A 57,671-nucleotide genomic window follows, 5' to 3' on the forward strand; every position below is an offset into this window, starting at 1 on the left:
TGGAGGTAGGTCTTCTCGTCCTCCGGCGACTGGTAGTTGATGACATGGGTCACACCGCCGACGTCGATGCCGCGTGCGGCGACGTCGGTGCAGACGAGGACGTCCACCTTGCCGTTGCGGAAGGCACGCAGCGCCTGCTCGCGGGCGCCCTGGCCGAGGTCACCGTGGACCGCGCCGGACGCGAAGCCGCGCTTCTCGAGCTGCTCCGCGATGTCGGCCGCCGTCCGCTTCGTACGGCAGAAGATCATCGCCAGCCCGCGGCCCTCGGCCTGCAGGATGCGCGAGACCATCTCGGGCTTGTCCATGTTGTGCGCGCGGTAGACGTGCTGGACCGTGTTCTTGACGGTCGTGCCCTCGTCGTCGGGTGACGTGGCGTTGATGTGCGTCGGCTGCGACATGTAGCGGCGGGCGAGGCTGATGACGGCACCGGGCATGGTGGCCGAGAACAGCATCGTCTGGCGCTTCGGAGGCAGCATCGTGATGATGCGCTCGACGTCGGGCAGGAAGCCCAGGTCGAGCATCTCGTCGGCCTCGTCCAGGACGAGGGCGCGGATGTGCGACAGGTCGAGCTTGCGCTGGCCCGCCAGGTCGAGCAGCCGTCCCGGGGTGCCGACGATGATGTCGACGCCCTTCTTCAGGGCCTCGACCTGGGGCTCGTAGGCCCGGCCGCCGTAGATGGCGAGAACTCGGACGTTACGCACCTTGCCGGCGGTCAGCAGGTCGTTGGTGACCTGCTGACAGAGCTCGCGGGTGGGGACGACGATCAGGGCCTGCGGCGCGTCCGTCAGCTTCTCGGGCGCGGCGCGTCCCGCCTCGACGTCGGCGGGGACGGTCACGCGCTCGAGGAGCGGGAGACCGAAGCCGAGCGTCTTGCCGGTGCCGGTCTTGGCCTGGCCGATGACGTCGGAGCCGGAGAGCGCTACGGGGAGCGTCAGCTCCTGGATGGGGAAGGGGGACGTGATGCCGACCGCCTCGAGGGCTTCGGCCGTCTCGGTGAGGATTCCGAGGTCGCGGAACGTAGTCAGGGTGCTGCCTCTTCTGTGAGACGCGGCCCGAGGCGAACGCTGGGGGTCGTACCGTGCCGGGGTTGGTCATCCGGCCGTGGATGGGCCGGGTGGCGCGGGACCACTGCCGTCGCTCGAGCGCTCGTGCCGCTGAGGGGGCCCCTCATCTGCGGTCGTACGTGTCGTACGCCTCGCGTGGAGGGCTTTCGGGTCGGAGCCGATCGGGCCACCGACCGGGCATCCTCATTCAAGGTCGCGCTCCTGGCACAGCAAATGCTCAGTAAGCGCAATACCACTGTACCCCGGATTCGCGCATACGTGTTGGGCGAATTCATCGGAACGGTGTGATGTCTCCCGCTGACCGGGCCCTCGGGCCCTCCGTCGGGCGGGCTATTCTGCGCTTCATGGAGACGCCTGACAACGCCATTGAAGCATCCGACGCAGCGCCCGCACCGACCGGGATCGCGGCCCAGGACTGGGGCACCGCTTCCACCGACCCGCAGTACCGCGCCGCGGTCGTGGATCTGCTGGGCGCGCTCGCCTACGGGGAACTCGCGGCCTTCGAGCGGCTCGCCGAGGACGCCAAACTCGCGCCGACACTCGGTGACAAGGCGGCACTGGCGAGGATGGCGTCCGCGGAATTCCATCATTTCGAGAAGCTGACCGACCGGCTGAGCGCCATCGAGGAGCAGCCGACCGCGGCAATGGAGCCGTTCGCCAAGCCGCTGGACGACTTCCACCGCCAGACGGCCCCGTCGGACTGGCTGGAGGGCCTGGTCAAGGCGTACGTGGGCGATTCGATCGCCAGTGACTTCTACCGGGAGATCGCCGCGCGGCTCGACACGGACACACGCTCCCTCGTCCTGTCCGTGCTCGACGACACGGGCCACGGGAACTTCGCGGTCGAGAAGGTCCGGGCCGCCATCGAGGCGGAGCCCCGGGTCGGCGGCAGGCTCGCCCTGTGGGCGCGCAGGCTGATGGGGGAGGCGCTCTCGCAGGCGCAGCGCGTGGTCGCGGACCGCGACGCCCTGTCGACGATGCTGGTGGGCGGCGTGGCGGACGGCTTCGACCTGGCCGAGGTCGGTCGCATGTTCTCCCGGATCACAGAGGCGCACACCAAGCGCATGGCGGCGCTCGGCCTCGCCGCCTGACGAGCGCCCGGGCCCTACCGGGCCGCCGCCGACCGCACCGGTAGGCGGCCCCGCGGCCTGACCAACAGGGACAGGGCCACCGCCCCGACCAGCACAGCACCCGTGGGCGTCGCCAGGACGTGGCCGGAGCCCAGGGTCGAATGCGTCAGATACGCGCCGAACAGGGCACCCAGCCCACCCGAGACGAACACCACACGGGAGGACGGGAGGCGGTCGGACAGTGAGTGGAGCGCGACCCAGGAAAGGGCGAGTCCGAGCACGACGGAGCTGATGGATTCCCAGAACACAGGGTGTCACCTCGCTTGACGGCGTGGCGGTCGGTCGGTCCTAGCCGGTTCTACCCGTGGCCTGCGGACCACAACCCTTCCCGGCCCCGCTGAACCCCACCGAGGGGAAGATCGCGGGCAGATCCGTGGAAGAAACGGTGGAGGCCCGGCGGAAGATTCCGCCGGGCCTCCACCTGTGCTGCCGCGTCGCGCGGGCTACAGCGCGCCGAATCCCACCCGCCGGGTGCTGGGCTCGCCGATCTCCACGTACGCGATCCTGTCGGCCGGCACCAGGACCTTGCGGCCCTTGTCGTCCGTGAGGCTGAGCAGCTGTGCCTTGCCGCCGAGCGCCTCGCCGACCGCGCTCTCGACCTCTTCGGCGGAAAGCCCGCTCTCCAGAACGATCTCGCGGGGCGTGTGCTGCACCCCGATCTTGACCTCCACGGCTATGTCCCTCCGACGGTCCGTCTCTGCGCGGTGAACCGCGCCGTACGCAGCACACATTAGCCCGGTGAAGGGACGGACCACGGGTCGACCGGCAACGCCCGCAGCGAACATCGGCGCCGGAGCTCAGTGCTGATCGGTGCCGTGCAGCGGGAATCCCGCGATGCCGCGCCAGGCGAGCGAGGTCAGCAGTTGCACGGCGGACTCGCGCGGGATGCCGGACGGGCTGGAGAGCCAGTAGCGCGCGACGACCTGGGAGACACCGCCGAGGCCGACGGCGAGCAGCATCGATTCGTCCTTGGACAGGCCCGTGTCACCGGCGATGACGTCGGAGATGGCCTCCGCGCACTGCAGCGAGACGCGGTCGACCCTCTCGCGGACCGCCGGCTCGTTCGTGAGGTCGGACTCGAAGACCAGACGGAAGGCGCCGCCCTCGTCCTCCACGTACGCGAAGTAGGCGTCCATGGTCGCCTCGACGCGCAGCTTGTTGTCCGTGGTCGAGGCGAGCGCCGTACGGACCGCCTGGAGCAGGGACTCGCAGTGCTGGTCGAGGAGCGCGAGGTAGAGCTCCAGCTTGCCGGGGAAGTGCTGGTAGAGCACCGGCTTGCTGACGCCGGCCCGCTCGGCGATGTCGTCCATCGCCGCGGCGTGGTAGCCCTGGGCGACGAAGACCTCCTGCGCGGCGCCCAGCAGCTGATTGCGTCGGGCACGGCGGGGGAGCCGGGTGCCCCGTGGGCGCGCCGCCTCTGTTTGCTCGATGGCTGTCACGCCGCCTCCCAAATTCGTGATCGAACACAGTCGTACCGTGCACGCTGCGCCGTCGGGCCATCGTACTTTTGAGTAACCCGGGTGTGCGCGGTGCGGACAGAGAATTTCACGGACCGGACGGCTGCGATAGCCGCAAATGCACCGGTCCACGCCGCAAAGCGGTGCGATCTACCGGTAATCGTCCTCATCCTGTGTCACAACGCGGGCCTGCTCCGCCGCATCCGCCTCGTTCGCCGCACCGCGGTCGATGCCGGTGAGCGGTTCGTCGCGCTCCGGCCGGACGGCGGCCTGCTGCTCGGCGGTGTCGGCTTCGGGAGCTTCGGGGTCCGGTTCGTCGGGCTGGGGATCCTCGAAGGTCTCCGGGTCGCTCGGGTCGACCGTCATGATGGCTCCCTTCCTTCACTTGCAGCCTAGGAGCAACCCCCGAGGGGCGCTATGCGGCCTGTGACCGCGAACACATGAACCCCCGCGTGATCATCTCGTAACATTGCCGCATGTCTTCGACCGAGCTGCCCGGTATCCACGCCGCCGCTGCCGCGGTGGCGCCCACGGTGAGCGCCGTACGGGTCGCGGAGGGGGAGGAGCTGCGGTCCGTCGCGCTGGCCGGCCTCTCACTGAGCGTCCGTTCCCGTCCTGCGCTCACGACGGGGCCTGCTCCCGCTCTCTTCGTGCACGGACTGGGGGGCTCCTCGCAGAACTGGTCGGCGCTGATGCCGTTGCTGGCCGACACCCTCGACTGCGAGGCGGTCGACCTGCCCGGCTTCGGGGACTCCCCGCCGCCGGACGACGGCAACTACTCCGTCACCGGACACGCCCGGGCGGTGATCCGGCTGCTGGACGCCGGCGGGCGTGGGCCCGTTCACCTTTTCGGTAACTCTCTGGGCGGTGCCGTGGCCACCCGGGTCGCGGCCGCCAGGCCCGATCTGGTGCGCACACTGACGCTGATCTCCCCTGCCCTGCCCGAGATCCGGGTCCAGCGGCCCGCCGTACCGACCGCGATGCTCGCGCTTCCGGGTGTCGCCTCCCTGTTCGCCCGGCTCACCCGCGGGTGGACCGCGGAGCAGCGCACCCGCGGCGCCATGGCACTCTGTTACGGCGATCCGGCACGAATCTCCGACGAAGCCTTCCGTCACGCGGTGGCCGAGATGGAGCGACGACTGGAACTGCCGTACTTCTGGGACGCCATGACCCGCTCGGCACGGGGCATCGTCGATGCCTACACGCTGGGAGGACAGCAGGGGCTGTGGCGCCAGGCGGAGAGGGTGCTCGCACCGACCCTGCTCGTGTACGGCGGACGTGACCAGCTCGTCTCGTACCGGATGGCACGCAAGGCGTCCGCGGCCTTCCGCGACTCGCGCCTGCTGACACTGCCCGACGCCGGGCACGTGGCGATGATGGAGTACCCGGAGGCGGTCGCCCAGGCCTTCCGGGAACTGCTCGACGAACGCGGCGGGAGCTGATCCGGGGCGTGGGACGACATAGCCGAAAGGGCCCCGAGGCCACCCGGGGCGAGACCGGTGCCACTGCGGGCGCCGGTGTGGAGCGGGGTACCGGCCGACGCGGGCGGGACTCCGCCACACCGCCCCCGAGGGAGGGTCACAGCCCGTTCCGCGACGCACCGCAGGTGCGCGGCGGGCACCCCGAACAGCGTGAGCCGGGCGGTGGCTGGGGAACGGGGCCGCAGCCACCGCACGGCGGCCGCCCGTCTCCGTCGGGTCCGGGCGGCCAGGAGGTCTTCCGCGCCGGGCAGGCCGCGATGGCGCGGCAGCAGGCCGCGCAGCAGGCGGCCGGGCGGCGGACGGCCAAGCCGGAGACCGGCGGGGCCGCACTGGTACCGGGCCCGCGCAGGGAGTTCCTGGAGGCGTTCGACACCGCACCCGCGCGTCCCGAGCCGCCGGTCCCGCCCGAGGACGCGGTCCGCACCCCGTCGGTTCCCGACGGACCCGACGACGCGGACGACGGAGACGGGCGGGGGGCCAGGGGCGGGAAGGGGCGGACGTTCACCGGGATCGCGGCCGCCGCCGTGACGACGGTGCTCGCGGTCGTGGTGGCCGGGCAGGTGGCGCAGGACTCCGGCGGCGCGACGGACGGCCCGCGGTCCGCCGAAGCCGACCGGCAGGACTCCGGGGACGCCTCCCGCTCGCTGGACCGGTCCGCGCCCGAGGCGCAGCGGCAGGAGGGCAAGCCCCTGTCGTACGGGCAGAAGATGGCCTCCGCTTTCCCCTTGGCGCCCGACCTCAAGGCTTCCGGGAAGTTCGAGGCGGTGCCTGGACTGGCCAAGGCGCCGGGCAAGGGCCAGAAGCACCAATACCGGATCGACGTCGAGCAGGGCCTCGGGCTCGATTCCGCTCTCTTCGCCGACGCGGTGCAGAGGACGCTGAACGACGATCGCAGCTGGGCGCACAACGGTGCCATGACCTTCGAGCGGATCTCCTCCGGGGAACCCGACTTCGTGATCACTCTCGCGAGCCCGGGAACCACGGCCGTCTGGTGCGAGAAGTCCGGCCTGGACACGGCCGAGGACAACGTCTCCTGCGACTCGGCCGCCACCGACCGCGTGATGATCAACGCCTACCGCTGGGCGCAGGGTGCCTCGACCTTCGGGGCGGACAAGCTTCTGGCCTACCGTCAGATGCTGATCAACCACGAGGTGGGCCACCGGCTGGGGCACAACCACGTGAACTGCAGCACCCCTGGTGCCCCGGCGCCCGTGATGCAGCAGCAGACCAAGACCCTGGACCTGGACGGCGTCAAGTGCCGTCCCAACCCCTGGGTCTATCCGGGAAGTTGAGCAGGCCTGCGGCTGTCGTGTCCGTATGGCGGGACGGGCGTCTCATCTCGCGTTGACATCGGGAGAGGGGTCGTCCATATTTCTCCCCATGTCACGCAGCCCCGCATCCTCCGAGCGCGCCGCCCTTGAGCTGGCGCTGCTCGGCGTTGCCGGGCACTGCGTAGCCGACGTTCTCTGTCGCTGACGCCTGCTCGAGCGCGCGTCGACCCCCTGAAGAGCCCTTTCCGGCTCCTCGGCCCTCCTCTGCCGCGCCCGGGCGTACTCCGTCCGCAGGCGCGGCATTTCGGTCTCTCCGGTCCCCTCCCCTCACCTGGGCGGGACCTGCTGCGCCCGTGCGGACATGTCTCCTCCTCCTTGCCGCAGCACACCGAGAGGTCATCTTCCGATGAGTCAGCCGTCCGTCATATCGCGCCGTGTGGCAACCGCCGCCGCCGTCAGCCTCGCCCTGGTCGCCGGTCTCGCGGCCTGCGCAGGCCCCCGGAACAACGGCGACGGGGGCGACGGCGCCGGGTCCGGCGCCTCGGGCGAGCCGCGGAAGGGCGGCACCCTCACGGTCCTCAACAGCAACCCGCAGGAGGACTTCGACCCGGCGCGGCTCTACACCTCCGGAGGCGGCAACGTCCCCTCCCTGGTGTTCCGCACGCTCACCACCCGCAACCGCGAGGACGGCGCGGCAGGCGCCGAGGTCGTCCCCGACCTGGCCACCGACCTGGGTACGCCGAGCAGGAACGCCACCGTCTGGACGTACACCCTCAAGGACGGGCTGAAGTACGAGGACGGCACCGCCATCACCAGCGCGGACATCAAGTACGGCATCGAGCGGTCGTTCGCCGCCGAGCTGTCCGGCGGCGCGCCCTACCTGCGTGACTGGCTGATCGGCGGGGCCGACTACCAGGGCCCGTACAAGGACAAGAAGGGCCTCGACTCGATCGAGGTGCCGGACGAGAAGACCATCGTCTTCCACCTGAACAAGCCCGAGGGCGAATTCCCGTACCTCGCCACCCAGACCCAGACGACCCCGGTGCCGCAGGCCAAGGACACGGGCACCAAGTACGAGGCGCACCCGCTCTCCTCGGGGCCGTACAAGGTCGTCTCCAACGAGAACGACGGCGAGCGGCTGGTCCTGGAGCGCAACCCCCACTGGGCCGCGTCCACCGACGAGGAGCGCAAGGCCTACCCGGACAGGATCGACGTACGCTCCGGCCTGGACTCCGCGGTCATCAACCAGCGGCTCTCCGCCTCGCAGGGCGCCGACGCCGCCGCCGTCACCACCGACACCAACCTGGGGCCGGCCGAGCTCGCCAAGGTCTCCGGCGACAAGGGCCTCGCCGCCCGCGTCGGCACCGGCCACTTCGGCTACACCAACTACATCGCCTTCAACCCGAAGGTGAAGCCGTTCGACGACCCGAAGGTGCGCCAGGCGATCTCGTACGCCGTCGACCGCTCCTCGGTGATCAACGCGGCCGGCGGCTCCTCGCTCGCCGAACCGGCCACCACCTACCTCCCGAACCAGAAGTCCTTCGGCCACACGCCGTACGACCACTTCCCGGCGGGCAGGACGGGCAACGCCGCGAAGGCCAAGGAACTGCTGAAGGAAGCCGGGCACCCCGACGGCCTGACCGTCACCCTCACGCACTCCAACGACAAGGACTTCGAGACCAGCCCGGAGATCGCCACGGCGCTCCAGGCCGCCCTCAAGAAGGCCGGCATCACCGTCGAGCTCAAGGGACTGGAGAGCAACGACTACTCCGACACCATCCACAGCGCGTCCAAGGAGCCGGGCTTCTTCCTCGCGCACTGGGGCGCCGACTGGCCCTCCGGCGGCCCGTTCCTCGCACCGATCTTCGACGGCCGCCAGATCGTGAAGGACGGGGCCAACTTCAACACCGGCTTCCTGGACGACGCGTCGGTCAACAAGGAGATCGACGAGATCAACAAGCTCACCGACCTGGAGGCGGCCGCCACGCGCTGGGGCGCGCTCGACAAGAAGATCGGTGAGCGGGCGCTCACGGTGCCGCTGTTCCACCCGGTGTACAAGCGGCTCGTCGGCAAGGACGTCAAGAACGTGGTCATCAGTGACTGGACCGGCGTTCTCGACGTCTCCCAGGCCGCGGTCAAGTAACCATGTCGGAAGCACTTCTGGTCCAGGAAGCGGGAGCGGCGCCCCTCGCCGCCCCCGCCTCGGGGGCCCGGCAGTTCTGGCGGCGGCTGCGCGCACAGCGCGCGGCCACCGCCGCCGCGGCCGTGGTCCTCCTGCTCTTCCTGGCCGCGCTCGCCGCGCCGCTGCTCAGCGCGCTGGCCGGCCAGGACCCCAACACCTACCACCCCGACCTCGTCGACTCGGCGGCCGGCGGGGTCCCCATCGGTCCCTTCGGCGGTGTCGGCGCGGACCACTGGTTCGGCGTCGAACCGCAGACCGGCCGGGACCTGTTCGCCCGAGTCGTCCACGGGGCCCGGGTCTCGCTGGGCGTCGCCGTCGCGGCCACCCTCCTCCAGGTCACCATCGGAGTGGTGGTGGGGCTCGCCGCGGCCCTCGGGAACCGTTGGGTCGACCAGGTCCTCAGCCGGATCACCGACATCAACGTCGCCCTGCCGCTCATGGTCATCGCCCTGGGGCTGCTCGCCGTCGTACCGCCCTCGTTCCCCCGGCCAGTCCTGATCGCGCTGGTCATCGGCGGCATCAACTGGGCCGGGACGTCGAAGATCGTGCGGGCCCAGGCGCTCGCCCTGAAGTCACTCGACTTCGTCTCCGCGGCCCGGCTCAGCGGACGCGGGCGGTGGAGCATCGCCCGGCGCGAACTGCTGCCCTCGCTCGCCGCGCCCGTCATCACGTACGCCGCACTGCTCTTCCCCGTCAACGTCACCGTCGAAGCGGCCCTGTCCTTCCTCGGCGTCGGCATCAAACCGCCCACACCGTCCTGGGGACAGATGCTCACCGAGGCCGACACCTGGTACCAGTCGGCCCCCACCTATCTCCTGCTGCCGGCCGGGCTGCTCTTCGTCACCGTGCTCGCCCTGACCGTCCTCGGCGAGGGCGTGCGCACGGCACTCGATCCCAGGGCCGCCTCCCGGCTGCGGATCGGCACCGGACGCAGGGAGCGCAAGGAGCGCACGAAGGAGCAGACGTCGTGACCGGGTTCCTGCTGCGACGGCTCGGCGGAGCCGTCTTCGTACTCCTCTCCCTGACGGTCGTCCTGTACGCGGTCTTCTACGTGGCCCCTGGCGACGTCGCACAGATCGCCTGCGGTCCACGCTGCTCACCGGCCCAGGTCGCCCAGGTGACCGAGCAGCTCCGGCTCGACGACCCCGTGTACACGCAGTACTGGCACTTCCTCCAGGGCATCGTCGCGGGAAGGGACTTCTCCACCGGCACGGGCGTGGAGCACTGCTCCGCGCCCTGCCTCGGTGTCTCGTACCAGAGCGACCAGCAGGTCATGCGGCTCATCCTGGCCAAGCTGCCGGTGACCGGTTCGCTCGTCATCGGGGCGTTCCTCTGCTGGATCCTGCTCGGCGTCGGCACCGGAGTGCTGTCCGTCCGGCGGCGTGGCAGGATCACCGAGCGGGTCCTGACCTGGCTGACCCTGGCCGGCACGGCGACCCCGGTCTTCGTCATCGGACTGCTGCTCATCATCATCTTCTGCTCCACGCTGCAGTGGCTGCCGTCGCCGACCTACGTGCCGTTCACGGAGGACCCCGAACAGTGGGCCTGGGGGCTGCTGCTGCCCTGGGTGTCCCTGGCGCTCATCGAGTCCGCCAAGTACGCCCGCCTGACCAGGAGCTCCATGCTGGAGACACTGGCCGAGGACCACGTACGCACCTTTCGCGCGTACGGCGTCAGCGAGCGGGCCGTCATCGGGCGGCACGCGCTGCGCGGCGCGGTCGCACCCGTGATCGCGCTCAGCGCGCTCGACTTCGGCAGCATGTTCGGCGGCGCGGTCCTGACCGAGTCCCTCTTCGGGATCCCGGGAATCGGACGCGAACTCGTCCACGCCGTCAAGGTCGTCGACCTGCCGGTGGTCGTCGGCATGGTGCTGGTGACCGGCTTCTTCGTGGTGCTCGCCAATGCCGTCGCGGACATGCTGTACGCGCTGGCCGACCGACGGGTGGTCCTGTCATGACAACACCGCTGGTCCAGGTCGAGGACCTCACCATCGACTTCGGTGCCGTCCGCGCCGTGGACGGGCTCTCCTTCACGCTGGAGGCGGGCGCCGCCCTCGGTGTCGTCGGCGAATCCGGCTCCGGCAAGAGCGCGTCCGCCTCCGCGCTGCTCGGACTGCACCGGGGCACCGGCGCCCGGGTCACCGGGACCGTCCGGGTCGCCGGTACGGACGTGGGCGCCGCGGACGAGGCCGAACTGCGCGCGCTGCGGGGCGCGAAGGCGGCCATGGTCTTCCAGGACCCGCTGTCCTCGCTCGACCCGTACTACACGGTCGGCGACCAGATCGCCGAGGTGTACCGGGTGCACAACCGCGTCCCCCGCCGGGCGGCCCGGGCCCGGGCCGTCGAGGTCCTGGACCGGGTAGGCATTCCGGACGCGGGCCGCCGCGCCCGGTCCAGGCCGCACGAGTTCTCCGGCGGGATGCGTCAGCGTGCTCTCATCGCGATGGCCCTCGCCTGCGAGCCCCGGCTGATCGTGGCGGACGAGCCGACCACCGCCCTCGACGTCACCGTGCAGGCGCAGATCCTGGACCTGCTGCACGACCTGCGGCGGGAGACGGGCATGGGACTGCTGCTGGTCACCCACGACGTGGGTGTCGCCGCGGAGAGCGTCGACGACATCCTGGTGATGCAGCACGGCCGTGCGGTGGAGCGCGGAGCGGTCTCCGAGGTGCTGGGCGCGCCCCGGCAGACCTACACCCGGGAGCTCCTGGCCTCGGTACCCCGGCTCGACGAGAAACGGGCCGCTGTCCCCGGACCGAGGACCGCCACCCCCGACGCCGGACCGCTCCTCGAAGCGGTCGGGCTCCGGCGGGAGTTCGGCCGGGGCGCGAAACGGGTCACGGCCGTGGACGGGGTCTCGCTCACCGTCCGGGCCGGCGAGACCCTCGGGATCGTGGGGGAGAGCGGCAGCGGCAAGACGACGCTCGGGCGCATGCTCGTACGGCTGGAGGATCCCACCGCGGGCCGGTTGCGGTACGGGGGCGTGGAGATCGGGTCGCTCGGGGAGAGGGGCCTCCGTCCCTTCCGCCGCGAGCTCCAGATGGTCTTCCAGGACCCCGTCGCCTCGCTCAACCCACGGCGCTCGATCGGCGAGTCGGTGGCCGACCCGCTGCGTGCCGCCGGAGAGACCGACGAGACCCTGATCCGGGACCGCGTACGCGAACTCCTGGAGAGGGTCGGCCTCGACGCCGGCCGGTACGAGCGCTATCCGCACGAGTTCAGCGGCGGGCAGCGCCAGCGGATCGGAATCGCGCGGGTGCTCGCCGCCGAGCCGAAGCTGATCGTGTGCGACGAACCGGTCTCCGCGCTCGACGTCACGACCCAGGCCCAGGTGATCGCGCTCCTCGCCGAGCTGCAGCGCGAACTCGGCATCGGTCTCGTCTTCATCGCCCACGACCTGGCCGTCGTCAGGCAGGTCAGCGACCGGGTGGCGGTGATGCGGCACGGCCGGATCGTCGAGCAGGGCGCCGTGGACGAGGTCTACGGATCGCCGCAGGACCCGTACACGAAACAGCTCCTCGCCGCGGTCCCCACGCTCGATCCCGCTCACGCCGCCGCGCGCCGTGCGACCCGCTCGGAGCTGGCCGCAGCCTGACTGTGCGTGACCGAATGCCCGTCGGTCGCAACAGAACGCGACCGGAGCGGGAAAGTTACGCCGGTTCACCCCTTTCGGTGGTGCGACGGACAACAGTCCGTCGCACCACCCGTGTGTCCGCATACGGTCGTCCCGCCGCGAGTCGCCGAGCAACGGCGGCCGTCCACAAGGGAGATCGGGGGTGTGCTCGTGCGGATCGGACTCCTCACGGACGGTGGTTATCCGTATGCGACCGGTGAGTCCAGACTCTGGTGCGACCGTCTGGTGCGCGGACTCCCTCAGCACGAGTTCGACGTCTTCGCACTCAGCCGCTCCGCCGATCAGGAACAACGGGGCTGGGTCAGGCTCCCCGACCGGGTCGGACGTGTGCGGACGGCGCCGATGTGGACGCACGGGGTGGACGCCCGGCACACCGGCCGGCCCAGAGGTCTTACGGCCAGGATCGCCACCGGCCTCGGACGATCGTACGGACGGCGGGACCGACTGCGCTTCACCGCACACGTGAAGGCGCTCGTCGGCGCGGTCTGCGAGGGCGCGGCCGACGGCGCCGGGACGGCGGCCGGCCGTTTCGCGGACGGTCTCTACGGCCTCGCCGAACTGGCGCGGGAGCGCGGTGGACTGCACCGCGCACTGCTCGGTGAGACGACCGTACGCATCGTGGAGGGGGCCTGCCGGGCTCCCGGCACAGGCCGGACCGTCCACGGTGCCACCGTTCCCGACTACCTCGGCTTCGTGGCCGAACTGGACCGGGTCCTGCGTCCCCTCTCCCTCGACTGGTACGACGAGGACGGCCTCGGCGCGGTCGACCTCTGCCACGCGGCGTCAGGCGGAGCCGCTGCCCTGCCGGGACTGCTGGCCAAACGCTTCTTCGGTGTGCCGCTGCTGGTGACGGAGCACGGAGTGCCGCTGCGGGCCCACTACCTCGCGGCGCCCGAGGCCCCGCTGAGTGCGCCGGTGCGCGCCCTGCTCGCGAACCTTCACGGACTGCTCGCCTCCGAGGTGTACCGGCAGGCCGCGCTCATCACCCCCGGCAACACCCATGTCCGCCGCTGGCAGGAGCGGTTCGGCGCCGACCGGAGCAAGCTGCGCACGGTCTACCCGGGCATGGACGCGGAGCGGTTCGGAGCCGTGGGGGAGGGGGCCGACGAGGGTGGCCCCGGCACGCTGGTGTGGATCGGGCGGATCGAACCCGCCAAGGACCTGATCGCCCTGCTCCACGCGTTCGCCGAGGTGCGCAGGGCGCAGCCGGACGCCCGGCTGCGGATCTTCGGCGCACCGGTCCAGGCGGGCGAGGGCGACACCTACCGCGCCCACTGCAGGGCACTCGCCGCCCAGCTCTTCCCCGACGAGGCCGCGGACGCCCATGCCGTCGGCGACAACCCGGTCACCTTCGAGGAGATCGGCGGCCCCGAGGTGCCCGACCTCGCGGAGGCCTACGCCGCGGGCGGCGTCGTCGTGCTCTCCAGCGTCGTCGAGGGCTTTCCCATCAGCCTGGTCGAGGCGATGTTCTGCGGGCGGGCCACGGTCTCGACGGATGTGGGCGCCGTGGTCGAAGTCGTCGGCGGTACGGGTCTGGTCGTGCCCCCGCGCAATCCGCGGGCGCTCGCCGACGCCTGCGTCGCGCTCCTGCGCGACCCGGAGCGCCGTGCACGCCTGGGGGCGGCTGCGCGCGCCCGGGCACTCGAACTCTTCACGGTCGAACAGAACCTCGCCGCGTTCCGCGGCATCTACCTGGACCTCGTCGGGCACGCCCCCGCCCGATGGGCGACACCGGAGGACCCCCGCGACCCGGCCGGTCCGCCGCGCCCCTTCGCCACGCCCCCGGAGGCGCATGTGCTGGGGGCTCCACCCCTCGATCCGGTCGCGCCGGCATCCGCGGGCATCCCCGTTCGGGTGCCGACCTGGGCCATCGGCGTGGAGGGCGTGTGCGCGGGCGCACGCGGAGCCGGAGGCGGCGATGCGTGACGACACGAGCGGTCACGAACACGGAGGGACCCCGAGGGGCGGTCCGCCCGAGGCCCCGGACCCGGGCGCCGGGTGCGCGCCTGCGGGGTTGGGCACTGCCGCGGTCCGTTCCGGCGTACGGGCACCGGAGATCGGCTATCACCCCACCCGGAGACCGGCGGCGCGGCGCGGACCCGCGGACCCCGTGAAGGTGCTCATGCACCGGCACCGGGACCTCTGCGAGCGCGCCGTCGACCCCCTGGAGATCGCCGCCGGTCTGGAGGCGCACGGGCTCACCGACCGGACGGCCGCGCGCTACCGGCACCGTGACGTCTTCTCACTGGCGGAGGAGCTCTACGCCCGCGCCCCCGGCGTGGACAGGAGGGCACCCCGTGCCGCCGTGACGAAGCCGGACACGTGCAAGGACGTGCGGGCCGGCTGGACGCTCGCGGCGCTGCTGCCCGGAGCCGCCTGCCTCGCGACCGCCGGGGTGCTCAGGCTCACCGAGGGGGTGCTCGACGGAGAAGCCCGGTTCGCGGTGACCGCCGTCGGAACGCTGTTCGTGGTCCTCGGGCTCCGGCTCGCCCTGCGCGGCGGCCCGCTGCGCGTCCCCGACCCCGCCGGGGGCGTCACACCGTACGTCTGCTGGCTCCTCGGCTACGTCGTGTACGGCGACGACCTGCTCACCCAGGTCGTCAGCGGGGGCCCCGACGGCCACTGGACCGCCGCGCCCGCCCCGCTGCTCGGACTCCTGCCGGCCCTGGCCCCCGCGGCCTGGTGCGCCCACCTGTTCGCCGTACACGCGCGCCGCAGGCTCGCAGCGTCCCACGGTCTGTCCGACTTCGGCTCCGGCGTACGCCCCCTGCTCCTCGGTGTCGTCGCGCTCTTCCTGTGCGCGCTGACCGCGCTGCTCCTCCTCGCCGACCTCGGCCACCCCGGGCAGGGCGGAAGCCTCCTGGGCCCGGCCGCCCTCGGCGCCCTGCTCTTCGTGGCCCGCCTGCTGGCCGTACACGGCTTCCCTGAACCGGCCGCCACCGGACTCGCCGCCGCCTGCGCCGTCGAGGTGGCGGCCCCCTTCCTCGTCCTCGCCGGGCGGCTGCCCGGCCTGGGCCTCCTCGCCCGTCCCGTCGACGCCGTCGTCATGGCGGCAGGCCCCGGCGGCGTGGCCGTCCTCGCCTGCGGCATCGCCGCGGCAGTGCTGCTGCTGCACGCATCGGTCACCCTCACCCGGGCATCCGCCCACGCCTCGGCCTGACCGGGCCCCGCCCCACCCCGCGGAGCCGACGCCGCGGGTCTCCCGTACCACACACACCTTCCCCAAGGAGATACCGGACATGACCCCCCAATCCCCCGCACCGGCAGCCCACCGTCGGCACCGAGGGAGTGCGCGATGAGGGTTCTGCTGCTCGGAGCCAACGGATTCCTCGGCCGCTTCGTCGCCGACCGCCTGCTCGCCGACCCCGCCGTGCACCTCACGGCGCTCGGCCGCGGCGACGACGCCGACGTCCGCTTCGACCTCGCGGGCGGCAGCCCGGGAGCACTCACCCGCTTCCTGGACGCCGTCCACCCCGGTGTCGTCGTCAACTGTGCGGGAGCCACCCGTGGTGGCGCCCGCGACCTGACCCGCCACAACACCGTCGCCGTGGCCACCGTCTGCGAGGCCATGCGCCGGAGCGGCTGCAGTCCACGGCTCGTCCAGGTCGGCTGCGCCTCCGAATACGGGCCCTCGCAGCCCGGCTCCTCGACCGCCGAGGACGCGGTGCCCCGGCCGGGAGGCCCGTACGGCGTCAGCAAGCTCGCCGCCACCGAACTGGTCCTCGGTTCCGGTCTGGACGCGGTCGTGCTGCGGGTCTTCTCGCCGGTGGGGCCGGGCACCCCGGCCGGATCCCCGCTCGGCAGGCTGGCCGAGACCATGCGCCGGGCCATGCAGACCGGCGATCCCGAGCTCAAGCTCAGCGGCCTCGGGGTGCAGCGCGACTTCGTCGACGTGCGCGACGTGGCGCGCGCCGTCCACGCGGCCTCGCTCTCCGCCGCGCAGGGCGTCGTCAACATCGGCACCGGCAGGGCCGTGCGGCTGCGTGACGCGGCGGTGGTCCTCGCCAGGGTCGCCGGATACGCGGGCGCACTCCACGAGCTCGACACGCCCCCCGGACGGCTCCCCATCGGTGCCCCCCGGGTCTCCGCCGAATCGGCGACGGAGCACCTCGTGGCGACACCGTCCCCGTACCCCGACGGCTGCGGGGCCTGGCAGCAGGCCGACGTGCGCACCGCCAGGGACCGGCTCGGCTGGCGCCCCCGCATCAACCTGGAGGAGTCCCTCGCGGACATCTGGATGGAGGCGGCGTGCCGTATCTGACCAGCACCGGCTCCACCCTGCGGACCGGGGGCGCCGAACAGCTCGGCGTAGGCGTGCCCGGTTACGCCCACCCGCTGCTCGCGCCCGCCGAATGGGCCGGACTCAACCGGCCCGGCACGCCGCTGCACTGGGCCGTCCTCAACATCGACGACGGGCCGGGCGCCCGCCCCGACCCGCACTGCCTGGAGGCCGCCGGCCGACTGCGCAACGCCCGCGAGCGGGCACTGCACGGGGAGGCCCCCGAGGACGCCGTCCGCGCCTCGGGCGGCAGACTGCTGGGCCACATCGACCTGGCCTTCGGCGGCCGTCCCTTCGACGAGCTGGTCGCCGACGCCCGGTCCTACCTCGACTGGTACCGCGTCGGCGGCTTCTACCTGGACCACTGCCCGTCCGGACGCGACGGGCTCCAGGCGGCCCGTCGGCTGACCAGCACCCTCTACGCGCTGCTCGCCGACAGCGACAGCGCGGACCGGGAGGGTGGGCGGCTGGTCCTGGGCCACGGCACCCACCCGCACCCGGGCTACGCCGAGGCCGCCGACCAGCTGGTCACCTTCCGGGGACACTGGACGGACTACCGCTGGTCGCAGGTGGCCGAGTGGACCGCCGCGTACGAACCGGGACGCTTCGCGCACTTCGTCCACGGGGTCCCGCGCACCCACCTGGAGGAGGCCATGCGCATCGCCCGCTGGCAGGGCGCGGGCACGATCTTCTTCACGGACCGGGACGGCACGAACGGGCAAACCGACCCATTTGCGGCACTGCCCAGCTACTGGGACGAATTCGTCTCGCGGATCGGACCCGGTATCTCGGAATGAGGAGCGGCGTGGCAGTGTTACGGGAGAACAACCGTACGTAGATGAAGTACGTAGAAACCGACCACCTGCATTGTTGAGGTTCCTGTGTCGCTGCCACCCCTGGTCGAGCCGGCTGCCGAGCTCACCGTCGATGAGGTCCGCAGGTACTCCCGCCACCTGATCATCCCGGATGTCGGGATGGACGGTCAGAAGCGGCTGAAGAACGCGAAGGTGCTCTGTGTCGGCGCCGGCGGCCTCGGCTCGCCGGCCCTGATGTACATGGCCGCGGCCGGCGTGGGCACGCTCGGCATCGTGGAGTTCGACGAGGTCGACGAGTCGAACCTGCAGCGCCAGGTCATCCACAGCCAGGCCGACATCGGCAAGTCCAAGGCCCTGTCGGCCAAGGAGACCGTGCAGGGGATCAACCCCCTGGTGAACGTGGTCCTTCACGAGGAGCGGCTCGAAGCCGACAACGTGATGGACATCTTCGCCCAGTACGACCTGATCGTGGACGGCACGGACAACTTCGCCACCCGCTATCTCGTCAACGACGCCGCGGTCCTGCTGAACAAGCCGTACGTCTGGGGCTCGATCTACCGCTTCGACGGCCAGGCGTCCGTCTTCTGGTCCGAGCACGGTCCCTGCTACCGCTGCCTCTACCCGGAGCCGCCGCCCCCCGGCATGGTTCCGTCCTGCGCCGAGGGCGGTGTCCTGGGCGTGCTCTGCGCGTCCATCGGCTCCATCCAGGTCAACGAGGCCATCAAGCTCCTCGCCGGTATCGGTGACCCGCTGGTCGGCCGTCTGATGATCTACGACGCGCTGGAGATGCAGTACCGCCAGGTCAAGGTCCGCAAGGACCCCGACTGCGCGGTCTGCGGCGAGAACCCCACCGTCACCGAGCTCATCGACTACGAGGCCTTCTGCGGCGTCGTGTCCGAGGAGGCCCAGGAGGCGGCGGCCGGTTCCACGATCACTCCCAAGCAGCTCAAGGAGTGGATCGACGGCGACGAGAAGATCGAGATCATCGACGTCCGTGAGCCGAACGAGTACGAGATCGTCTCGATCCCGGGTTCCCGGCTGGTTCCGAAGAACGAGTTCCTGATGGGCACCGCCCTCCAGGACCTCCCCCAGGACAGGCGCATCGTCCTGAACTGCAAGACGGGCGTCCGCAGCGCCGAGGTCCTCGCGGTCCTCAAGTCGGCGGGCTTCGCCGACGCGGTGCACGTCGGTGGCGGGGTCATCGGCTGGGTCCACCAGATCGAGCCCGAGAAGCCGGTCTACTAGACCCGCGGCACAACGTACGAAGGGGCCGGTTCCGCCGCGGAGCCGGCCCCTTCGCGTACCCGGCGTCAGGAGCAGGTCCGTCCGTCGGCCGGGACCTCGCCCTTCAGGAAGTAGGCGTCGACGAGCGAGGTCACGCAGGCGCTCTCCCCGTAAGAGCCGTGCCCCTCACCCTTGTTGGTCAGCATGACGCCGACCCCCTCGCCCAGCTCGTCCGCCATCCGACGCGCACCCTCGTACGGCGTCGCCGGGTCGCCGGTCGTGCCGATGACCAGGATCGGGGCGGCGCCCGGGGCACTCGCCTCCGGGGTGTCGTGCTCGCCCTCCACCGGCCACCCCGCGCACCAGCCGGCCGTGTCCCAGGCCAGGAACGGGCCGAAGACCGGTGACAGTTCCCGGAATTCGGGGAGCAGCGCCCTGGCCTCGGCCGCCGTCGGCCGTGCTCTGGCGTCGGCGCAGGAGATCGCCCGCTGGGAGTGGCTCTGGGTGTCGTAGTGCCCGTCCTCGTCCCGGCCGTTGTACGAGTCGGCCAGCGCGAGCAGACGGTCGCCCCTGCCCGTCCTCTCGGCCTCGTCGAGGGCGGCCGTCAGGGTGGGCCAGCCGCTCTTCGAGTACAGGGGGGCCACGATGCCGGTGACGGCGAGCGATTCGTTGAGCTCCCGCCCGGAGGCGGTGGGCAGTGGGTCCTCGTCGATGCGCTCCAGCAGGTCCGCTATCCGCCGTGTGCCCGCCGCGGGGTCCTGGCCGCGGTCCTTCAGGTAGTTCTCCAGGGCCCGCTGGAAGCCCGTCGTCTGGTTGCGGGCGTGGCCCACCGAGTCCGCCGTCGGGTCGACCACGGCGTCCAGCACGACCCTTCCCACGGACTTCGGGAAGAGATGTGCGTAGGTCCCGCCGAGCTCCGTACCGTACGAGATGCCGAAGTACGACAGCTTCCGGTCGCCGAGCGCCCGGCGGATCTCCTCCATGTCCCGGGCGGCGTTCGCCGTGCCGACGTGGGGGAGCACCGCGCCGGAGTGGCGCTCGCAGCCGGCGCCGAAGTCGGTGCCGTCCGCGAGGAACGCCGCCTCCTCGGCCGCCGTGTCCGGGGTCATGTCGACCTCCCGGTGTGCCTTCTCCTGCTCCTCGTCGCCTCGGCAGCGGAACCCCGAACTGGCCGCGACCCCGCGCGGGTCGAAGCCCACCAGGTCGTAGCGGGTGTTGAGCTCCTCGTACGAAGCGGCTGCGCGCGGCAGGATGCCCACCCCCGAACCCCCGGGGCCGCCGAAGTTGAAGAGCATCGAACCGAGCCGCTCGCTCTTCTTCGTGGCCGGCTTACGGATCAGCGCGATGCCGATCCTCTCCCCGTCCGGCTTCGCGTGGTCCAGCGGTACGTCGACGGTGGCGCACCGCCAGCCCGGGCCGGGCGCGGTGCCGCCCTCCGGGGCGTCGCAGCGCTTCCAGTCGGTGGACGCCAGGTGTGAGGCCGACCCGTCCCGGGAGGTCCGCGGTGACGAGTCCCCCGACGACTGCGGCGGAGCCTGAGCGCCGTCGCACCCCGCCAGGACCGCCGCCGTCAGCAGGACCGCTCCGGCCTGAACCGCACCCCCGCGGGTGCGTCCACGTGCGCGCATGTGTGCGCTCCCCTCCCTGCCCGGAGGCTGCCGCCGGGGCGGCCCGGGTGCCGTTTCCCGGCCGTGCAACGAGTGGTCACCCGCAGACCGTTCCCGACTTCGGGACCTTCCCTTCGAGGAGGTAGCCGTCCACGGCCTTCTGCACGCAGCTGCTCCCGCTGTTGTACGCCCCGTGACCCTCGCCCTTGTACGTGAGCTCGATCCCGACCCCCTTGCCGAGCTCGGCGGCCATCGCCTTCGCGCCTGCGTACGGGGTCGCCGGGTCCCCGGTGTTGCCGATGACCAGGATCGGGGCGGAACCGGGGGCGCTGACGTCCGGGGTGTCCCGGGCGCCCGCTACGGGCCAGCCGGTGCACGACATCAGTCCCCATCCCAGGTACTCGCCGAAGACGGGGGAGGCCTCGCGGAACCGCGGGAGTGCCTTCCTGGTCTGTTCCAGGGTGAAACGCTGCTTGGAGTCCGCGCAGTTGATGGCGGCGTTCGCGGCGTTCGAGTTGTCGTAGTGCCCGTCCTCGGAACGGCCGTTCAGCGAGTCGGCGAGCGCCAGCAGCAGCCCGCCGTTGTCGCCGTCCGCCTCGTCGAGGCCCTGTTCGAGCAGCGGCCAGGTCTCCTTGGAGTAGAGGGCCGAGGCGATGCCGGTGGTGGCCTGGGTCTGCGTCAGCTCACGTTCGCCGAGTCCCGGGACGGGCTTCTCGTCGAGCCGGGCGAGGAGGCCGGCGATCCAGTCCTGGACCTCCTGCGCGGTCGCCCCCGGGAGCTTGCAGTCGTCGCGTTCCGCGCAGTCCGCCGTGAAGTTGTCCAGGGCGAGCTGGAAGCCCTCGGCCTGTCCGAGCGAGGACTTCAGGGTGTCCTCCGTCGGGTCGACGACCGCGTCCAGGACGGCCCGTCCGACGTTCTTCGGATACAGGTGGGCGTACACCCCGCCCAGCTCGGTGCCGTAGGAGATCCCGAAGTAGTGCAGCTTGTCGTCGCCGAGCACCTGACGCAGCAGATCCATGTCCCGGGCCGCGTTCGTGGTGCCGACGTAGGGCAGTTCGTCCCCGGAGTTCTTCTCGCAGTCCGCGATGTAGGACTTCTGGTCCTCGACGAACGCCTTCTCCTCCCCGGCGTCGTCCGGGGTGCCGTCCAGCTCGTAGCGGGCGTCGAGGGTTCGGTCGTCCGAGCACTCGATCCCCTCGCTGCGGCCCACCCCGCGCGGGTCGAAGCTGACCAGGTCGTAGCGGGTGCGGAGCGTGTCGTAGTCGCCGCCGAAGGACGGAAGCGTGGCGACCCCGGAGGCGCCCGGGCCGCCGAAGTTGAAGATCAGCGAACCGATCCGCCGGTCCTTGTCCCGGGCGGTGGCGCGGATCAGGGCCAGCTCGACGGTCCGTCCGCCGGGATCGGCGTAGTCGAGGGGGGCGTCCATGAAGGAGCACTCCCACGACGCCCCGCCCGGCAGGGGCGAGGGGGACGTGCCGCTGCCCTGGGCCTGGTTGGGGGCGGGACAGGGCTTCCAGTCGAGCTTCTGGGAGGACAGTTCCTCCGCCGTCGCGGTCGGGGCGGCCGTCGATGCGGACGAGGGCGTCGACCTGTCCGTGCCTCCGTCGTCACCGTCGTCCGAACAGGCGGCCAGCGGGAGCAGCACGGTGGCGGTGGCGGCGAGGGCGGCGGCACGCAGAGCGGGGGAGGTCCTCATGGACCCATCGTGCGGCGGGCCACGGGGGACCGCGCGGGGCGTCGTCCATGCGAGTGGCGCCGCCCCGCGCGTACGTTCTAGAGCTCGCCCTTGCGGGTCAGCAGGTTGAAGCAGATCCAGCCGGGGAGCACCGGAAGCCAGAGCGTCATCACGCGGTAGAGCAGCACGGACGGCACGGCGGCCTCCGACGGCAGGCCCACCGCGATCAGACCCAGGGTCAGCGCACCGTCGACCGCGCCGATGCCACCCGGGGTGGGGGCCGCGGACCCGAGGGCGTTGCCCGCGAGGAAGACAACCGCGATGCTGGCGTAGCTGAGCTCGGGGACGCCCGGACCGCTGAAGGCGCGGATCGACGCGTCGAGGCACATGACGAACAGTCCGGTCAGCAGCAGCATGCCGCCGATACCGGTGACCAGCTTCTGCGGACGCTGCACCACGTCGAGCATGCGGGGCACCACGCCGGCGAACAGCGACCGCACCCGGGTGACGACGAACTTCCGCAGGAACGGGATCGCGGTCACCACCAGCACGAGAACGGCGACCGTGAGCAGGCCCGCGATGACGGTCCTCGACGGGGTGAGCGAGTCCGGGGTCTTCTCCGTGCCGGTCAGGTACCCGAACAGGGCGAGCAGCAGGATGTGGCAGCCGAGACCGAACAGCTGGGACGCGCCCACGCTCGCGACGGCCAGCCCCGGGCGCACCCCGGCGCGTTGCAGGAAGCGTGTGTTCAGCGCCACGCCGCCGATCGCAGCGGGGGCCACGATCTTCACGAACGACCCGGCGACCTGCGCCAGCACGGTCTTCCCGAACGCCACCCGCTCGGGCACGAAGCCGAGCAGGCTCATGGCCGCGGCGACGTAGCTCAGGGCCGAGAAGCCCAGCGCCGCCGCCACCCAGCCCCACTCCGCCTGTTCCACGACCGTGCTGAAGTCGGCCCTGGTGATCTGGGAGATCAGGTAGTAGGCGGCGATCGCACCCGCGATGAAGCTCAGGAGGGTGCGCGGCTTGATGCGCTCCAGGCGGACCGGCTCGACCGGCGCCTGCGGCCTGATCAGCAGCACCTGGCGGCGGATCTGGGCCAGCATGTCCTCCTCGCGGGCCCCTTCCATGGCATCGTCGATCGCCCGCTTCTCGGCCTGCTTCTCCGTGCGCAGGGACTTGCGGGCGGCCTTGCGGTCGTTGGAAGCCGCCGCGTCGTGCTCCTCGGCCTTCGCCTCCTTGGCCGCGTGCGATGCCTCCAGCACCGCCTCGCGCTCGCGCTGCGAACGCTCCCGGGCGAGTCTGCGGAGCGTCGCCCGGGTGGGGCGGCTCAGCGCGATCGGCTGGAGCAGCGGCAGGCAGTCGGCGACGGCGTCCGGCCCGAGCACGGCGAGTGCCCCGGCGACGGCCCGTTCGGCGCCCACCCGCAGGCCGGTGGTGGTGAGCAGCTGGGCGACGTCCATGCGGAGGATCAGGTCACCGGCCGCGATCTCGCCGCCCCGCAGGTCCGTGACGAACACCGTGCCGGAACGATCCACCAGGATGGCGTCGCCGGTGAGCCTGCGGTGCGCGATCCGCCGCGACTGGAGCGCCTGCACCTGGCGCCAGGCGCCGCGCACCAGGTCGTCGGTGATCTCCTCGTCCTCCATCGCGTCCAGCGAGCGCCCCCCGATGTGCTCGTACACGAGCATCACGGCGTCGGGTCCGAGCTCGGACGTGGCGATCAGCTTGGGCGCGTTGGCCCCGGCGGCGATCGCCGCGTACGCGAGGAGCGCCTCCTGCTCCAGGGCCTGGCGCAGCGACTGGATGGAGCGGCGCTGCGTGATGGTGCGCAGGGTGAGCCTGCGCCACACCCGGTAGAAGAAGCCCTGGGCCTGCTGTTCGCGGTCGACGACCGTCACGTCCAGCGGTGGCCCGTCCTCCAGGGTGACCAGATAGCGGCGTCCCTGGTCGCTCTGGTCGGTGTTGTCGGTGGCGTCCTCGGTGCGCATGGCGGCGACCGGCCGGAAGCCGACGTGGCGCAGACCTGCCATCAGGTGCTGGCCGGTCGGGCGGACGTTCGGCGAGCCGACCGCGTACAGCGTGCCGTACGCCACGGTCCAGCCGATCAGCACGGTGAGGACGATCGAGAACGGCGTGGTGTAACCGCCGACGAGCATCGCGAAGGCGTCCAGGAGCAGCACCACCCACAGCACGACCCGCCAGCGCGGCCTGCGGGCCATCCCGACCGCCGTCATGTAGGCGATGACGGGCGCGAGATATCCGTGCACGGGATCGGTGAGCGCGTCCCCCGGCTGAAGCTGGGTCAGCGCCTCCCTGATCGTCCCCGGCGCCGACCGGGCGACCCAGAGATCGGTGGCCAGGGTCACCCCGTGGGCCAGCACGGCCGCCAGCACCCCGTCCGCGATCCGCAGCCCGTCGCGCTTCACCAGGCGCTCGATCGCGAAGGCGACCGGCACGAGGAGCACGGCGATGCTGGACACGAGGCCGGCGAGCTTGATCAGCAGATCGGGGGCCTGGTCGGTGCCCTTGGAGATGTCGTTCTCGAGGCCCGTGGTGGTTCCCTGGGCGAAGGCGGCGATCGAGAACAGCAGGGCGATCGCGAGCACGCCGATGAGGAGCCGCAGCAGATCGGAGGGGCGGTGGACCCGGGCCGGAAGGAGGGGTTCGTCGCCCGAGACACGGTCGGTCAGGGCCGCGTCGGCCGACGCGAGGGTCGAGCCCGAGAGGGGCTCCGGGGAGGACCCGCGCGCCTCCTCCTCGGTGCCGGAGGCATCAGGGGTCACGGCATCAGGGGCGTCCGCACCGGGGGCGTCGGACGCCTCCGCGCGCGCCTCGGCATCAGAGGCGCCCGCCTTCGATGGCTGCACGCCCTGCTCCTTAACCTCTGGATCCTCTGACGAATCTTCGTGTTCCCGTATCACCGGCACCGCCCGCACGATGGTGGCACGGCCTGCAGACAGAGGGGGGCATCAGGGTGCATTGCGCGGGCGCGAAGGGCAACATACGCTGCTGCGCCCGCGGGCGCACGGTGTGTGACCAGGACGACACCGCGCACAACCGGTTGTCGGTGGCGTACGGCAGGATGGGACGGATGAGCGAAAACCGGACGAGCGGCTCTCCCGCCGGGGCGGCGCCCCCGAGCCCCGTGCCCGCCGAGCTGCCCGTCTACGCCGAGCGGGTCCTGGACGTGGCGGACCTGATCCCGCCCGGCCGCGTCATGACGTACGGCGATGTCGCGGAGTGGCTCGGCGACGGCGGGCCGAGGCAGGTCGGCCGCGTGATGGCCCTGTACGGCTCCGCGGTGCCCTGGTGGCGCGTGGTGCGCGCCGACGGAGCCCTGCTGCCGGGCCACGAGATACGGGCCCTCGGCCACTACCGCGAGGAGGGCACACCGCTGCGCGCCGCCCCGCGCGACGCGGACGGGCACGTTCCGCGCCTCGACATGAAGCGCGCCAGATGGGACGGCGTGGCCGGTGGTCCGGGCGACGAAACTCACAACTGACAGCTTCCGCCATCGTGCGCCGCCATGACAGGCGACGGGCCGGTGAACAGGGCGTACCGGCGCGTCGGTCGCCGGGTGTGACGGAGTACGCCGTCCACCGCCCGACGTCCGCCCTGCCGCTGGCGTAGCGTCGTCCGCACGCGGCATGCTCCGTTCCCCGTTCCTTCCGTCACGACGACCCGGCCCGTCCGCACCGGACCCCGGCACCGTCCGTACCGGCAGGCTCCACGACGGCAGCCGTCACACCCGGGCCGTCACCCCACGGCCGGCCACCGCAACAGACCGAGCACTCCCACCAGGACCGGCGACCCACGTGAGCTCCTCCTCGACCACCCGGAACAGCCCGTACCGTCAGACACGGCGGCGGGCTCCGGGCGCGTACCGGCTGGTGCGCACACCGCCCGGCTCGGTGGACCCTCCTCTCCTGGACGCACCGCAGCGCGCGGTGGTTGACCACCGGGACGGCCCGCTGCTGGTGCTCGCCGGCCCCGGTACGGGCAAGACCACGACGCTGGTCGAGGCAGTCGCGCAGCGCGTGGCCCGGGGTACCGACCCGGCCCGCATCCTCGTCCTCACCTTCAGCCGCAAGGCTGCGGTCGAACTGCGCGACAGGATGGCGGCCCGGCTCGGCGGCGCCCGGGGCCCGCAGGCCACCACCTTCCACTCGTACTGCTACGCCCTGGTCCGTGCCCACCAGGACGCCGACCTCTTCGCCGAACCGCTGCGCCTGCTCTCCGGACCCGAGCAGGACGTCACCGTCCGTGAACTCCTGGCCGGCCAGCTCGGTCTCGAACGTACGGGGCTGGCCCATGTCCGCTGGCCCGACGAGCTGCGCGCCTGCCTGACCACCCGGGGCTTCGCGGACGAGGTGCGCGCGGTGCTGGCCCGCAGCCGCGAACTGGGCCTCGGCCCGGACGCCCTGGCCGCGTTCGCCCGCCGTACGGGCCGCCCGGACTGGAGCGCCGCCGCCCAGTTCCTCGCCGAGTACCTGGACGTCCTCGACGCCCAGGGAGTCCTGGACTACGCGGAACTGGTCCACCGGGCGGTACTCCTCGCCGAGCGCCCCGAGGTGGCGGCGGAACTGGCCCGGAGCTACGACGCCGTACTCGTCGACGAGTACCAGGACACCGACCCCGCCCAGGTGCGGCTGCTGCACGCCCTGGCGGGGAACCCTCGAAGCGCCGCGCCGGGCAGCGGCGGCGGCCGCACACTCATCGCCTTCGGCGACCCCGACCAGTCGATCTACACCTTCCGGGGCGCCGATGTGAACGGCATCCTCGACTTCCCCGACACCTTCCGCCGTGCCGACGGCGCTCCCGCCCCCGTCGGGGTCCTCACGACCTCGCGCCGCTCCGGCGCACGTCTGCTCGCGGCCACGCGGCTGCTCACCCGCCGGATGCCGCTCACCCGCCTGCCCTCGGACAAGGTCCGCGCCCACCGTGAGCTGTCCGCCGTGCGCGGAGGCGGGCAGGTCGAGACGTACACCTATCCGACACCCTCCACCGAGCTGGACAACATCGCCGACCTGCTCCGGCGCGCGCACCTGGAGGACGGCGTGCCCTGGAGGGACATGGCGGTCCTCGTGCGCTCCGGCGGCCGTTCGATCCCGTCCGTGCGCCGGGCGCTCACCTCGGCCGGCGTCCCCCTGGAGATCGACGGCGACGATCTCCCTCTGCGCCACGAACCGGCGGTCGCCCCGCTCCTGACCGCACTGCGCACCGTCGCCACGGCGGCGCTGCGGCCCACTGCGCCGGAGGAAGAGCCGGAGGACGGCCCGGAGGACGGCCCGGAGGACAGGCCGGAGGACAGGCCGGCGGAGAGGGAAGAGACCGGGGCCGGCGCCCCCGGGACGACCGGCGGTAGCGAGGAGACCGGTATCCCCGGGACGACCGGCATTCCCGGGACGACCGGCGGTACGGAGGACCGGGCCGCCGGCGGGAGCGGCGGCGCGGCACCCGGTCTGCTGGACACCGAGACCGCCCTCGCCCTGCTCACCTCTCCCCTCGGGTCCATGGACGCCGCCGACCTGCGCCGTCTCGGCCGAGCCCTGCGTGACGAGGAGCGGGCCGCCGGGAACCGCGTACCGCCGCCGTCCGGGGATCTGCTCGCCCGGGCACTGGCCGAGCCCGAGCGTCTGGTCACGCACGACCCGGCGTACGCCCGCGGAGCCCAGCGCCTCGGCGCGCTCCTGCGCAGGACCCGTGAGCTCCTGGAGGGCGGCGGCACCGCCGAGGAGGCCCTGTGGATCCTCTGGAACGGCACCCCCTGGCCCGGCCGGCTGGAGCGGGCGGCACTGCGCGGCGGTGCGGGCGGCCGGAACGCCGACCGTGACCTCGACGCGGTATGCGCCCTCTTCGACACCGCGGCACGGGCCGAGGAGCGCACCGGCGGACGCGGCGCGCTCAACTTCCTGGAGGAGGTCGACGCCCAGGACATCGCCGCCGACACCCTGTCCCGGCGCGCCGTGCGCCCCGACGCCGTACGGCTGATGACCGCACACCGGTCCAAGGGCCTGGAATGGCGCCTGGTGGTGGTCGCCGGGGTGCAGGAGGGTCTCTGGCCCGACCTGCGCCGCCGGGGATCGCTCCTCGAGGCGGACCGCATCGGGCGGGACGGTCTGGCGGAACCGCTCACCCCGGGGGCGCTCCTGGCCGAGGAACGCCGCCTGTTCTACGTGGCCGCGACCCGGGCCCGTGAACGCCTGATCGTCACCGCCGTCAAGGCTCCCGCCGACGACGGCGACCAGCCCTCCCGCTTCCTGACCGAACTCGGGGTCGAGCCCCGTGACGTCACCGGCCGTCCCCGACGCCCGCTCGCGGTCGCCGCGCTCGTCGCCGAGCTCCGGGCCACGACCGTCGACCCCGCGGCCTCGGACGCCCTGCGCGACGCGGCCGCCCGCCGGCTCGCCCGGCTCGCGGCGCTCACCGACGACGAGGGACAGCCGCTCGTGCCGGCGGCCCACCCCCACCGCTGGTGGGGACTGAACGAACCGACCCGCTCCGAGGTCCCGCTGCGTGACCGGGACCGCCCCGTCGCACTCTCCGGGAGCGCGCTCGACCAGCTCGCCAACACCTGCGCCCTCCAGTGGTTCCTGGGCCGCGAGGTGAAGGCCGACGCCCCGGCGACGGCGGCCCAGGGCTTCGGCAACGTGGTCCACGTCCTCGCCGACGAGGTGGCCTCCGGACGCACCGCCGCAGACCTGGACGTCCTGATGGAACGCCTGGACTCCGTGTGGGACGGGCTGGTCTTCGACGCCCCCTGGAAATCGCAGCAGGAGAAGGGCCAGGCACGAGCCGCCCTGGAACGCTTCCTGCGCTGGCACGTCATGGACCGCGCGGGCCGCACCCCCACCGCCAGCGAGCACGACTTCGACGTGACCCTCGAAGCGGGCGAGTACGCGGTCCGTATCCGGGGCTCCATGGACCGGGTCGAACAGGACACCGAGGGCCGGGCGTACGTCGTCGACTTCAAGACCGGGAAGGGGGCGCCGACCAGGGACGAGGTGGCCTCCCACCCCCAGCTCGCCGTGTACCAGCTGGCGGTCAGGGAGGGCGCCGTGGACGAGGTCTTCGACGGCCGCCGTCCAGGCCCCGGTGGCGCGGAACTGGTCCAGCTGCGCCAGCCCGCCCCGAAGAAGGAGGGCGGCGACACCCTCCCCAAGGTGCAGGCGCAGGAGCCACTCTCCGGGGAGTGGGTCTCCGACCTGCTGGCGACGGCGGCCGGCCGCGTCCTGGACGAACGGTTCACCCCCACGACCGGCCAGCACTGCACCCACTGCACCTTCAAGGCGTCGTGCAGCGCACAGCCCGAAGGCCGCCAGATCATCGATTGACCGATCTGGCCGCGTCCGGGCGGGACGGCGTTGTCGGTGCGTCCGGTTAGCCTTTCCGGAGTGTCCTCCCCCATCACCGATCCCGAGCAGCTCAAGGAGCTCCTCGGGATCCCCTTCACCCCGGAGCAGACGGCCTGCATCACCGCGCCGCCCGCTCCGCAGGTGATCGTGGCCGGAGCCGGTTCGGGGAAGACCACGGTGATGGCCGCCCGGGTGGTGTGGCTGGTCGGGACCGGCCAGGTCGCCCCGGAACAGGTCCTGGGCCTCACCTTCACGAACAAGGCGGCCGGCGAGCTCGCCGAGCGGGTCCGCAAGGCCCTCGTCGCGGCCGGGGTCACCGACCCCGACGTCATCGACCCGGACAACCCCCCGGGCGAGCCCAGCATCTCCACGTACCACGCCTTCGCCGGCCGGCTCCTCACCGACCACGGCCTGCGGATCGGCCTCGAACCCACCACCCGGCTCCTCGCCGACGCCACCCGCTACCAGCTCGCCGCCCGGGTCCTGCGCGAGGCACCCGGCCCCTACCCGTCGCTGACCAGGTCCTTCCCCACCCTCGTCAGCGACCTGCTGGCTCTGGACGCCGAGCTCGCCGAGCACCTCGTACGCCCCGAGGATCTCGTCGAGCACGACACCGGACTCCTCCGGACCCTGGAGACGGCCCGGCTGACCAACGCGGAACTACGCAAGATCCCCGAGACCGCCGGGGCCCGCCGCGAACTCCTCGAACTGACCCGGCGCTACCGGGCGGCCAAGCGCAGCCGCGACCTCCTCGACTTCGGCGACCAGATCGCCCTCTCCGCCGAGCTCGCCCTCACCCGGCCCGAGGTCGGCACCATCCTGCGCGAGGAGTACCGGGTGGTCCTGCTCGACGAGTACCAGGACACCTCCGTGGCCCAGCGGCTGCTGCTGGCCGCACTCTTCGGCGGAGGGGGCGGGAGCGGCACGGCGGGCCACGCCGTCACCGCGGTCGGCGACCCCTGCCAGGCGATCTACGGCTGGCGCGGGGCCTCCGTGGCCAACCTCGACGACTTCCCGCACCACTTCCCGCACGCCGACGGCACACCGGCCACCCGCTACTCCCTCAGCGAGAACCGCCGCAGCGGAGGCCGGCTCCTCCACCTCGCCAACGGTCTCGCCGAACCCCTGCGCGCCATGCACGAGGGGGTCGAGGCGCTGCGTCCCGCCCCCGGAGCCGAGCGGGACGGCACGGTCCGGTGCGCACTGCTGCGCACCCACGCCGAGGAGATCGAATGGCTCGGCGACTCGCTGGCCCACCTGGTACGGACCGGTACGGCACCCGGGGAGATCGCCGTCCTGTGCCGTACCGCTGGAGACTTCCCCCTCATCCAGGCCGCCCTCGTCGCCCGGGACATCCCGGTCGAGGTCGTCGGCCTGTCCGGCCTGTTGCACCTACCCGAGGTCGCCGACCTCGTCGCCGTCTGCGAGGTCCTGCAGGACCCTGGGGCCAACGCCTCCCTGGTCCGGCTGCTCACCGGCCCCCGCTGGCGCATCGGACCGCGCGACCTCGCCCTCCTCGGACGCCGCGCCCGCCTCGTCGTCCACCGTTCCGCCCCCGGTGACGACGAAACCGACCCGGACCACCGGCTGGCCGAGGCCGTCGAGGGCATCGACCCGGCGGAGGTGATCTCGCTCGCGGACGCCCTCGACACCTTCCTGGAGTCCGGCGGCTCGGAGGACGACCAGCTGCCGTTCTCCGCCGAGGCCCGCGTCCGCTTCGCCCGTCTCGCCACCGAGCTCCGTGACCTGCGCCGTTCGCTGGCCGACCCCCTCATGGACGTACTGCACCGCGTCCTCGCGACCACCGGCCTGGAGGTGGAGCTCTCCGCGTCGCCGCACGCCCTGGCCGCACGCCGCCGGGAGACCCTCGCCAACTTCCTGGACGTCGCGGCCGGGTTCGCCGCCGTGGACGGGCAGGCGACCCTGCTCGCCTTCCTCGGCTTCCTGCGCACCGCCGCGCAGTACGAGAAGGGCCTGGACAACGCCCTGCCCGGGGGGGAGAACACCGTGAAGGTCCTCACCGCCCACAAGTCCAAGGGCCTGGAATGGGACGTCGTCGCCGTCCCCGGCCTCGTCGGCGGACAGTTCCCCAGCACCCGGTCCCGGGACTCGTGGACCTCCCAGCCCCAGGTCCTCCCGCACGCCCTGCGCGGCGACGCGGCCACGCTTCCCGCCCTGGACACCTTCGACGCCAAGGGCCTCAAGGCGTTCAAGGAGGAGATGACGAGCCATCAGCACACCGAGGAGCTCCGCCTCGGTTACGTCACCTTCACCCGCCCGCGCAGCCTGCTGCTCGGCTCCGGCCACTGGTGGGGCCCGTCCCAGAAGAAGCCCCGCGGCCCGTCCGTCTTCCTCGACGCGCTGTACGAACACTGCGCGGCCGGATACGGAGAGATCGAGGTCTGGGCGGACGAGCCCGAGGAGGACGAGGAGAACCCGGCGCTGCGGGAGACCGGCGCCGACCAGGCCTGGCCTCTCCCGCTCGACGACACCGCCATGGCCCGCCGCCGCGCCGCCCGGGACACGGTACTGGCGCACCTGGAGGCTCTGGTCGCCACGTCGGCGCCGGACCCGTACGACGTCGCGCACCCGGTCCCGCACGCCTCGCCGTACGACGAGGAGCCCGCGTACGAAACGTCGTACGACGAGGAGCCGCCCTACGACGAGGAGCTCCCTGACGAGCCCCCCTACGACGAGGCGGACGTGCCTTTCGCCGACCCGTTCCCGGACGGTGAGCCCTCACCCCCGGCCGCCCCGCCCGCTCCCGCCCCGCACGTCCCCGCCGCGCGCACGCCCGTGGACGAGGGCCTCACCCCGGAGGAGTCCCGCGCTCTCGCCTCCTGGGACCGGGACCTCGACGCCCTGGCGGGTGAGCTGCGCCGTGCCCGTGCCGCCGTGCGCGACGTCGTCGTGCCGGCCACCCTGTCCGCCACGCAACTCCTGCACCTCGCCGACGACCCCGACGGCTTCGCGCGGGAGCTCGCCCGCCCGATGCCGCGCCCCCCGCAGCCCGCGGCCCGCCGGGGAACCCGCTTCCACGCCTGGGTGGAGTCCCGCTTCGAGGAACTGCCGCTGCCCATGCTGGGCCCGGACGAGCTCCCCGGGGGCGACGAGAGCGACGCGGAGATCGCCGACGAGCGCGACCTCGCCGAGCTCAAGGAGGCGTTCGAGCGCACGGCGTACGCCCGGCGTACTCCGTACCGTGTCGAGACACCGTTCCAGATCACCCTCGGGGGCCGGGTGATCCGCGGCCGGATCGACGCGGTCTACCGCACGGGAGACACGTACGAGATCGTCGACTGGAAGACCGGCCGGCACCGCACGGCCGACCCGCTCCAGCTCGCCGTATACCGCCTGGCCTGGGCGGAACTGCACGGCCTGCCGCTGGACGCGGTGACCGCGACCTTCCTCTACGTACGTACCGGGGAGACGTCCCGCCCCACCGCGCTGCCCGGCCGGGAGGAGCTGGAGAAGCTCCTGCTGGACGAGCCAGCTCCGCAGGGCCGATAGGCTCATGAGCATGAGCGACACCCCGGACAGCGCCGTCCGTACGTACACCGAGCAGCACCGCGCGGCCTTTCTCGACGACCTCGCCGAGTGGCTCCGCATCCCGTCGGTGTCCGCCCAGCCGGAGCACGACAAGGACGTACGGCGCAGTGCCGAGTGGCTGTCGGGGAAGCTCGCCGGGACGGGGTTCCCGGTCACCGAGATCTGGGAGACGCCCGGCGCCCCCGCGGTGTTCGCCGAGTGGCCGTCGGAGGATCCGGACGCGCCCGTCGTCCTCGTCTACGGCCACCACGACGTGCAGCCCGCGGCCCGCGAGGACGGCTGGAGCAGCGACCCGTTCGAGCCGGTGATCCGCGACGGCAGGATGTACGGACGCGGCGCGGCCGACGACAAGGGCCAGGTGCTCTTCCACACACTCGGTGTCCGCGCCCACCTCGCCGCGACCGGCCGCACGACGCCCGCCGTCCACCTCAAGCTCCTCATCGAGGGCGAGGAGGAGTCCGGTTCGCCACACTTCCGCGCGCTGGCCGAGGAACGTGCCGCCCGCCTCGCGGCCGACGCCGTGATCGTCTCCGACACCGGCATGTGGGACGAGAACACCCCCACCGTCTGTACCGGCATGCGCGGCCTCGCCGAGTGCGAGATCGAGCTGTCCGGTCCCGGCCAGGACATCCACTCCGGGTCGTTCGGCGGCGCCGTACCCAACCCCGCGACAGAGATCGCACGCCTGGTCGCAGCCCTCCACGACCCGGAGGGCAGGGTCGCGGTCCCCGGCTTCTACGACGGGGTCGCCGAGCTGACGGACACCGAGCGGGCCCTCTTCGCCGAGCTGCCCTTCGACGAGGCCACCTGGCTGCGTACGGCGGCCTCGCACGCCACCGCAGGCGAGGCGGGCTACTCCACCCTCGAGCGCGTCTGGGCCCGCCCCACAGCCGAGGTCAACGGCATCGGCGGCGGCTACCAGGGGGCCGGCAGCAAGACCGTCATCCCCTCGTCCGCCATGGTGAAGCTGAGCTTCCGACTGGTCGCGGGCCAGGACCCGGAGAGGATCCAGGAAGCGGTCCGCGCCTGGGCCAAGGCCCGGATCCCGGCCGGCGTCCGCCACCGGATCACCTTCTCGCCGGCCACGCGCCCCTGTCTGACCCCCCTGGACCACCCCGCCCTCCAGGCGGTTGCGCGCGCCATGGGAAGGGCCTTCGGGACGAAGATCCTCTTCACCCGCGAGGGAGGCTCGGGGCCCGCCGCGGACCTGCAGGACGTGCTCGGCGCACCCGTCCTCTTCCTGGGGATCTCCGTACCGTCCGACGGCTGGCACGGCCCCGACGAGAAGGTCGAGCTCGACCTCCTCCTCAAGGGCGTGGAGACCGCCGCCCACCTGTGGAGCGAGCTGGCCGACGCACTCCGCTGAATCTCTGAACGCCCGATCCGCCCCCCGGGGGAGTAGGAAGCACCTGTGAGCACCTTCGACAACGCCACCGCAGACCGTCCGATCGGTCTCACCGCGCCCAGCGGTATCGACCGCGCCGCGCACCACCGGCTCGACGAGGCCTGGCTCGCCGCGGCCTGGAGCCACCCGAGCACCAGAGTCTTCGTCGTCTCCGGGGGACAGGCGCTCATCGACGACACCCCCGACGGCGGCACCGAGCTCGTCATGACGCCCGCCTTCGAGGCGCCGGTCACCGAGACCCACCGCTACTTCCTCGGCACCGACGAGGACGGCGTGCGCTACTTCGCGCTCCAGAAGGACTCCCTCCCGGGCCGCATGGACCAGTCGGCACGGCCGGCCGGTCTGCGCGAGGCCGGGATGCTCCTCGGCCCGCGCGACGCCGGTCTGATGGTGCACGCGGTTGCCCTGGAGAACTGGCAGCGGCTGCACCGCTTCTGCTCACGCTGCGGCGAGCGGACCGTCATCGCGGCCGCCGGGCACATCCGCCGCTGCCAGGCGTGCGGGGCGGAGCACTACCCGCGCACCGACCCCGCGGTGATCATGCTGGTCACCGACGACCAGGACCGTGCCCTGCTGGGACGCCAGGTGCACTGGCCCGAGGGGCGCTTCTCGACCCTCGCCGGCTTCGTCGAGCCGGGGGAGTCGATCGAGCAGTCCGTGGCCCGCGAGGTGTTCGAGGAGGCGGGGGTCACCGTCGGCGAGGTCGAGTACATCGCCAGCCAGCCCTGGCCTTTCCCGTCCAGCCTGATGCTCGGCTTCATGGCACGCGCCGTGTCCTTTGAGATCACCGTCGACGGCGAGGAGATCGAGGAGGCCCGCTGGTTCTCCCGCGAGGACCTGACGGCCGCCTTCGAATCCGGCGAGGTGCTGCCCCCGTTCGGCGTCTCGATCGCGGCGCGTCTGATCGAGCTCTGGTACGGCAAGCCGCTCCCGAGGCCGGGCAACGCGGCCTGAGCGTCCGCGCAGGCGTACATGACGAGGGCCCCCGTCCCGCGGGGGCCCTCGTCACACACCTGGGCGGGTCGGGCGCCGGCCCGCTCTCAACGCGGACCGAGCAGCATCACGTCGTGCAGGTCCGCGCTCTGCCCCCAGGGCCGCGCCTCGCCGATCTTGCTGTATCCCCACGCCCGGTAGGCGGCCGATGCCGCCGTGCTGCCCGGGTGGACGTTCAGCAGAACCCGCTCGGCTCCGATGCCGTCGAGCAGTTCCTCGTGCAGGCGGCGCGCGACGCCCCGGCCGCGCCACGGTCCGCGCACGGCGAGTTCCATGAGCCCGAAGGTGCGGTGCCCGTCCTCGCGCCGCATGTCCTCCGGCACCGGCTCGGTCAGTTCGTCCCACCAGCCCGTGTCGGGTCCGAGCGGGTAGCCGTACGCCATGCCGACCGGCTCGCCGTCCTCGGAACGGGCCAGGGCCGCGCTGAAGGCGCGGTTGCGGGTCTGGAGCGGGAAGCGGCGGAAGGCGGCAGCGACGTCCTCCTCGGTCTCGTCGTACGGAGGTTCGGCGAACGCTTCGGCGTAGATCAGCCTGAACGCGTCCTCGGCCCGCGCGGCGGCCGACCCGTCCATGCGCTCGACCGCGACGGTCCCTCGCCACGTCATGTGGTGCCCCTCGGATGCTGCGTAGTGTGGCGCCCCGCGCACGGCCTCGCCGCGCGCGCGGCCTTGTCAGGCCGATGCGGTTCTGGATGCGCGGACCCCCCGGCCGGCGTCAGGCCGGTCGGGGGGTCCGCGCAGCGGGAGTCAGGCGCCGAGCGCCTGCTTCACCTGCGCCAGGCTCGGGTTCGTCATGACGACATCCGAGCCGCCCTGGGCGGGAACCACCAGAACCGTCGGGACTGTCTGATTACCGCCGTTCGCCTTCTCGACGAAAGCTGCCGATTCCGGGTCGTGCTCGATGTTGACCTCGGTGTACGCGATGCCTTCGCGGTCCATCTGGCCCTTGAGCCGGCGGCAGTAGCCGCACCACGTGGTGCTGTACATCGTCACAGTGCCCGGCATGTCCTCGGTGCTCCCTTGTCTCGTCCGTCTGGCTGGATGCGGGGCCGCGCGTACGCTCCCGCATGGAGGGAACGCACGGGACACGACCACCATTCCCCGCGCGCCGGGCTGTACGGCGGACGTTCACCGCACCCGCGCCGTACCGGCACGGCGAACGTCACCTGGCGCGCGTCGCACCGATGCGGCGAACGTCACGGGCGCGCGTCGCACCGGTACGACGAACGGCAGCCCCTGTGGACAACCGCCGCGACCGCCCCTCACGACCTGGCAGCATGGCAGGGTGACAGCAGCAACGCATTCCACCCTCTTCCCACAGGTCCCCGACTCCGCGGACGCCGTGCTCGACGGGCTCGACCCGGAGCAGCGCGAGGTCGCGCTCGCCCTCGACGGACCCGTGTGCGTGCTGGCCGGAGCCGGTACGGGCAAGACCCGGGCGATCACGCACCGCATCGCCTACGGGGTGCGTGCAGGGATCCTCCAGCCGACCACCGTGCTCGCCGTCACCTTCACCAACCGGGCTGCCGGGGAGATGCGGGGCCGGCTTCGCCAGCTCGGTGCGACTGGTGTCCAGGCCCGGACCTTCCACTCCGCGGCCCTGCGTCAGCTCCAGTACTTCTGGCCGAAAGCGGTCGGTGGTGAGCTTCCACGGCTCGTGGAGCGCAAGGTCCAGCTGGTCGCCGAGGCCGCGGCCCGCTGCGGGATCCGGCTCGACCGCAACGAGCTGCGTGACGCCACCAGTGAGATCGAGTGGGCCAAGGTCACCCAGACCGTGCCGGCGGACTATCCCGCCGCGGTCGCCAAGACCCAGCGGGACGCCCCGCGTGACCCGGCCGAGCTCTCGCAGATCTACGCGATGTACGAGCAGCTCAAGCGCGACCGGTCGGTGATCGACTTCGAGGACGTGCTGCTGCTCACCGTCGGCATCCTCCAGGACCGGCACGACATCGCCGATCATGTGCGCCGTCAGTACCAGCACTTCGTCGTCGACGAGTACCAGGACGTGAGCCCCCTCCAGCAGCGGCTCCTCGACCTCTGGCTCGGCGACCGTGACGATCTCTGCGTCGTCGGCGACGCCGGGCAGACGATCTACTCCTTCACCGGTGCCACCCCCGACCATCTGCTGAACTTCCGCACGCGGCATCCGGACGCGACGCTGGTCAAACTGGTGCGGGACTACCGCTCCACGCCCCAGGTCGTCCACCTGGCCAACGGTCTGCTGAGTCAGGCCAGGGGCAAGGCGGCCGAACACCGGCTGGAGCTGGTCTCGCAGCGGGACAAGGGCCCCGAACCCGTCTACACGGAGTACGCCGACGAGCCCGCGGAGGCGGAGGGCACCGCGCGCCGCATCCGTGACCTGATCGCCGCCGGGGTCCCGGCCGGTGAGATCGCCGTGCTGTACCGGGTCAATTCCCAGTCCGAGGTCTACGAGCAGGCTCTCGCCGACGCGGGTGTGCCCTACCAGCTGCGCGGCGCCGAGCGCTTCTTCGACCGCCCCGAGGTGCGGGAGGCCGGCGTCGCCCTGCGGGGCGCCGCCCGCGCGGGAGGCAACGACTCGCTGCTCGACGGCGCCGACGACCTGCCCTCCGAGGTGCGGGCGGTGCTGTCCACGAAGGGCTGGACCTCCAAGCCGCCCGCCGGTTCAGGGGCGGTGCGGGACCGCTGGGAGTCCCTCGCGGCGCTGGTGCGCCTGGCGGAGGACTTCGAACAGGCCCGGCCGGGAGCCACGCTCTCCGATCTCGTGGCCGAGCTCGACGAGCGGGCCGCGGCGCAGCACGCACCCACCGTTCAGGGCGTGACCCTGGCGTCGCTGCACTCGGCGAAGGGCCTGGAGTGGGACGCCACGTTCCTCGTCGGGCTCACCGAGGGCATGATGCCGATCGCCTACGCCAAGACGGACGAACAGGTCGAGGAGGAACGCCGCCTGCTCTACGTCGGAGTCACCCGGGCCCGTTTCCACCTCTCGCTGTCATGGGCACTGTCCCGGTCGCCGGGGGGCCGAGGGAACCGCCGGGCCACCCGCTTCCTCAACGGGCTGCGGCCCGGCTCGGCCGCGCTCGGCGCGCGGGGCGGCACCGGAGGAGGTGGCGGCATCGACCGCGGCTCCCGCGCGGGTACGGGCGGCAGCGGCACGCAGACCGCGGCGAGGGCGGGCAGAAGGGGTCTGGCGCGCTGCCGGGTCTGCGGCAAGTCACTCACCGAGGCCGGTGAGATGAAACTGATGCGCTGCGAGGACTGCCCCTCGGACATGGACGAGGGGCTGTACGAGCGGCTGCGCGAGTGGCGCGCGGACCGCGCGAAGGAGATCAGCCAGCCCGCCTACTGCGTCTTCACCGACAAGACGCTGATGGCGATCGCGGAGGCCGCGCCGGACAGCGAGGGCGAGCTCGTCGTCATCGCCGGTGTCGGCAACCGGAAGCTGACCAGGTTCGGGGCCGACGTGCTGGCCATCTGCGCAGGCCGGACGGTGGGTCAGGAGCCGGGGGAGGACGACGGCGAGGTGTGAGAAAAACTCGTCGAAAAAATAGTTTGCGCCCACAGCAGCAATCACCATAGGTTCTTAACCACGGGAACAGCGTCTTCTCTGAAGCCCTGACTCCGTGCTGTACTTATCCGAATACCGCAGGATCGGCCCCGGCCGGTCCCCTGAGACGCCGAGAGGAGGCGATTGTCGTGATCAGCATCATCAACACCATCGAAGTGACCGATCCGTCGGTCGTCTCCGCCTGCTCGCTCGGCCTCACCCGCTCTTCGGCGCTCTCGCTTCGTGGCATCGGTGTGTCCGGCGTCTCCGCCGTCAGCCCGCTGTCCGTCACCGGTCTGCCCGTGCGGGAGCGCAATGAGCGACCGACCGAGGCACCGGAAGCAGCCGTAGTGAAGGGACAGGCCTCGGCCTATGCCTTTGCGGCAGCCGCAGCCGGTGCCGGAGCCAAGAAGCAGACGACGCAGCACCACACGATGTGGGCCTTCCGTGGGCCTGAACCCTGGAGTGATCCAGCCTGATTCGAATCAGGCCGGCGCCTTCAGGGCCGCGGAACCCCACTCGGGATCCGCGGCCCTTTTGTTTTGTCCGAACGGATGAGACGAGACGAAGGAGCCTCGGGGACAGCAAGACCTGGTACCAGCCGCCAACCGGCCCACAGGCCGGCACGACCAGACGAGGACAACACCACCGTGCAACTCGAGACGCACGCCCCGTCCGTACCGCCTTCCGACACGATCTCCCCGCCCGGTCTCACGGAGGACTCCACCTTGATCCCGCTCACCGCGCTCACCGCGCTCGACGACGCCATCGAGAACCTCGGCGTGCCCGTCCCCTGCCGTTCCTACGACCCTGAGGTCTTCTTCGCCGAGTCGCCGGCGGACGTCGAGTACGCCAAGTCCCTCTGCCGGACCTGCCCGCTGATGGCGGCCTGCCTCGCAGGTGCCAAGGAGCGTCGCGAGCCGTGGGGTGTCTGGGGTGGCGAGCTCTTCGTCCAGGGCGTCGTCGTCGCCCGTAAGCGTCCGCGTGGTCGTCCGCGCAAGAACCCGGTCGCGGCGTGACCGCCGGCCTGGGGGTCATGACCCCCACACGGATGAAGCGCATCGGAACCATCGACCGTCCCCAGACCCATGACCCGCGAAATCAGGCACCAATGATCACCGCCACGAGTGAGCCCGTCGGCTCCGCGACCCCGGACGTCACCATCATCGGCGCGAACGACTCGCGCCAGAACAGGACCCGCGAAATGCAACTCATCCCAGAAGCCCTGGCCCGTGCGCATATGCACGAGCGTCTGAGGGAGGCCGAGGACGGACGTCGGGGTGCGCGCCTGATGTCCGCCCGGCGGATGCAGCGCCGGGCGGAGCGCGCGTCGATGCGCGCCCGCCGCGCGCTCGCCATCGCCGTCATGCACTGACAGTTCCACCAGCAGTACGGCGCACCACGGCTGCCGGGCCACCGCTCGGCCCCGCAGGCAGCCACCCTCCCCTTTCAGCGGGGCCGGCCGAACAGAGGCCGGCCCCGCAGTGCGTTGCGGCGCGCGCGGCCCGGCCCACGGCGTTATCGTCGGCGGGTGGACGAGGAGACTCATCACCCCGCCGAGACGTTCACCGACCATGTGGTGTGTGCCCGCTGCGGCACCACCGCGGAATCGGACGTCCCGCCTCCGACGTGGCTCTGCTCCGTGGAGAACGGCAGGCGCCAGTACTTCTGCGACGACTGCGCCCGTGCCCATATCCGGGCCGTCGAGAGCCGTCTCGACTCCGCCTGGTGGTGACCCGGCGCGCAGGGCCCGCGGCCTGGGCGGTGTGCGCGTGACCGCACGACGTGGGTGAGCCTCACACCTCGACCGCCGTGCCCTCCTCGGCGCTGTCCTCCTCGTCCGGTTCGCAGTCCGGGAGGAATCCCGGCAGCCAGGACTCCAGCTCGTCCCGCAACCGGACCGTCGCCCCCAGCTGGCACAACACCCCGATCGTGCTCAGCGTCACCCGATGTATCAGCAGATAGGACGGGGGCAGATTCAGCTGCTTGCCCAACTGGTGCGCGGGAGAGCGCGGATCGGCGATCCGGGCTGCCTGGCTGCGCAGCCAGGAGCGGGTGAAGGTGAACTCGTCCGCCTGGGCCGGCTCGATGATGGGGAGCAGATACTCGAGGACTGCTTCCGGTTCGAGGTCGATCGACTCCTTGACGAAGCCGTCCTCCCGCAGCATGGCGTAGACGCCGTCCGCGTCCCCCTCCAGCGTCATCCGCAGGGCGTCGCCGATGGTCCGGGGCAGGCCGCCCGGCAGCCGGTCCACCGTGCCGAAGTCCATGACCCCCAGACGCCACTGGCCCAGATCGTGGTCCGGTCCGTCCACCTCCCCGGCAGTCACATCCGCCGGAGGGAGGAGCCGGAAGTTCCCCGGATGGGGGTCCGCGTGCAGCAGGCCGGTGCGCGCGGGGCCCGAGAAGAGGAAGCGCGACAGGAGCTGGCCGGCCCGGTCCCGCTGTTCCGTGGTGCCGTCGGCGATCACCTCCGACAGCGGAACCCCCTCCATCCACTCCGTCACCAGCACCTGATCGGACTGATGCACCACTGCCGGGATCGCGACGTCCGGATCGTCGGCGAACTCCACCGCGTGCTCCTGCTGGGCCCCCGCCTCGAGCTCGTAGTCCAGTTCCTCGGACACGCGGTCGCGCAGTTCCGTGATGAGCGGCTTGATGTCCATTCCGGGAACCAGTGGCCCGAGCAGCCGTGCGAAGCGGCTGAGTTGGGTGAGATCCGACAGCAAGGCCTCACCTGCGCCCGGGTACTGCACCTTCACGGCGACGTGCCGTCCGTCGTGCCACACGGCGCGGTGGACCTGTCCGATCGAGGCCGCGGCAGAGGGCTGGTCCTCGAACTCGGCGAACAGGTCCCGCCAGTCCTCGCCGAGCCGCTCCGCGAGCACCCCGTGAACCGTGCGGGTCGGCATGGGCGGTGCCGCCTCCTGCAGTTTCGTCAGCGCCGCCCGGTAGGGGCCCGCGACATCCTCGGGCAACGCGGATTCGAAAACGGACAGAGCCTGTCCGAGCTTCATGGCGCCGCCCTTCAGCTCACCGAGCACCTTGAAGAGCTGGTCCGCCGTGCGCTGCTGGACCTCGCGTGCCACTATCTCGGCGGACTTCCCGCCGATCCGCTTGCCGAGGCCCCATGTGGCACGCCCGGCGAAGCCGAGCGGGAGAGCGGCCAGCTTCGCGGTACGGGTGACCGCCTTCCGGGGAAGATCAGACATGTGCCCCTCCAGTTCGCAGACTGCCGTGCCGCGTGGGTATTCGGCTCCGCTCCGTCGGCGGCGGTCACCCCGCCATTGTGTCCTGCGTGGCGCCGGCCGCGGGGGTGAGCTCCACCTCAGTGTGCCCGGCGGCACCGCAGACGCAGTCGAGATGTGGCTCCAGCCTCTGCGACCGCCAGTCAAGGAGGGGCATGGCGGCCTCCCACCGCGCCCCGGTGCTGCCGGGGAGCTCTCCGTCGAGGAACGACAGGGCGTGGGCCGCGGCGAGGCCGGCCACCGCGCCGGCCAGGCCCAGATCGCAGGCCTGCACACAGGTGCGCCGTCCTGACCTCCACTGAGCGAGCATCCGCGGCCACTGGGGGTCGGCCTCCGCACGGTGCAGTGCCAGGCAGCCCGCGCAGCCGGTACCACCGGGCAGCACCAGCGGCCCGACCACTCCGGTGGCCTCGATCACTCCGGCGTAGAGATGGGGGGTGCCCGCAGTGATCCAGGGTGCGGCCGTGTCCGGATCGGGTGCGTAGACGGAGAGGCCGTCCCTGGGTGCCACCACGATCAGGGACAGCGCGGGCTCTGCGCCCACCGCAGCCGTGCCGTTCCTGCCTGCCCCGCCCGACGGGTGAGGACCGCCGACGGCAGACCGGCGCACCAGCTGCCGGGCAGCTGTGTCGCGGCGCTCTCCGACCGAGGAGACCGGCAGCCCACCCGGCGAGACGTCCCAGGGCTCGGTGCGGCCCCCGTCGAGCACGTCGACATGGCCCACCCCTGACCCGGACAGCACCGCGGCGATGGCCGCTCCGACCCTGCCCGCGCCGCGGACCTGCACCCGCATCGCGCGCCGGGCCGCGAGTCTGCGCAGCCCGCCGCCGGGCGCCGGATGGACCACGGAGAGGGCCGCCGCGTCGGGACGCTGGCGCTCCAGGGTCTCCGCCCGACGGCGTAAGGCGTCGGCCTCCGGGCCACCCGCGTCCGGATCGTCCAGCAGACCGGCCTCCGTAAGGCGTGATACGAGAATGTCCACGTGACGGTCCGACAGATCCAGGGCCCTGGCCTCTTCGCGGAGCAATGGAAGTCCGCGTGTTCCGTCGAGCAGTTCCAGAAAGCTTCCTGTGGCGATATCCATCGGCCCCAGCGTTACCGCGTGCGCGGGTGTCACACCGAATTGCACGGTGTTCCGTCCACGCCAGGCCCGGCGCAGTGCGGGCTTCAGCATCGGGTGCATGACTTCTCCCAGGTCGGTGCCGGCATCCGTTGCCAGAATGCAACGTGGAGGGCAAGGCGTGCCGAAAGTTATCCACAGGCTGGGGCGTTAGTCGTTCAAATGGTGCGGGACGAGAAGTGGATCAACGTCGAACCGTCGAGGAGGCGGGACTTCCCGCACCGCCGCCAGGTAACGTCGTGCCGTGCCCGCCGACTCCTCTCCCGGTCTCGCCGGAGAGACCCACGCGCGCAGCGCCCGCCGTCGGCAGCGCAGCGCAGCCACCCCCCAGCCCCGCGCCTCGGTGTCGAGCGCCGTGGAGGTCCGCAGGAGCACCCGGCGCAGCAGAACGGTCTCCGCCTACCGGGAGGGCGACCGCACCATCGTGCTCATCCCGGCGCGGATGTCGGAGGCCGAGGAGCAGCGCTGGGTCGGAGTGATGCTCGACAAGCTCGCCGCACAGGAGAGCAAGCGCGTCATCGGCGACAGCGAGCTCACCGACCGCGCCGAGCGGCTGTCCGGCCAGTACCTCGGCGGCCGGGCGCGCCCTGTCTCCGTGCGATGGGTGACCAACCAGAACACCCGCTGGGGATCCTGCACGCCCGCCGAGGGCAGCATCCGGCTCTCGCACCGGCTGCAGGGCATGCCGGAGTACGTCGTCGACTACGTACTCCTCCACGAGCTGGCCCACCTGCTGGTTCCGGGCCACGGACCGCGCTTCTGGCGGCTCCTGGAGGCATACCCCCGGACCGAGCGTGCGCGAGGCTACCTCGAAGGTGTCGCGGCGGCCGACCGGCTCCCGCACCTGCCTGCCGCCCGCGAGGAGTGACATCGCCGATTCTGTACCGGGTCTGTACCGACTTGGCTCATTGTCGCGGTTTGCGGTTAGCCTGACGCGACGCATTCACCTTCGGGATGGGGGACGGTCGTTACGCATGGCCAGGGAATTTCAACGCGGCCACAAGGCCAAGATCAGTGATCTCACGTCAGGGACGGATCTGTACGTAGGCGTGCAGATCGCGGGCTCCGGCCTGACGTTCGACATCAGCTGCTTCGGTCTCGATGCCAACGAGCAGCTCTCCGACGACCGGTATTTCATCTTCTTCAATCAGCCGAAATCGCCTGAGGAGTCCATTCAGCTTCTCGGCGCCCAGGCCGGTGACACCGAGTCGTTCCGCGTCACACTCGACCGCATTCCGGCGAACATCCACAAGCTGTCGTTCACCGCGACCCTCGACGGCGCCGGTCAGATGTCGCAGGTCGGACCGGGATACATCCGTATCGTCGCGGGCGGCGAGGAAGTGGTGAAGTATGCCTTCACCGGTTCGGAGTTCACCACCGAACGCGCCGTCATGCTCGGCGACTTCTACCTGAAGGACGTCTGGCGGTTCGCCGCGGTCGGCCAGGGCTTCGACGGCGGCCTCGACGCGCTGCTGAAGAACTTCGGCGGGGAGGTCGCGGAGGAGGAAGCTCCCGCCGCACCGCCCCAGGGAGCCGCTCCCTCGTTCGCGCCCCCCGCCCAGGCCTCGGCGCCTCCTGCCTTCGGTGCTCCCGCCGCCCTCCAGGCGCCGCAGCCCGCACCGGCATTCGGCGCTCCGGCGGCACCGGCCCCCGCACCGCAGCAGCAGCCGATGCACGCCGCGCCGACCATCTCGGCACCGGTGGTGCCGCCGGCGCCCGCTCCGTACGGGCAGCCGCCCCAGCAGCCGCAGTTCGGACAGGTACCCGGGCAGGCGTCACCCCCCGCCGCACCGCCCTACGGCCAGCAGCCCCCGGCCGCACCGCCGTTCGGGCAGCAGCCCCCGGGGACGCAGCCGGGGATGCCGCACGGCGTGCCCCAGGGTGTTCCCGCGGGCGGCGCGGGCCTGCAGGCGGCCCTGCAGCCGTACAAGGAAGCGGCCACCGGCCAGCGCTGGACCTCGCAGAACCAGCAGCTCATCCGTGTCGACCTCACGATGGGCGGAACACCGGTGCTGGCCCGGCAGGGCAGCATGGTCATGTACCAGGGCAAGGTCGACTTCGGTTACAAGGGCGCCGGTTTCGCGGGCCGCATGGTCGGTAACGCCACGGGCCAGGAGATGCAGCTGATGCGCTGTACCGGCCGTGGCCAGGTCTTCCTCGCCGAGGAAGGGGCGCATCTGCACCCCATCGAGCTGCAGGGCGACGGCATCTGCGTCTCCGCGGAGAGCGTCCTCGCCTTCGACGAGTCCCTGCAGTACGAGGTCCGCAGGATCGAGGGCCACGGCATTCCCGGCGGCGCCCTGTTCACCATGCTGTTCCAGGGCACCGGCACCATCGTCGTCAAGACCCACGGGGTGCCGGTCGTCCTGCCGGTCACACCGACCACCTTCGCCGACTGCAACGCCGTGGTGGCCTGGTCGTCCGCCTCCCAGGTGATCATCTCCAGCCAGGTCCGGCTGCGCCGCAACGCGTACCCGGGGCACAGCGGGGAGACCGTGAACCTCCAGTTCCGGGGAGCACCCGGAAACTTCATCGTCGTCCAGCCCTACGAGGTCTGAGGGAGCCCGTCATGAATCAACAGCTCGCGGGCTTCGCCCCGACCCCCGTCACGGCCCGCATGGAGAACCACGGCCGCGCGATGCTCAAGGTCGCCATGGCCACCGGCCAGGACCTCTACGCGCGCACCGGCTCGATGGTGGCCTACGAGGGCTTCATCCAGTACGAACCCAACCCGCCGGCCGTCCGCCAGATCGCGTCCCAGTGGATCACCGGTGAGGGCGCGCCCCTGATGAAGTGCGCCGGTGACGGACTGCTCTACCTCGCCGACTACGGCGCGGACGTGGTCGTCATCAATCTCGACAACGACTCCCTCTCGGTGAACGGCACCAACCTCCTGGCCTTCGACGGCCACCTCACCTGGGGCGTGGAGCGGGTCAAGGGTCTGGCCAAGTTCGCCGGCCAGGGCCTGTGGAACGTCGGCATCCAGGGCACGGGCTGGGTCGCCATCACCTCGCGCGGCACGCCGATCGTCGTCGACTGCGGCCGCGGCGACGACGAGACGTACGTCGACCCCGACGCGCTCGTCGCGTGGTCACCGAACCTCAAGGTGAAGGGCAAGCGCAGCTTCAAGGCGAGCTCCCTCATAGGGCGGGGCAGCGGAGAGGCATATCAGATGGCCTTCTCTGGGCAGGGCATCGTCGTCGTCCAGCCGAGCGAGGACAGCACCGACCGCCTCCGGGTCCGGAACTGAGCGGGGGAGGGAGAACATCATGCAGAGTCCGCTTTTCAGTCACACCGAGCAGCAGTCCCAGGACCGCTACACCGTCCAGAACCCGCAGCTCCTGCGGGTCGCGCTGACCGGCCACGACGACGTCCTCGCCCGGAAGGGCGCCATGGTCGCCTACCAGGGCCTCATGGAGTTCGACGGGGAGTACCAGTCGCAGGGCCAGCGCCGCGCCCGCAGGAACACGGGCGAGGGCCTCGACCTCATGCGCTGCTCGGGGCAGGGCACCGTCTACCTGGCCAACCTCGCGCAGTACATCCATATGGTCGATGTCGATCACGAGGGCATGACGGTCGACAGCGCCTACGTCCTCGCGCTGGACTCCTCGCTGCACACCGAGGTCATCGCGGTGGACAGTCAGTACGGGATCTCCGGCACGGGCAAGTACCAGCTGAACATCTCCGGGAACGGCAAGGTCGCGCTGATGACCTCCGGCCAGCCGCTGATGATGCAGGTCACCCCTGACAAGTACGTCAACGCCGACGCGGACGCGATCGTCGCCTGGTCGAGCGGGCTGCGGGTGCAGATGCAGGCCCAGACCCACTCCACGGGTGTCGCCCGGCGTCGCGGCAACACGGGGGAGGGCTGGGAGCTCAGCTTCCTGGGCCAGGGATTCGCCCTCGTCCAGCCGAGCGAGGTGCTCCCGCCGCAGAACGCGCAGATCGGCCAGGGTGCCGCGGCCCAGTTCGGTGTGGGTCAGCACGGCGCACGCAGCCAGAACCAGAACAACGCCTGGAACTGAGCCGCCCCGCCCCGGCGGAGCTCGACAGGGTGAGGGGCGGTTCCCACGGGAGCCGCCCCTCACCCCGTGTCTAGAAGCCTCGGTCCAGCCGTACGCGGGTGCTCTCCAGCAGTCGCACGACCGAGGCGTCCGCCACCCCCGCCACCTCGTCGTAGGGGAACCAGCGCAGATCGAGGGACTCGTCGCTGATCCGCTCCACCGCTCCCGGCGTCGCCGTCGCGGCGTACTGCACATCGAGATGCCAGCGGCAGGGTGCCGGGATGGGATGCCTGTCCAGCCGCACCGGCCCGCCGGGCAGCAGGCTGAGCCCGGCGATCCCCGACTCCTCCTTGGCCTCACGCAGGGCCGCAACCGCGAGACCCGTGTCCTCGGGCTCGCAGTGCCCGCCCATCTGCAGCCACATGCGCAGCTTCCTGTGCAGGGTCAGCAGGACCCTGCCCCGCCCCGGGTCGATGACCAGGGCGCTGGCCGTCAGATGTCCGGCCCCGCACGCCTTCCACATCCCGTCGGGGTGACCGGAGAGGTGATCCAGATACACCTGCCGCAGTTCCGCCTGCTGTGCGTCGTCACCGACGTAGCCCTTGAGTACGCCTACCGCGTCGTCGTGCAGGCTCACCGGCCGGTGTCGTCCTTGCCGTCGTTCTGGTCGTCCCCGGGCTCCTCTTCGCCCCGGTCCTCGGCGGCGGGCTTCTGAGGGCCCTTCGCCGCTTCACCGAGCATCTTGTCCAGCTCGGAGAAGTCCAGCTGCTCGTGGTGGACGAAGCCGTCCGGATCGTCCAGGTCCTGGGCCGTCGGCAGCATGTCCGGGTGCTCCCACAGACCGTCCCGGCCGTCCACACCCCGGGCGTCCGTGAGCGACGCCCACAGCCGGGACGCGTCGCGAAGCCGGCGCGGGCGCAGCTGGAGACCGATCAGCGTGGCGAACGTCTGTTCGGCGGGGCCGCCCGAGGCCCGGCGCCTGCGCATCGTCTCGCGCAACGCGTCCGCCGAGGTCAGCCTGGACTTCGCGGCCTCGTGCACCACCGCGTCCACCCAGCCCTCGACGAGGGCGAGGGCGGTCTCGAGGCGGGCCAGCGAAGCCTTCTGCTCCGGGGTGTCCTCCGGCTGGAACATCCCCTGCTGAAGAGCGTCCTGCAGCTGCTCGGGCTGCGAGGGGTCGAACTGTCCGACGACGTCCTCGAGCTTGCTGGTGTCGACCTTGATGCCACGCGCGTACGCCTCGACCGCACCGAACAGATGCGAGCGCAGCCACGGGACGTGGGCGAAGAGCCGCTGATGGGCCGCCTCTCGCAGTGCCAGGTACAGGCGCACCTCGTCCTGCGGCACGCTCAGGTCCTTGCCGAACCGCTCGACGTTCAGCGGAAGCAGAGCGGCCTTGCCGGCCGGCGCCAGCGGAAGTCCGATGTCGGTCGAACCGACGACCTCGCCGGCCAGCACGCCCACGGCCTGCCCGATCTGCTGGCCGAACATGGCGCCGCCCATGGACCGCATCATGCCGATCAGCGGGCCGGCCATGGCCTGCATCTCCTCCGGCAGGACGTCGCCCATGGCCAGGCCGACGCGCTCCGCCACCGGGTCCACCAGCTGTTGCCACGCGGGCAGCGATGCCTCGACCCACTCCGCGCGGCTCCACGCCACCGTCGAGACGGAACCCGAGGGCAGCGACGTCACGCCGTCCAGCCAGAGGTCGGCGAGACGCAGCGCCTCGTCGACGGAGGCACGCTCCGCGGGGCCGACGCTCGCGTCCTTGCTGCCGTCGGTGGTGCCCTGCGACACCGTCTGGCGGGCGATCTGCTTGGCCATGTCCCAGTTGACCGGACCGCCCTCGTAGCTCAGCATCTGGCCGAGCTGCTGGAAGGCGGCACCCAGGTCGTTCGGGTTCATCGAGCCGAACATCGCGGCGAACGGGTTGTCCCCTCCCGCGCCGAAGCCGAACGGGTTCGCCGGCCCGCCCGCGCCCTGCCCACCACCGGTGGGGTCCTTCTTCTTGCCTTCGTCGCCGTCTTCCGGCTCCTCCGGCGGAAGGCCGAATCCGAATGGGGTGTCACTCACGGGTTTCCTCGGCTCGTAGGGCCGCCGGCTCGAACCGACGGCGACTGCCCGACATCACCATCCAGCGTAGACACCAAAGACCGCTCGGGGCCCTCAGTGCTCCGCCGGCTCCCGGCCTGCGGCAGGATGGACGCCACCTGGTACGCACGCGTCATACGGGTACGTACTGAAGACAACCGCTGGAGACGCCCGGTGAGTTCCCCAGATCCGCAGGTTCGCGCAGCGCGAAACCTGGCCGACCCCTCGCCCGAAAGCAAGCCCACGAAAAATTCCTCCCGAAGCCGCGGCCCCGTCGTCGCGGTCACCGGTGCCGCGTCCGGTGTCGGCGAGCTGCTCACCGCCCACCTCGCCGCATCCGACGCGATCAAGCAGGTCATCGCCATCGACGAGCGCCGCGGGGAGGTCTCCGAGGCGACGTGGCACATCCTGGATGTACGGGATCCCGCCATCGCCGAGAAACTCCGCGGGGCCGACGTCGTCGTGCACATGGCGCTCGACCTCGACCTGGAGACCGACGCCGCCGCGCGTACCGCGTACAACGTACGCGGCACGCAGACGGTGCTCACGGCGGCGGCCGCCGTAGGCGTCCATCGGGTCGTGCTGTGCACCTCGGCGATGGTCTACGGCGCTCACGCCGACAACGACATCCCCCTCTCCGAGGACGCGGAGCTGAGGGCCACGGCGGAGGCCACCGGGGTCGGCGACCTCCTGGAGGTCGAACGGCTGGGCCGCCGCGCGCCCCGGGCCCACCCGGGGCTCAACGTCACGGTGGTGCGCCCCACCGTCCTGGTCGGCGGTACGGACACGGCGCTCACCCGGTACTTCGAGTCGCCCAGGCTCCTCGTCGTCGCCGGCTCACGCCCCGCCTGGCAGTTCTGCCACGTCGACGACCTGGTGACCGCCCTGGAGTACGCGGCCCTGGAGAAGATCGAGGGGGAGTTCGCGGTCGGCTGCGACGGCTGGCTCGAACAGGAGGAGGTGGAGGAACTCTCCGGAGTGCGCCGCATGGAGCTTCCGTCCGCCGTCGCCCTCGGCGCCGCTGCCCGGCTGCACCGGATCGGCCTCACGCCCTCACCTGCGGGCGATCTCGCCTACACCATGCACCCCTGGGTGGTCAGCGTGAGCCGGCTCCACGACGCGGGATGGCGCCCCCGGTGGACGAACGAGGAGGTCCTGGCCGCGCTCCTGGAAGAGGTGGAGGGACGCCACACGCTCGCCGGCCGGCGGCTCGGCCGAAAGGACGCCACCGCGGCGGGGGCCGCCGGGGCGACCGTCGCACTGCTCGGCACGGCGGCTCTCGTCCGGCGGGCCCGGAAGGCGCGCCGACGCTTCTAGGGCGGCCGCCAAATCCCACGGCCCGGTCACCCGCCTGGTAGGAGGCTCCAAGCGGTCCGGCGCGTCACCGGTCGAAAACGCTATTCCGGGAAGCCGGTGCCGTGCGGCACGATGGTGCCATGGCACGCACCCACGACCACCCCGGCGAGCAGAAGGCCCAGGACCCCATCCGGCTCCTGGACATCCGTGACACACCGCTCTCCGTCGACGAGATCTTCCGCGCTGTCGGGGACGACGCCGCGGGAGGGATGGCGCTCTTCGTCGGCACGGTGCGCAATCACGACGGGGGACAGGACGTCGGCGCCCTCGGCTACTCCTGCCATCCGACGGCCGGTGACGAGCTCCGCAGGGTGGCCGAGAAGGTGGTGGCGGAGTTCCCGGTGCGGGCGCTTGCCGCCGTCCACCGGGTGGGTGAACTGGGTGTCGGCGATCTGGCGGTGGTCGTCGCCGTGTCATGCGCCCATCGGGGTGAGGCGTTCGAAGCCTGCCGCAAGCTGATCGACGACCTCAAGCACGAGGTCCCGATCTGGAAGCACCAGCGTTTCTCCGACGGCACGGAGGAGTGGGTCGGCGCCTGCTGAGCGCAAACCGCCCCAGGGGGCATCAGCCCCGATTTGCGTAACCGCACCCCTGCCGTGAGCGTTGGTCCTGCAGGTGGTTAATCTTCTGATCGTCAGTTGCGGTCGCTCATGGGGTAGGGAGGTCGTGATGGCAGCACTCGCTTGGCTGTTGATTCCGCTTATAGCCGCGCTCGGCGCGGCGATATGGGGAGGGTGGGCAGCCCGCAATCGAACGACCGGCGATGTCACCGAACTCGCCGGCTACGCCAGGTTCCGTGAGGCGATGGAGAAGGCGCACTCCGGTTCCGAGGCCGTCTGAGACTCCGCAGCTGTACGCAGTTGCCAATCACGCGCCGCCGCACCCGCTCCGTGGACGTGGCCCTCCCGGCGAGTGGATCCACGACCCACCACCGGCCCCGCGACCGCTCGTGGCCCCTCCCGGCCGACCCGGCGGCCCGCCCCGTACGGACCGGCCCCGACGGTGCACCGACAGGCCGTTCCCGTACTGTCGTTCCATGCCACGCCGCACCGCGACGATGCTCGCCTCCACCCTCGTTCTGATCGCGCTGCTCTGCGCAGGCGTGCTGATCCGCGTGCCGTACTCGGAGATGTCCCCCGGCCCGACCGTCAACACGCTCGGCGATGCCCGTGGCGAGCCGGTTCTGCACATCAGCGGCCACAAGACGTATCCGACGTCGGGGAACCTCAACATGACGACGGTCCGTGTCACCGGCGCGGACTACGACATGAACATCGTCGAGGCCGTCTACGGCTGGCTGGCCCATGACAGCGTGATCGTGCCCCACGACACCCTCTACCCGGACGGCAAGACGGAGGAGCAGTCGACACAGGAGAACGCGGAGGAGTTCAGCCAGTCCCAGGAGAGCGCCAAGGTCGCCGCCCTGGAGGAGCTGAAGATCCCCGTGACCTCCCGCGTGGTGGTCTCCACGGTCGTCAAGGACAGCGCAGCCGAGGGTGTGCTGCACGCGGGCGACGTGATCCGGGCCGTGGACGGCACGGCGGTCGAACAGCCGGGGGACGTGGCGAAGCTCGTCACGAAGCACGAGCCGGGTGAGGACGTCGTCTTCACCATCGTTCCCGCCAAGACCGCGGCCGCCGCCGAGAAGGCGGGCAAGGAGCCCAAGGGCTCTCGCGATGTCACCCTCACCACGCGGAAGGCGCCCGCGGACCCCTCGGATCCCTCGCCGGAGGACCGGGCGATCGTCGGGATCCAGGCAGGGACGGACCACACGTTCCCGTTCGAGATCGACATCAAGCTGGCCGACGTCGGCGGCCCGAGCGCCGGACTGATGTTCTCGCTCGGCATCATCGACAAACTGACGCCCGGAAAGCTCACGGGCGGTGAATTCATCGCCGGCACCGGAACCATCGACGACAAGGGCGAGGTGGGTCCCATCGGCGGGATCAACATGAAGCTCGTCGGCGCCCGTGACGCGGGTGCCCGGTACTTCCTGACCCCGGACGACAACTGCGCCGCCGCGGCGTCCGACACCCCGGGGGGCCTGACCCTGGTGAGGGTCAAGACCCTCGACGACGCCAAGAAGTCCCTGGAGAAGATCCGCGCGGGGGACGCGGCCGGCCTGCCGAGCTGCTCGACGGGCTGAGGCCGGCCCCCGCCTCGGGGTCAGGACTCGAACGTGGCCGCGAGTGCCTCGGCCAGCCCCGGGACCAGCCCCGCACCGGTCAGGACCTCGGTCGGGGAGTCCTTCTCCCGCAGTCGCACGGCGGAGTCCCGCGCCCCGTCCCGCAGCACCGCCACGGTCATCCGCACCTCCTGGCGGTCGGGGTGCCCGGCGACCCATTCGGTCAGCTGGGCGTCGGTCAGACCGTCCGGCACGGACGTCTCCGCGGACGGCGGCAGCATCATGCGCTCCACGGTCATGGCGCAGCCGACGACGGCATCGGGCCAGGCGATCGTGGCGAGGAACTCGTCCAGCGCGGTGCCGGCGGGGAGCTCCTCCTGCTCGACCGGGGTGAGCGTGGCGGTCGTGGAAGCGGTGTCGTCGAGGCCGAGCTGGGCGGCGAGGCCCGGCTCGTGGGCACGCAGTCGGGCGGTGTCGACCAGGGCGAACAGCCTGGCCGGCTGGTCCCAGCCGAGGCTCGCGGCGTAGGTGTCGATCTCGAGTACGGCGACGGTCAGTGGGCTCGCGGCCATCGGAGGGCCTGAGGGGGAAACATTGGGCATGCCCAACATCCTGCCTCCTTCCGCCCCGGTAACGGGAACTAGGTAAAGCCTCAGTAAGTTGCATAGGTGGGCTCTACGATCGCTGGGCCTGCTTCACACGACCGCGAACTTCGAGGTGCGCACGTTGGCTTTCCAGATGCCGGACCGCGGCGGAGGCCCGACCGGGCCACGGATCAGAGTCGGCCGCCCGTCCCGGCGCGTCCGTACCCTGCTCATGACTTTGGGGGTCCTGGCGGTTCTCGCCATGGCCTTCGTCATGTTCGCCGGGTTCTGGACGGACTGGCTCTGGTACAGGTCGGTCGCGTATTCGTCTGTATTCACCACCACTCTGTGGACCAAGATCGGTCTGTTCCTCGTCTTCGGACTGCTGATGGCCGTCGCCATCGGTGTGAACGTCTGGCTCGCGCACCGGCTCCGGCCGCCGCTGAGCGCGATGTCTCTGGAACAGCAGAGCCTGGACCGCTACCGGATGAGCGTCGCCCCGTACAAGAAATGGGTGCTGCTCGCCGTCACCGCGCTCGTCGGGCTGATCGCCGGAGCCTCCGCGTCCAGCCAGTGGCGCACGTGGCTCATGTATGTCAACGGCGTGCCGTTCGGCCAGAAGGACCCCCAGTTCAAGCTGGACGTCTCCTTCTACGCCTTCGACCTGCCGTGGTACCGCTTCATGCTCGGCTTCGGATTCGCGGCAGTGGTGCTGTCGCTGATCGCGGCGGCGCTGACCCACTACCTCTACGGCGGACTCCGGGTCACCAGCCCCGGCGCGCGTGCCACGGGTGCGGCCACCGGTCATCTCTCCGTGCTGCTCGGTGTCTTCGTCTCGCTGAAGGCAGTGGCGTACTGGCTCGACCGCTACGGCCTGGCCGTGAAGTCCAGTGACTTCAAGGCCACGGACAACTGGACCGGCCTGCGGTACGTCGACGCCAACGCCTACCTGCCGGCGAAGACGATCCTGTTCTGCATCGCCGTCATCTGTGCGGTGCTCTTCTTCGCGACCCTCTGGCGCCGCACCTGGCAGCTGCCGGTGATCGGCTTCGGCCTGATGGTGCTGTCGGCGATCCTGATCGGCGGCCTCTACCCGGCGATCGTGCAGAAGTTCCAGGTCCAGCCCAACGAGCAGGCCAAGGAAGCGCCGTTCATCCGGAAGAACATCGACGCGACCCGTGATGCCTACGACATCGACGACGCGCAGGTGGACGACTACTCCGGCAAGGGCACGACGACCGACGAGGCCAAGCTGCGCGCCTCCGCGGGCGAGGCCGCCAGCTACCGGGTGATGGACCCGAACGTCGTCTCGCCGGCCTTCCAACAACTCCAGCAGAAGAGGAACTACTACCAGTTCCCGGAGACGCTGGACGTCGACCGCTACAAGGGTGAGGACGGTAAGGAGCAGGACACCGTCATCGGCCTGCGCGAGCTCAACCTCGACGGCCTCCCCAAGCGGAACTGGATCAACGACCACTTCACGTACACCCACGGCTACGGCGCCATCGCGGCCCGCGGCACCACGACGGGTACCAACCCGACGGGTTCCCCGGACTTCACGGAGTCGGGCCTGCCGACCACCGGCGAGCTGGGGGAGTACGAGCAGCGGGTTTACTACGGCGAGAAGACCGAGCAGTACTCCATCGTCGGCGGGCCCCAGAAGGAGCTCGACTACGAGGAGGACGGCGAGAAGACCACCAGCTACAAGGGCAAGAGCGGGGTCAGTCTCTCCAACGCCTTCAACCGCGCCGCCTACGCCGTGTCGTTCAGCGAGCCGCAGATACTGTATTCCGGGGCCATCGGGGACGGTTCGCGCATCCTGTACAACCGGACGCCCAAGGAACGCGTCGAGGCGGTCGCCCCCTGGCTGACCATCGACGGTGACGCCTATCCGGCCGTGGTCGGCAAGCGGATCCAGTGGGTCGTCGACGCCTACACCACGACCAACGGCTACCCGTACGCCTCGCGTACGACCCTGGGTGACACCACGGCCGACTCGCTGACCACCAACCAGCGCGCGGTCGTCGCCCAGCAGAACCAGGTCAACTACATCCGCAACTCGGTGAAGGCCACCGTCGACGCGTACACCGGAAAGGTCACGCTCTACGAGTGGGACACCAAGGACCCGGTGCTCAAGACGTGGCGCAAGGCCTTCCCCGGAACCGTGAAGTCCCGGGGCGACATCCCGCAGGACCTGATGGACCACCTGCGCTACCCGCAGGACCTGTTCAAGGTCCAGCGCGAGCTGCTCACGCGCTACCACGTCCAGGACCCGGCGCAGTTCTACAGCGGAAGTGACGCCTGGCAGGTGCCGGACGACCCCACCAACAAGGAGCCCGGGGCCGTTCCGCCGTACTACCTGAGCATGAAGATGCCGGGTCAGGACACGCAGAAGTTCTCGCTGACCACGACGTTCACCCCGAGGGGGCGCCCCAACCTGGGGGCGTTCATGGCGGTTGACGCCGACGCGGCCAGCAAGGACTACGGCACGATAAGACTGCTGAGAGTCACCACCACCGTGAAGGGCCCCGGCCAGGTACAGAGTGAGCTCAACGGCAACGACGACGTCGCCGAGTTCGTGAGGAACCTGAAGGGCACCGACTCGGACATCGAGTACGGCAACCTGCTGACGGTGCCGCTCGACGGAGGCTTCCTCTACATCGAACCGGTCTACACGCGCGGTGGCACGCAGAACTATCCGCTGCTGCGCAAGGTGGCCGCCTCGTACGGGTCGGAGATCGTCTTCGAGAACAGTCTCGGGGAGGCGCTCAACGCGGTCTTCGGCGTCGAGGGTTCCGATACGCCCACGGAGCCGACCGAGCCGCCGGGTGACACCACCGAGCCGCCGGCCACCGGGGACGCCGCTCTGAAGGCGGCCATCGCGGACGCCCAGGAGGCCTACACGGCGGGCGAGGAGGCCCTCAAGAAGCAGGACTGGGAGGCCTACGGCAAGGCCCAGACCGACCTCCAGGACGCTCTCGAACGGGCCGCGGCCGCGCAGCCCAAGCCGGGCAGTGCCTCGGACACAGGCGGCGAGGGCTCCTCGGGTACCGAGAACGCCAACGCCAGGAAGCCACAGGACGGTGACCAGGGCAGCTGAGAAAGTTCCACCCCGCGTCGTGGTACGGTTTGAACACAACGACGCGGGGTGGAGCAGCTCGGTAGCTCGCTGGGCTCATAACCCAGAGGTCGCAGGTTCAAATCCTGTCCCCGCTACTGAAAGGTGAAGGCCCGGATCCTTTGGGATCCGGGCCTTTGTCGTGTCGTGGGACGGTTTTTCAACTTGTCGGAGTGAAGTGCGGTTCGCGGGGCACGAGTTGAACTCAGTCGTGTTTCACTTGTCTCTCTGTGGGCATGTCGATAAAACGCTGAAGTGACCTCACTGGCCGCGATATACCAGGTGTACGCGGGTTGCGGGTGGTGCGACGATGGTATTTATGGGGGACAGGGCAACTCTGTTGGAGACAGGGCGGTTTGTGCAGCGAAGCGGCCGGATGACGGAAAACATGGCAGATGCGGCATTCGCCGTTGCCCTGGCCGAAACAGCTGACACCGCCGACGACGGCTGTGAGGCCGCCGTCCTGACCGTGGGCACCACCGACACCGCCGATGGCGTTGCGAGGTTCCGGACCACCGGGCGAGCCACCGGGAGCGCGGACACCACCGACACCACCGACACCGCGGACGAGACCGAGGCGCGGCACCGGCGTGCCGCGGAAGCCGGAGACACCGCGTCGATGAGCGTTCTGGGCGCTCTCCTGCTGCGGCGCGGAGACCTGGACGGGGCCGAGGCGTATCTGCGCGCGGCCACGGCCGAGGGCGACCGGGCGGCCGCCAACAACCTCGGCGTGCTCCTCCACCAGAGGGGATACGCGGACGAGGCGGCCGGATGGTGGCGCATCGCCGCTGTCGCCGGGTCCGCGGCCGCTGCGCACGCCCTCGGGCGCCACTTCAGGGAGCGCGGCGACGAGCCGGGCGCCGAGTACTGGCTCCGCCAGTCCGCAGAGCAGGGGCACGCTCTGGGCGCGTACGCGTTGGCCGACCTGCTGGAACACCGTGGGGACACGGGCGCCGAGCGCTGGCTGCGCGCCGCCGCGGAACAGGGGCACCGGGAAGCCGCGTACCGCCTCGCGCGGACGATCGAGCGCAATGCCGTCGGCGACGCGCATGACGCCTTCGGGCTCGGCCGCGTCGTGGGCGAAGTCCGCCGGGGGCTGGACGCCGGTACGCCGGCGAAGCCGGACAGTCCCGTCGCGGGTCCCGACTCCGAGCGTGTCGGCGAGGCCGAGCAGTGGTACCGCCAGGCCGCGGCGCGCGGGCACCGCCGTGCGGCCCTGCACCTCGGGGCCATCCTCGAACAGCGCGGCGAGCTGAAGGACGCCGGCCGCTGGTATCTCACCGCGGCCAAGGACGGTGAGCCCCGGGCGGCCTGCGCCCTCGGTTTCCTGCTGCGCGACGCGGGTGACGAGGAGAGCGCGGCGGTGTGGTGGCTGCG

Annotated in this window: 48 protein-coding genes and 1 tRNA gene (2 of these 49 only partly in view); 34 read left to right on the forward strand and 15 right to left on the reverse strand. The window is 71.4% G+C overall.

What is annotated here, in order from left to right; all coding sequences use genetic code 11:
- Nucleotides 1–935: the 5' end (the start) of a DEAD/DEAH box helicase gene (locus JOC24_RS04100; RefSeq protein WP_307792630.1), read on the reverse strand. 1,036 nt of this gene lie to the left of the window's left edge; the window shows 935 of its 1,971 coding nt (coding positions 1–935); the start codon lies at nt 933–935; its stop codon lies beyond the left edge, outside the window.
- Nucleotides 936–1,408: 473 nt separating this feature from the next.
- On the opposite strand from JOC24_RS04100, the gene JOC24_RS04105 reads away from it, so the two are divergent.
- A complete protein-coding gene (locus tag JOC24_RS04105) occupies nt 1,409–2,155 on the forward strand; it encodes a ferritin-like fold-containing protein (protein WP_205018686.1) in 747 nt (248 codons plus the stop codon).
- 14 nt (nt 2,156–2,169) lie between these two features.
- Here the strand turns inward: JOC24_RS04105 and JOC24_RS04110 are convergent, their stop codons facing one another.
- The 4 genes from JOC24_RS04110 to JOC24_RS04125 form a co-directional block, all read right to left on the reverse strand.
- Nucleotides 2,170–2,442, reverse strand: a complete 273-nt coding sequence (locus tag JOC24_RS04110; RefSeq protein ID WP_205018687.1) for a hypothetical protein — start codon at nt 2,440–2,442, stop codon at nt 2,170–2,172.
- Between the two features lie 195 nt (nt 2,443–2,637).
- Nucleotides 2,638–2,865 carry a DUF3107 domain-containing protein gene (locus JOC24_RS04115; protein WP_031091197.1) on the reverse strand — a complete coding sequence of 76 codons (228 nt, stop codon included), beginning with the start codon at nt 2,863–2,865 and terminating at the stop codon, nt 2,638–2,640.
- A 126-nt stretch (nt 2,866–2,991) separates the two neighbouring features.
- Complete coding sequence (locus JOC24_RS04120; protein WP_205018688.1) at nt 2,992–3,633, reverse strand: TetR/AcrR family transcriptional regulator; 642 nt, start codon at nt 3,631–3,633, stop codon at nt 2,992–2,994.
- A gap of 168 nt (nt 3,634–3,801) precedes the next feature.
- Complete coding sequence (locus JOC24_RS04125) at nt 3,802–4,017, reverse strand: hypothetical protein (RefSeq protein ID WP_205018689.1); 216 nt, start codon at nt 4,015–4,017, stop codon at nt 3,802–3,804.
- A 110-nt stretch (nt 4,018–4,127) separates the two neighbouring features.
- Here JOC24_RS04125 and JOC24_RS04130 point away from each other — a divergent pair, with 110 nt between their 5' ends.
- The 12 genes from JOC24_RS04130 (at nt 4,128) to moeZ (ending at nt 18,557) form a co-directional block, all read left to right on the forward strand.
- Nucleotides 4,128–5,093, forward strand: coding sequence for an alpha/beta fold hydrolase (locus tag JOC24_RS04130; protein ID WP_205018690.1), 966 nt, complete (start codon nt 4,128–4,130; stop codon nt 5,091–5,093).
- An 8-nt stretch (nt 5,094–5,101) separates the two neighbouring features.
- Nucleotides 5,102–6,424, forward strand: a complete 1,323-nt coding sequence (locus JOC24_RS04135; protein ID WP_205018691.1) for a DUF3152 domain-containing protein — start codon at nt 5,102–5,104, stop codon at nt 6,422–6,424.
- Nucleotides 6,425–6,512: 88 nt separating this feature from the next.
- A complete protein-coding gene (locus JOC24_RS34140) occupies nt 6,513–6,608 on the forward strand; it encodes an Ms4533A family Cys-rich leader peptide (RefSeq protein WP_324605360.1) in 96 nt (31 codons plus the stop codon).
- A gap of 201 nt (nt 6,609–6,809) precedes the next feature.
- The gene (locus JOC24_RS04140) at nt 6,810–8,546 is read left to right on the forward strand and encodes an ABC transporter substrate-binding protein (protein WP_205018692.1); all 1,737 of its coding nucleotides are present in this window, start codon (nt 6,810–6,812) and stop codon (nt 8,544–8,546) included.
- Between the two features lie 2 nt (nt 8,547–8,548).
- Complete coding sequence (locus JOC24_RS04145) at nt 8,549–9,556, forward strand: ABC transporter permease (RefSeq protein WP_205018693.1); 1,008 nt, start codon at nt 8,549–8,551, stop codon at nt 9,554–9,556.
- Nucleotides 9,553–10,542 carry an ABC transporter permease gene (locus tag JOC24_RS04150; RefSeq protein WP_205018694.1) on the forward strand — a complete coding sequence of 330 codons (990 nt, stop codon included), beginning with the start codon at nt 9,553–9,555 and terminating at the stop codon, nt 10,540–10,542. The genes JOC24_RS04145 and JOC24_RS04150 overlap by 4 nt, the downstream gene beginning before the upstream one ends.
- Nucleotides 10,539–12,179 carry a dipeptide ABC transporter ATP-binding protein gene (locus JOC24_RS04155; protein ID WP_205018695.1) on the forward strand — a complete coding sequence of 547 codons (1,641 nt, stop codon included), beginning with the start codon at nt 10,539–10,541 and terminating at the stop codon, nt 12,177–12,179. The genes JOC24_RS04150 and JOC24_RS04155 overlap by 4 nt, the downstream gene beginning before the upstream one ends.
- 189 nt (nt 12,180–12,368) lie before the next feature.
- Nucleotides 12,369–14,144 carry a DUF3492 domain-containing protein gene (locus JOC24_RS04160; RefSeq protein ID WP_205018766.1) on the forward strand — a complete coding sequence of 592 codons (1,776 nt, stop codon included), beginning with the start codon at nt 12,369–12,371 and terminating at the stop codon, nt 14,142–14,144.
- The gene (locus JOC24_RS04165) at nt 14,137–15,378 is read left to right on the forward strand and encodes a hypothetical protein (protein WP_374104470.1); all 1,242 of its coding nucleotides are present in this window, start codon (nt 14,137–14,139) and stop codon (nt 15,376–15,378) included. The genes JOC24_RS04160 and JOC24_RS04165 overlap by 8 nt, the downstream gene beginning before the upstream one ends.
- A gap of 135 nt (nt 15,379–15,513) precedes the next feature.
- The gene (locus JOC24_RS04170) at nt 15,514–16,479 is read left to right on the forward strand and encodes an NAD-dependent epimerase/dehydratase (RefSeq protein ID WP_205018697.1); all 966 of its coding nucleotides are present in this window, start codon (nt 15,514–15,516) and stop codon (nt 16,477–16,479) included.
- Nucleotides 16,467–17,294 carry a spherulation-specific family 4 protein gene (locus JOC24_RS04175; protein WP_205018698.1) on the forward strand — a complete coding sequence of 276 codons (828 nt, stop codon included), beginning with the start codon at nt 16,467–16,469 and terminating at the stop codon, nt 17,292–17,294. Before JOC24_RS04170 ends, JOC24_RS04175 begins: the two co-directional genes overlap by 13 nt.
- A gap of 84 nt (nt 17,295–17,378) precedes the next feature.
- Nucleotides 17,379–18,557, forward strand: a complete 1,179-nt coding sequence (moeZ, locus tag JOC24_RS04180) for an adenylyltransferase/sulfurtransferase MoeZ (RefSeq protein WP_205018699.1) — start codon at nt 17,379–17,381, stop codon at nt 18,555–18,557.
- Nucleotides 18,558–18,622: 65 nt separating this feature from the next.
- On the opposite strand, the gene JOC24_RS04185 is transcribed toward moeZ, so the two are convergent.
- The 3 genes from JOC24_RS04185 to JOC24_RS04195 form a co-directional block, all read right to left on the reverse strand.
- Nucleotides 18,623–20,164 (reverse strand): alpha/beta hydrolase, encoded by a 1,542-nt coding sequence (locus JOC24_RS04185; RefSeq protein WP_205018700.1) that lies wholly within the window; start codon nt 20,162–20,164, stop codon nt 18,623–18,625.
- A gap of 76 nt (nt 20,165–20,240) precedes the next feature.
- Complete coding sequence (locus JOC24_RS04190; protein ID WP_205018701.1) at nt 20,241–21,839, reverse strand: alpha/beta hydrolase; 1,599 nt, start codon at nt 21,837–21,839, stop codon at nt 20,241–20,243.
- A gap of 77 nt (nt 21,840–21,916) precedes the next feature.
- A complete protein-coding gene (locus JOC24_RS04195) occupies nt 21,917–24,688 on the reverse strand; it encodes a lysylphosphatidylglycerol synthase domain-containing protein (RefSeq protein ID WP_205018702.1) in 2,772 nt (923 codons plus the stop codon).
- Nucleotides 24,689–24,912: 224 nt separating this feature from the next.
- Here JOC24_RS04195 and JOC24_RS04200 point away from each other — a divergent pair, with 224 nt between their 5' ends.
- From JOC24_RS04200 to nudC, 5 genes are all read left to right on the forward strand, one after another.
- Entirely contained in the window at nt 24,913–25,323 is a 411-nt protein-coding gene (locus JOC24_RS04200) for an MGMT family protein (protein ID WP_205018703.1), read from the forward strand.
- 313 nt (nt 25,324–25,636) lie between these two features.
- Complete coding sequence (locus JOC24_RS04205) at nt 25,637–29,155, forward strand: ATP-dependent helicase (protein WP_205018704.1); 3,519 nt, start codon at nt 25,637–25,639, stop codon at nt 29,153–29,155.
- A 60-nt stretch (nt 29,156–29,215) separates the two neighbouring features.
- Nucleotides 29,216–32,686 carry an ATP-dependent DNA helicase gene (locus tag JOC24_RS04210; RefSeq protein ID WP_205018705.1) on the forward strand — a complete coding sequence of 1,157 codons (3,471 nt, stop codon included), beginning with the start codon at nt 29,216–29,218 and terminating at the stop codon, nt 32,684–32,686.
- A 10-nt stretch (nt 32,687–32,696) separates the two neighbouring features.
- Nucleotides 32,697–34,091, forward strand: a complete 1,395-nt coding sequence (locus JOC24_RS04215) for a dipeptidase (protein WP_205018706.1) — start codon at nt 32,697–32,699, stop codon at nt 34,089–34,091.
- Nucleotides 34,092–34,136: 45 nt separating this feature from the next.
- Nucleotides 34,137–35,084, forward strand: coding sequence for an NAD(+) diphosphatase (nudC, locus tag JOC24_RS04220; RefSeq protein WP_205018707.1), 948 nt, complete (start codon nt 34,137–34,139; stop codon nt 35,082–35,084).
- 86 nt (nt 35,085–35,170) lie between these two features.
- On the opposite strand, the gene JOC24_RS04225 is transcribed toward nudC, so the two are convergent.
- Both JOC24_RS04225 and JOC24_RS04230 read right to left on the reverse strand, forming a co-directional pair.
- Complete coding sequence (locus JOC24_RS04225; protein WP_205018708.1) at nt 35,171–35,728, reverse strand: GNAT family N-acetyltransferase; 558 nt, start codon at nt 35,726–35,728, stop codon at nt 35,171–35,173.
- A 141-nt stretch (nt 35,729–35,869) separates the two neighbouring features.
- Nucleotides 35,870–36,127: a mycoredoxin gene (locus JOC24_RS04230; protein WP_205018709.1), complete on the reverse strand. Its 258-nt coding sequence runs from the start codon at nt 36,125–36,127 to the stop codon at nt 35,870–35,872.
- 280 nt (nt 36,128–36,407) lie between these two features.
- Here JOC24_RS04230 and JOC24_RS04235 point away from each other — a divergent pair, with 280 nt between their 5' ends.
- From JOC24_RS04235 to JOC24_RS04255, 5 genes are all read left to right on the forward strand, one after another.
- Nucleotides 36,408–38,630, forward strand: coding sequence for an ATP-dependent DNA helicase UvrD2 (locus tag JOC24_RS04235; RefSeq protein ID WP_205018710.1), 2,223 nt, complete (start codon nt 36,408–36,410; stop codon nt 38,628–38,630).
- Nucleotides 38,631–38,797: 167 nt separating this feature from the next.
- Complete coding sequence (locus JOC24_RS04240) at nt 38,798–39,127, forward strand: hypothetical protein (RefSeq protein ID WP_205018711.1); 330 nt, start codon at nt 38,798–38,800, stop codon at nt 39,125–39,127.
- Between the two features lie 171 nt (nt 39,128–39,298).
- Nucleotides 39,299–39,667, forward strand: a complete 369-nt coding sequence (locus JOC24_RS04245; RefSeq protein WP_205018712.1) for a WhiB family transcriptional regulator — start codon at nt 39,299–39,301, stop codon at nt 39,665–39,667.
- 32 nt (nt 39,668–39,699) lie between these two features.
- Nucleotides 39,700–40,023: a hypothetical protein gene (locus tag JOC24_RS04250; RefSeq protein WP_205018767.1), complete on the forward strand. Its 324-nt coding sequence runs from the start codon at nt 39,700–39,702 to the stop codon at nt 40,021–40,023.
- Between the two features lie 156 nt (nt 40,024–40,179).
- Entirely contained in the window at nt 40,180–40,383 is a 204-nt protein-coding gene (locus JOC24_RS04255) for a hypothetical protein (protein ID WP_205018713.1), read from the forward strand.
- A gap of 61 nt (nt 40,384–40,444) precedes the next feature.
- Here JOC24_RS04255 and JOC24_RS04260 read toward each other — a convergent pair whose 3' ends face one another.
- Both JOC24_RS04260 and JOC24_RS04265 read right to left on the reverse strand, forming a co-directional pair.
- A complete protein-coding gene (locus tag JOC24_RS04260; protein ID WP_205018714.1) occupies nt 40,445–41,860 on the reverse strand; it encodes an ABC1 kinase family protein in 1,416 nt (471 codons plus the stop codon).
- Nucleotides 41,861–41,924: 64 nt separating this feature from the next.
- Nucleotides 41,925–43,079 carry a ThiF family adenylyltransferase gene (locus JOC24_RS04265; RefSeq protein WP_205018715.1) on the reverse strand — a complete coding sequence of 385 codons (1,155 nt, stop codon included), beginning with the start codon at nt 43,077–43,079 and terminating at the stop codon, nt 41,925–41,927.
- Nucleotides 43,080–43,260: 181 nt separating this feature from the next.
- Here JOC24_RS04265 and JOC24_RS04270 point away from each other — a divergent pair, with 181 nt between their 5' ends.
- The 4 genes from JOC24_RS04270 (at nt 43,261) to JOC24_RS04285 (ending at nt 47,041) form a co-directional block, all read left to right on the forward strand.
- Complete coding sequence (locus JOC24_RS04270; protein ID WP_205018716.1) at nt 43,261–43,884, forward strand: M48 metallopeptidase family protein; 624 nt, start codon at nt 43,261–43,263, stop codon at nt 43,882–43,884.
- Between the two features lie 106 nt (nt 43,885–43,990).
- Entirely contained in the window at nt 43,991–45,574 is a 1,584-nt protein-coding gene (locus JOC24_RS04275; RefSeq protein ID WP_205018717.1) for a TerD family protein, read from the forward strand.
- Nucleotides 45,575–45,585: 11 nt separating this feature from the next.
- The gene (locus JOC24_RS04280; RefSeq protein ID WP_205018718.1) at nt 45,586–46,266 is read left to right on the forward strand and encodes an AIM24 family protein; all 681 of its coding nucleotides are present in this window, start codon (nt 45,586–45,588) and stop codon (nt 46,264–46,266) included.
- Nucleotides 46,267–46,285: 19 nt separating this feature from the next.
- Complete coding sequence (locus JOC24_RS04285; RefSeq protein ID WP_205018719.1) at nt 46,286–47,041, forward strand: AIM24 family protein; 756 nt, start codon at nt 46,286–46,288, stop codon at nt 47,039–47,041.
- A gap of 70 nt (nt 47,042–47,111) precedes the next feature.
- Here the strand turns inward: JOC24_RS04285 and JOC24_RS04290 are convergent, their stop codons facing one another.
- Both JOC24_RS04290 and JOC24_RS04295 read right to left on the reverse strand, forming a co-directional pair.
- Nucleotides 47,112–47,657 carry an NUDIX hydrolase gene (locus JOC24_RS04290; protein WP_205018720.1) on the reverse strand — a complete coding sequence of 182 codons (546 nt, stop codon included), beginning with the start codon at nt 47,655–47,657 and terminating at the stop codon, nt 47,112–47,114.
- On the reverse strand, nt 47,654–49,093 hold the full coding sequence (locus JOC24_RS04295) for a zinc-dependent metalloprotease (RefSeq protein ID WP_205018721.1): 1,440 nt from the start codon (nt 49,091–49,093) through the stop codon (nt 47,654–47,656). The genes JOC24_RS04290 and JOC24_RS04295 overlap by 4 nt, the downstream gene beginning before the upstream one ends.
- Before the next feature lie 192 nt (nt 49,094–49,285).
- On the opposite strand from JOC24_RS04295, the gene JOC24_RS04300 reads away from it, so the two are divergent.
- From JOC24_RS04300 to JOC24_RS04315, 4 genes are all read left to right on the forward strand, one after another.
- Entirely contained in the window at nt 49,286–50,428 is a 1,143-nt protein-coding gene (locus JOC24_RS04300) for an SDR family oxidoreductase (RefSeq protein WP_205018722.1), read from the forward strand.
- A gap of 119 nt (nt 50,429–50,547) precedes the next feature.
- Complete coding sequence (locus JOC24_RS04305) at nt 50,548–51,009, forward strand: molybdenum cofactor biosynthesis protein MoaE (protein WP_205018723.1); 462 nt, start codon at nt 50,548–50,550, stop codon at nt 51,007–51,009.
- Nucleotides 51,010–51,136: 127 nt separating this feature from the next.
- On the forward strand, nt 51,137–51,307 hold the full coding sequence (locus JOC24_RS04310) for a hypothetical protein (RefSeq protein WP_205018724.1): 171 nt from the start codon (nt 51,137–51,139) through the stop codon (nt 51,305–51,307).
- A 196-nt stretch (nt 51,308–51,503) separates the two neighbouring features.
- On the forward strand, nt 51,504–52,613 hold the full coding sequence (locus JOC24_RS04315) for a YlbL family protein (protein ID WP_205018725.1): 1,110 nt from the start codon (nt 51,504–51,506) through the stop codon (nt 52,611–52,613).
- Between the two features lie 20 nt (nt 52,614–52,633).
- Here JOC24_RS04315 and JOC24_RS04320 read toward each other — a convergent pair whose 3' ends face one another.
- Nucleotides 52,634–53,203 (reverse strand): PPA1309 family protein, encoded by a 570-nt coding sequence (locus JOC24_RS04320; RefSeq protein ID WP_239579431.1) that lies wholly within the window; start codon nt 53,201–53,203, stop codon nt 52,634–52,636.
- 127 nt (nt 53,204–53,330) lie between these two features.
- Between JOC24_RS04320 and JOC24_RS04325 the strand changes: the two genes are divergently transcribed.
- The 3 genes from JOC24_RS04325 to JOC24_RS04335 form a co-directional block, all read left to right on the forward strand.
- Nucleotides 53,331–56,276 carry a UPF0182 family membrane protein gene (locus tag JOC24_RS04325; RefSeq protein WP_205018768.1) on the forward strand — a complete coding sequence of 982 codons (2,946 nt, stop codon included), beginning with the start codon at nt 53,331–53,333 and terminating at the stop codon, nt 56,274–56,276.
- Nucleotides 56,277–56,318: 42 nt separating this feature from the next.
- Nucleotides 56,319–56,392 (forward strand) — tRNA-Met (locus JOC24_RS04330).
- 212 nt (nt 56,393–56,604) lie between these two features.
- Nucleotides 56,605–57,671: the 5' portion of a tetratricopeptide repeat protein gene (locus JOC24_RS04335; RefSeq protein ID WP_205018726.1), read on the forward strand. 985 nt of this gene lie beyond the right edge of the window; the window shows 1,067 of its 2,052 coding nt (coding positions 1–1,067); it begins with the start codon at nt 56,605–56,607; its stop codon lies beyond the right edge, outside the window.

Source organism: Streptomyces sp. HB132 (assembly GCF_016909575.1).
GTDB lineage: Bacteria > Actinomycetota > Actinomycetes > Streptomycetales > Streptomycetaceae > Streptomyces.

Bases quoted from the DNA above. Each gene is read 5' to 3' on its own strand.
- JOC24_RS04105 (WP_205018686.1), top strand. From the start codon at position 1,409: ATGGAGACGCCTGACAACGCCATTGAAGCATCCGACGCAGCGCCCGCA.
- JOC24_RS04125 (WP_205018689.1), bottom strand. From the start codon at position 4,017: ATGACGGTCGACCCGAGCGACCCGGAGACCTTCGAGGATCCCCAGCCC.
- JOC24_RS04130 (WP_205018690.1), top strand. From the start codon at position 4,128: ATGTCTTCGACCGAGCTGCCCGGTATCCACGCCGCCGCTGCCGCGGTG.
- JOC24_RS34140 (WP_324605360.1), top strand. From the start codon at position 6,513: ATGTCACGCAGCCCCGCATCCTCCGAGCGCGCCGCCCTTGAGCTGGCG.
- JOC24_RS04140 (WP_205018692.1), top strand. From the start codon at position 6,810: ATGAGTCAGCCGTCCGTCATATCGCGCCGTGTGGCAACCGCCGCCGCC.
- JOC24_RS04145 (WP_205018693.1), top strand. From the start codon at position 8,549: ATGTCGGAAGCACTTCTGGTCCAGGAAGCGGGAGCGGCGCCCCTCGCC.
- JOC24_RS04155 (WP_205018695.1), top strand. From the start codon at position 10,539: ATGACAACACCGCTGGTCCAGGTCGAGGACCTCACCATCGACTTCGGT.
- JOC24_RS04165 (WP_374104470.1), top strand. From the start codon at position 14,137: ATGCGTGACGACACGAGCGGTCACGAACACGGAGGGACCCCGAGGGGC.
- JOC24_RS04170 (WP_205018697.1), top strand. From the start codon at position 15,514: ATGAGGGTTCTGCTGCTCGGAGCCAACGGATTCCTCGGCCGCTTCGTC.
- JOC24_RS04185 (WP_205018700.1), bottom strand. From the start codon at position 20,164: ATGCGCGCACGTGGACGCACCCGCGGGGGTGCGGTTCAGGCCGGAGCG.
- JOC24_RS04190 (WP_205018701.1), bottom strand. From the start codon at position 21,839: ATGAGGACCTCCCCCGCTCTGCGTGCCGCCGCCCTCGCCGCCACCGCC.
- JOC24_RS04200 (WP_205018703.1), top strand. From the start codon at position 24,913: ATGAGCGAAAACCGGACGAGCGGCTCTCCCGCCGGGGCGGCGCCCCCG.
- JOC24_RS04215 (WP_205018706.1), top strand. From the start codon at position 32,697: ATGAGCGACACCCCGGACAGCGCCGTCCGTACGTACACCGAGCAGCAC.
- JOC24_RS04225 (WP_205018708.1), bottom strand. From the start codon at position 35,728: ATGACGTGGCGAGGGACCGTCGCGGTCGAGCGCATGGACGGGTCGGCC.
- JOC24_RS04230 (WP_205018709.1), bottom strand. From the start codon at position 36,127: ATGCCGGGCACTGTGACGATGTACAGCACCACGTGGTGCGGCTACTGC.
- JOC24_RS04250 (WP_205018767.1), top strand. From the start codon at position 39,700: ATGAAGCGCATCGGAACCATCGACCGTCCCCAGACCCATGACCCGCGA.
- JOC24_RS04260 (WP_205018714.1), bottom strand. From the start codon at position 41,860: ATGTCTGATCTTCCCCGGAAGGCGGTCACCCGTACCGCGAAGCTGGCC.
- JOC24_RS04265 (WP_205018715.1), bottom strand. From the start codon at position 43,079: ATGCACCCGATGCTGAAGCCCGCACTGCGCCGGGCCTGGCGTGGACGG.
- JOC24_RS04275 (WP_205018717.1), top strand. From the start codon at position 43,991: ATGGCCAGGGAATTTCAACGCGGCCACAAGGCCAAGATCAGTGATCTC.
- JOC24_RS04280 (WP_205018718.1), top strand. From the start codon at position 45,586: ATGAATCAACAGCTCGCGGGCTTCGCCCCGACCCCCGTCACGGCCCGC.
- JOC24_RS04285 (WP_205018719.1), top strand. From the start codon at position 46,286: ATGCAGAGTCCGCTTTTCAGTCACACCGAGCAGCAGTCCCAGGACCGC.
- JOC24_RS04305 (WP_205018723.1), top strand. From the start codon at position 50,548: ATGGCACGCACCCACGACCACCCCGGCGAGCAGAAGGCCCAGGACCCC.
- JOC24_RS04310 (WP_205018724.1), top strand. From the start codon at position 51,137: ATGGCAGCACTCGCTTGGCTGTTGATTCCGCTTATAGCCGCGCTCGGC.
- JOC24_RS04315 (WP_205018725.1), top strand. From the start codon at position 51,504: ATGCCACGCCGCACCGCGACGATGCTCGCCTCCACCCTCGTTCTGATC.
- JOC24_RS04320 (WP_239579431.1), bottom strand. From the start codon at position 53,203: ATGTTGGGCATGCCCAATGTTTCCCCCTCAGGCCCTCCGATGGCCGCG.
- JOC24_RS04325 (WP_205018768.1), top strand. From the start codon at position 53,331: ATGCCGGACCGCGGCGGAGGCCCGACCGGGCCACGGATCAGAGTCGGC.